Origin of the sequence: Streptomyces sp. NPDC050416 (assembly GCF_044458845.1) — a bacterium.
Classification (GTDB): Bacteria; Actinomycetota; Actinomycetes; order Streptomycetales; family Streptomycetaceae; genus Streptomyces.
Window position 1 is genome coordinate 113629 of the sequence record NZ_JBITII010000008.1, and the last position, 56341, is coordinate 169969.

A 56341-nucleotide genomic window follows, 5' to 3' on the forward strand; every position below is an offset into this window, starting at 1 on the left:
AGGAGCTGGAGGAGAGCGCCATAGGCCACATGCTCCAGCTGGCCCCGGACGACCCGGACGGCCTTCTGGACGAGATCGGGCAGCAGCTGCTCACCCAGGTCACCGAGCGGGAGCGGGAGCTGGCGACGCTGCTCGCCGAGGGCTGAGCCGCGCTCCGGCCGGCCGGGCCCCCGTCGGGCCCCACTGCGGTCGGGCCGGGCGCCGGTTCGGGTAGCGTCGGAGGCATGAGTTTCGGAGCTGGTGTGCCCACGGTCGAGGTCGCGGACCTCAAGGACGGCGACTTCCTGCTGGACGTCCGGGAGGACGACGAGTGGAAGGCCGGTCACGCCGAAGGGGCGCTGCACATCCCCATCAGCGAGTTCGTCGCCCGCTACGGGGAGCTGACCGAGGCCGCCCCGCAGGACGGCCGGGTCCATGTGATCTGCCGTTCCGGCGGGCGTTCCGCCCAGGTCACGATGTACCTGGCCCAGCAGGGCGTCGACGCCGTGAACGTCGACGGCGGCATGCAGGTGTGGGAGGCGGCGGGCCGTCCCGTCGTGACGGACGACGGGCAGCCCGGGTTCGTCCTGTAGCGCCTGTATCGCCCTCGGGCGTCGGTCGCCGGTGGGGTCAGGCCAGCGGGTGGGCCGCCAGCAGGTCGCCCAGGGCCTCCTCGTGCGCCGCGGCTGGGCCGAGCGACAGTTCCAGGTGCTTGGCCCAGGCGTGGTACCGGTGCAGGGGGTAGTCGACGTCGGCGCCGAACCCTCCGTGCAGATGCTGCGCGGTCTGCACGACCCGGCGGACGCCCTCCGCCGCCCAGATCTTGGCGACGGCGACGTCACCGGCGGCGGGCAGCGCGCCCGGGGCCCCCGAGGCGATCCGCCACGCGGCCTGCCACAGCGTGGCCTCCATCGCGCGCAGGTCGATGTAGCGGTCGGCGGCCTGCACGGCGACGGCCTGGAAGGTCGCGATCGGGAAGCCGAACTGCTCCCGCTCGCTCGTGTACTGCGCGGTCATCCGCAGCACGCGCTCCCCGAGCCCGAGCGCCAGGGCACACGTCCCGGTGGCCAGCAGATCCCGCAGCCACTCCCATGCCCCATCGGCGTCGATCACGTCCCGGGCGGCGAGCCGCGCCGACTCCAGCCGCAGCTCACCGAGCCGCTCACCGCTCGTCGAGAACTGCTCGGCGAGGACGGCCCCCTCCTGGCCCCGGGGCACCAGGGCGAGCACGGTCCGGCCCGTTTCCGTGTGCGCGGGGACGACCGTGACGTCGGCGCCGTACGCCCACGGCACCGCCGTCTGCACTCCGTCCAGCACCCACGCCTCGCCGTCCCGCCGTGCGGTGACGGCCGGCTCGGCCGGGTCGTGGCCGGTGCGGCCGTGCGCGGCGACGGTCAGCACGAGCTCGCCCCGGCCCGCCCGGGCCGGCAGGGCGGCCTTGGCCTCCTCGCTGCCGTAGGCCTGGACGACGGCGGCTGCCGCGCTGTTCTCCAGCAGCGGCACCCTGGCCAGGACGCGCGCCGACTCCCGCAGCACCAGGCACAGCGCGATCGCGTCCAGGCCGGCCCCGCCGTGGTGCGCGTCCAGCAGCAGGCTCAGCAGATCGGCGTCGGCGAGCCTGGCCCACAGGGCGCGGTCGAAGGTGTCGGCGACGGCGCCCGGGGTGAGGGCGGGGCTGGGCACGGAGTCCGGCGCGCCCCCGGCGAACACGCCCTTCGCCGCCTCGGCCGCCGCCTCCTGCTCCTCGGTGAAGGTGAAGTCCACGGTGCCTGTCCTTCCGGCCGGTCCCTCGAGCTGACGGATGAGCTGACTGGAGCTGACGGAGCAGCAAGGTAGAACAGGTTCTAGAAGAAGGGAATGGGTGTGCGGGAGGGGGCCGTAGGGTGTCACTCCTGCGGGCGACCTGGCCGGGCGCCCTGTGGATAACCTGCGGGGGACCCCTGTGGACCAGAGGGATCACCGCTCATCGGTCGACGCGGGCGCCGTACGGTCGGCTTCCGGTCGACCCCCGGCCGACTTCGGGTCGGGTGCCGTGGTGTGGTGACGGCCACGGCCCGAACCGGCGCAAGAGGCTGTGCCCGGGTGGGCGGCCTGAGTACGGTGCCCGTGCCGACGTCGCGCAGCGGTGCGCGGGCGGTGCGACGCCCTCGCGACCGGGCGGACGACAACGACGGACCGGGATCGTGGACGGGGCTGAATGGACGCGTACGACGGAGGCTCGAACGCCCGGCACGGGCCGGACGGGCCGGAGGGGCCGGCCGGGCCGACCGCGCCGACCGCGCCGGGTGTTCCCGCCGAGTCGGGCGCGCCAGCGGCTTGGGGCACGCCGGCCGCTTCCGGTGCGCCCACCCCGTCCGTCGGGCTGGCCGAGGAGTCGCACCCGGCCGCCGAGCCGCACCTCGCCACCGAGCTGGACCCGGCCGCCGAGCCGGACCCGGCCACCAGCCCCCGCGCGGGCATCGCCGCGCTCTCCCTCCGCTACCAGATCGGTGTCGCCCTGGCGCTCGCGGTCGTCGCGGTCGGGGCCTGCGCGCACCTCGGGATGACGTTCCTGCACGTCGCGCCGCCGAACACCGTCACCCGGGAGCACGGCAAGGCCGTGGACGACTGGATCTATCCGGAGTTCGAGCAGAACTGGAAGCTCTTCGCGCCGAACCCGCTCCAGCAGAACATCTCCATCCAGGTCCGCGCCGAGGTCCGGGACGGTGAGGGCGGGACGCTGACCACCGGCTGGTACGACCTGTCCGCGGAGGACGGCCGGGCCATCGACGGCAACCTGCTGCCCAGCCACACCCAGCAGAACGAGCTGCGCCGGGCCTGGGACTTCTTCCTCGCGACACACGACGGCGAGAACCGCCCGGTGGGGCTGCGCGGCTCGCTCTCCGAGTCGTACCTGCGCCGGATCGTAGTGCTGCGCCTCGACCGCGACGACGCCGTGCGGGCCGCCACCGGGGGCCGTGGCGTCATCGAACGCGTCCAGGTCCGCTCCCGCACCAGCAACGTGCCCCCGCCCAAGTGGAGCCGGGAGAAGGTGTCCACGACGCCGGCCTACCGCGAGCTGCCGTGGTGGCCGGTGCCGGCGGACGAGGCCGGGGGTGGCGTGCGGTGAACCGCTTCTCCCTGGCCGTCTCGCGCGGTATCGCCCGGGTCACCGAGACCGCCCTCGGCCCGTACCAGACCGCCGTGATCCGTATCGGCTTCAGCGCGACCTGGCTGCTCTTCCTGCTGCGCGAGTTCCCCCACCGCCACGAGCTCTACGGTCCCGACGGGCCCTGGAGCTGGGGTCTTGCCGAGCAGCTGATCGGGACCAACCAGGCCTTCACCGCTCTCATGTGGTCGGACGGCGGGATCTGGTTCGAGACCGTCTACCTGCTCGCGATCCTCGCCAGTGCCCTGCTGATGCTGGGCTGGCGCACCCGCACGATGTCGGTGCTGTTCATGGTCGGCGTGCTGTCGCTCCAGAACCGCAGCGTCTTCATGGGCGACGGCGGCGACAACGTGCTGCACCTGATGTCGGTCTATCTGGTGTTCACGCGCTGCGCCCAGGTGTGGTCCCTGGACGCCCGGCGGGCCGCGCGGGCCCGGGCGGCACACGCGCGGGGCGAGCGGGTCACGGACCGGACCGGGCCTGCCCTGTGGGGTGGGCTGGGGTTCCTGCTGATCGTGGCGATGCTGTCCGGCCGGATGGAGGGTGAGCTGCTGATACCGGCGCTGCTGTGGACCGTGTGGGCGGCGCAGGCCCTGTGGTGGCTGACCGGGCGCCGCGCGAAGGCCGGTGAGCCGCGGATCATGCTCGACGTCGTCTCGAACGTCGTGCACAACGGCGCCCTGCTCGTGATCATGGCCGAGGCGTGCCTGATCTACGCGACGGCCGGCTGGTACAAGATCCAGGGTTCCCGCTGGCAGGACGGCACCGCCGTCTACTACCCGCTCCACCTGGAGTACTTCTCGCCCTGGCCCGGGCTCGCCGACCTGCTGACCGCCAGCGGCACGATGGTGATGCTCGTGACGTATGGGACGGTCCTCGTGCAGGTCGCCTTCCCGTTCACGCTGTTCAACCGGCGGGTGAAGAACGTCCTGCTGGCCGTCATGATCACCGAGCACGCCGTGATCGCCGTCGTCCTCGGACTGCCGTTCTTCTCGCTGGCGATGATCGCGGCGGACGCGGTGTTCCTGCCGACGGCCTTCCTGCGCCGCCTGGGCGGCCGGGCGGCACGCGCGCGTGACCGGCTGCTGCGGCGTGGCGGGCCCGCCCAGCCCTCCGAGCAGCACACTCACGATCGCCCGGAGGCCACGCACGTAGGCTTCGGGACATGACCGACCCCGTCACCGTCTGGCGCCGGCTCGCCGGCAGCACCGTCCTGCTCGACGGCTTCCACGCCCTCAAGCACGCCGTGCGGTTCGGTGCCGAGGTGCCGGTCGCGGTCACCGCCGACCGGGCGGCCACACTCGCCCTCGCCGACGAGCTGGCCCCAGACGTACGGGACGCGCTGGCCGGGCTGCTGACGGAGGTGCCGCACGAGACGTACGCGTCGTTCGTCCCGCGCCCGCACCCCACCGCCGTGGCCGCCCTGGCCGTACGGCCCTCCCGCGAGTCCAACCTCGAGAAGCTGGTGTACACGCCCCGCACGGCCCCCGTCGTCGTCCTCGACAACCCGCGCAACCTGGGCAACGCGGGCGCTGTGATCCGCCTGGCCGCCGGCTTCGGGGCGACGGGCGTGGTGACGACGGGGACGGTCGACCCCTGGCACCCCACGGTCGTACGCGGCGGGGCCGGGCTGCACTTCGCGACGGCGGTGGAACGGCTGGAGGTGTCCGACCTGCCGCCCGGCCCGCTGTTCGCGCTGGACCCGGAGGGCGACGACATCCGGGCCATGAAGCTCCCGGACGACGCCGTCCTCGCCTTCGGCTCCGAACGCACGGGCCTGTCACCGGAACTGCGCGCGCGTGCGGACCAGTTGCTGTCCCTGCCGATGCGCCCCCAGGTCAGCAGCTACAACCTGGCGACGAGCGTGGCGATGACCTTGTACCACTGGAGCTGCAACGTGCCCTAGGGGCGCGGGGAACTGCGCGACAAGCCACAACGCACCGACAGCCGCGCGATCACCGCACCCCCCGAGCTCCTAGGCTTCCCGCCGCACCTCGACCACACGGAACCGGTTGGCGACGAACGCCCCGTCACACAGCGCCGCACTCGCCGCCGGGTTTCCACCCGACCCGTGGAAGTCGGAGAACGCGGCCGTCTGGTTCACATACACCCCTCCCGTGAGGTTCAGCGACAACTGAGCCGCCTCCTCCAGGCACACCTCCCGCACGGCCTGCTCGACCTCCGGGTCCGTGGTGTACGCCCCGACGGTCATCGCGCCCTTCTCCCGGACGGTCCGCCGCAGCAACTCCGCCGCGTCCGCCGCCGAGTCGACCGCCACGGCGAAGGAGACCGGCCCGAAGCACTCGCTCATGTACGTGGCCTCCGCGTCCGGCTTGGCCCCGTCCAGCTTCACGATCACCGGCGTGCGGACGACCGCGCCGGGGAACTCCGGGTTGGTGATCTCCCGGGAGGCGAGGGCGACCTCGCCCAGCCCCGCCGCGGCCTCCAGCCGGGCCTTCACGTCCGGGTTGACGATCGCGCCCAGCAGCGCGTTCGCCCGGGCGTCGTCGCCCAGCAGCCCGTCGACCGCCCTGGCGAGATCCGCGACGACCTCGTCGTACGACTTGGGGCCCTGGTCCGTGGAGATGCCCTCGCGCGGGACGAGCAGGTTCTGCGGGGTGGTGCACATCTGGCCGCTGTACAGGGACAGCGAGAACGCCAGGTTGGAGAGCATGCCCTTGTAGTCGGACGTGGAGTGGACGACGACCGTGTTGACGCCGGCCTTCTCCGTGTAGACCTGCGCGTGGCGGGCGTTGGCCTCCAGCCAGTCGCCGAACGTCGTCGAGCCCGTGTAGTCGATGATCCGGATCTCGGGGCGCAGCGCGAGCGTCTTGGCGATGCCCTCGCCGGGGCGCTCGGCGGCCAGCGCGACCAGGTTCGGGTCGAAACCGGCCTCGGCGAGCACCTCGCGGGCGACCTGCACGGTGAGCGCGAGCGGCAGCACCGCGCGCGGGTGGGGCTTGACCAGGACCGCGTTGCCGGTGGCGAGGGAGGCGAACAGGCCCGGGTAGCCGTTCCACGTCGGGAAGGTGTTGCAGCCGATCACCAGGCCGATGCCGCGCGGGACGGGCGTGAACTGCTTGGTCATGGCCAGCGGGTCGCGCTTGCCCTGGGGCTTGGTCCACTCCGCCGTGTCGGGTGTGCGCACCTGCTCCACGTACGCGTACGCCACCGCTTCCAGGCCGCGGTCCTGCGCATGCGGCCCGCCCGCCTGGAACGCCATCATGAAGGCCTGGCCGGAGGTGTGCATGACCGCGTGCGCGAACTCGTGCGTCCGGTCGTTGATGCGCTTGAGGATCTCCAGGCAGACCACCGCGCGCTGCTCCGCGCCCGCGTCCCGCCAGGCCCGCTGCCCGGCCTTCATGGCGGGCAGCAGCACGTCGAGGTCCGCGTGCGGGTACGTCACGCCCAGCTCGATGCCGTACGGGGACGTCTCGCCGCCCACCCAGTCGTCCGTGCCCGGCTGGCCGAGGTCGAGGCGGCTGCCGAGCAGGGCGTCGAAGGCGGCCTTGCCCGCGGCCGCGTCCAGGCTGCCGTTTTCCCCGTAGGCCTTGGGGTGCTCGGGGTGCGGGGACCAGTACGCGCGCGTGCGGATCGCTTCCAGCGCCTGGTCGAGGGTGGACCGGTGCCGGGCGATCAGCTCGTGCGCCGAGAGTGCGGCGGTCATGGATGACCAACTCCTCGTCTCAAGAACTCCTCGTCGAGTTCATGACCTGGGCAGAAACCTGGGCAGGAACACTCGGACAGAGCTAGAGTAACCGAACGATCGGTCGGTTCAAGGGGGTCCGCCGCATCTGTGGAAAACCCCGTGCGGGAGGATCGCGCACATGACAGCACTGGACCTCAGCAGCCCCGTGGCCGTCGTCGGCACCGGCACCATGGGCCAGGGAATCGCCCAGGTCGCGCTGGTCGCGGGCCATCCCGTGCGGCTGTTCGACGCCCTTCCCGGGCGGGCGCGCGAGGCGGCCGACGCGATCGGGGCCCGCCTCGACCGGCTCGTGGAGAAGGACCGGCTCAGCGGGGCCGACCGGGACGCCGCCCGCGCCCGGCTGCTGCCCGCCGAGAGCCTCTCCGAGCTGGCGGACTGCGCCCTCGTCGTCGAGGCGATCCTGGAGCGACTGGACGTCAAGCAGGAGCTGTTCCGCGAGCTGGAGGGCATCGTCGACGACGACTGCCTGCTCGCCACCAACACCTCGTCCCTGTCCGTCACCGCCGTCGCCGGCGCCCTGCGCGTCCCCGGCCGCTTCGTGGGCCTGCACTTCTTCAACCCGGCGCCGCTGCTGCCGCTGGTCGAGGTCGTCTCCGGGTTCGCCACGGACGTCACGTACGCCACGCGCGCGTACGAGACCGCCCGCGCCTGGGGCAAGACGCCGGTCGCCTGCGCGGACACCCCAGGCTTCATCGTCAACCGCATCGCCCGGCCCTTCTACGCCGAGGCCTTCGCGGTCTACGAGGCGCAGGGCGCCGACCCGGCCACCATCGACGCCGTGCTGCGCGAGTCGGGCGGCTTCAGGATGGGCGCGTTCGAGCTGACCGACCTGATCGGCCAGGACGTCAACGAGGCCGTCACGCGGTCGGTCTGGGAGTCCTTCTTCCAGGACGTGCGCTTCACGCCGTCCCTCGCACAGCGACGCCTGGTCGAGTCCGGCCGGCTGGGCCGCAAGTCGGGCCACGGCTGGTACGACCACCGGGACGGCGCCGAGCGCCCGGAGCCGGACACGGCGGAGCAGCGGCAGCCGCCCGCGTACGTCGTCGCCGAGGGCGACCTGGGCCCGGCCGGTGACCTGCTTGCGCTGATCCGCGAGGCGGGCATCCCGGTCCGCGACGAGGAGGACGACAACGGCACCCGTCTGGTGCTGCCGGGCGGCGGCCAGCTCGCCCTCGCCGACGGACAGACCTCCGTGGAGTTCCGGGACGTCGTCTACTTCGACCTCGCCCTGGACTACCGCAAGGCCACCCGGATCGCCCTGTCCGCCTCCCAGGACACCGCCCCGCAGACCCTCGCCGAGGCCATCGGCCTGTTCCAGGCGCTCGGCAAGAAGGTCAGCGTCATCGGTGACGTGCCCGGCATGATCGTCGCCCGGACGGTCGCGCGGATCATCGACCTGGCGCACGACGCCGTCGCCAAGGGCGTGGCCACCGAGGAGGATGTCGACACCGCGATGCGCCTCGGCGTCAACTACCCCCTGGGCCCCTTCGAGTGGAGCCGCCGGCTCGGCCGCTCCTGGGCCTACGCCCTCCTCGACGACCTGCACCTGCGCGACCCCTCGGGGCGCTACGCGCCGTCCCTCGCGCTGTACCGCCACGCCCACGCCTCCGACAAGCGGGAGGGCACCGCCTCATGACCACCGCCAAGCGCGACACCTACACCCCGGACACGCTGCTGTCCGTCGCCGTCCGGGTGTTCAACGAGCGCGGCTACGACGGCACCTCCATGGAGCATCTCTCCAAGGCGGCCGGCATCTCCAAGTCGTCGATCTACCACCACGTCGCCGGCAAGGAGGAGCTGCTGCGCCGCGCCGTGAGCCGGGCCCTGGACGGCCTCTTCGGGATCCTCGACGAGGAGCACGCGCGCGTGGGGCGCGCCGCCGCGCGCCTGGAGTACGTCGTGCGGCGCATGGTCGAGGTGCTCATAGCCGAACTGCCCTATGTGACCCTCCTGCTGCGCGTGCGCGGCAACACGGACACCGAGCGGTGGGCCCTGGATCGCCGCCGCGACTTCGACCACCGGGTGGCCGACCTGCTCAAGGCCGCCGCCACGGACGGGGACGTGCGCGGCGACATAGAGGTCCGCCTGGTGACCCGGCTGGTCTTCGGCATGATCAACTCGATCGTGGAGTGGTACAAGCCGGGCGGGCGGGGCATGAACGAGCGCGAGGTGGCCGACGCGGTGGTGCGGCTGGCGTTCGGCGGCCTCCGCAAGAGCGCCTGACGGCGGCCCCCGCGTGAGTACCCGCACGTGGGCGGGATGAGTACGCGTGACGATGTCCCGGCAATTCGCCGGTGATGGGGTGGGGCGCATGCTCGGAAATGACGCGCCGCCCTCCCCCGCCGCCCACCGGACGTGGTGGCGGGCCCCGCTCGTGGCCACCTTGCTCGGTCTGCCGCTGCTCGCGCTGGAGTACCGCTGGTTCGCGTCCCAGGACGGCCCCGGTGCCTTCTCGGGCGTGCTGTTCTGGGCGGCCGGCCTGCTCGTGCTCGCCTGGGTGCTGCCGCATCGCCGGTCCCTGCGCGGACTGCGGCTGGCGGCGGCCGGCACCGGGCTCGGATGCGCGCTGCTCCCCGTGATGTTCGCGGTGCTGCTCGGCGTTGCGGTGGCCGCGAGCTGACGGGCGCGGCCCGGCCGTTCACCCCTGCGGCTCCAGGTCCTCCTCCTCGAACACCAGCAGCGTGCGCGTGCTGAGCACCTGCGGGATCGCCTGGAGCCGGGTCAGCACCAGCTCGCGCAGCGCCCGGTTGTCGGACACGTGCACCAGCAGCAGCACGTCGAAATCACCACCCACCAGGGCGATGTGCGAGGCGCCGGGCAGTTGTCTGAGCTCCTCGCGCACCGTGCGCCAGGAGTTCTGCACGATCTTCAAGGTGATGTAGGCGGATGTCCCCTGACCTGCCCGTTCATGGTTGACGCGGGCGCCGAAGCCGCGGATGACACCGTCCTCGACGAGCCGGTTGATGCGGGCGTAGGCGTTGGCGCGCGAGACGTGGACCCGCTCGGCGACCGACCGTATCGAGGCGCGGCCGTCCGCCTGGAGCATGCGCAGGATGTCCTGGTCGATGGCGTCGAGCGGACGCGGCGGCGGTGGCGGCAGGCTGCTGTCCTGGCTTTCGGCCATTCGTTCAGATGCCACCTGCGCCCGCCTCCCTAGCATGGACGTCCTGCGTCCATCTCAGGCTGTGGAGAACCGTTTGTCCACAGCCTGAGGCCACCCGTAGCCAAATTGTGCCGACGACCGAACAATCGGTAGGTGAGGCGCATCACAGCCGACGCGCCTGCAGGAAGCCGCTCCCACGAGGAGGTGCCGTCATGACGGTCATGGAGCAGCGGGGCGCGTACCGGCCGACCCCGCCGCCCGCCTGGCAGCCCCGCACGGACCCCGCGCCGCTGCTGCCCGACGCCGAGCCGTACCGCGTCCTCGGCACCGAGGCGGCCGCGAAGGCCGACCCCGAGCTGCTGCGCACGCTGTACGAGCAGCTGGTCCGCGGTCGCCGCTACAACGCCCAGGCCACCGCGCTCACCAAGCAGGGCCGCCTCGCGGTCTACCCCTCCACCACCGGCCAGGAGGCCTGCGAGATCGCCGCCGCGCTCGTGCTGGAGGAGCGGGACTGGCTCTTCCCCAGCTACCGCGACACGCTCGCCGTCGTGGCCCGCGGTGTGGACCCCGTCGAGGCGCTCACGCTGCTGCGCGGTGACTGGCACACCGGCTACGACCCGTACGAACACCGGGTCGCCCCCCTGTCCACCCCGCTCGCCACCCAGCTGCCGCACGCCGTGGGCCTCGCGCACGCCGCCCGCCTCAAGGGCGACGACGTCGTCGCGCTGGCCATGGTCGGCGACGGCGGCACCAGCGAGGGCGACTTCCACGAGGCGCTCAACTTCGCCGCCGTCTGGCAGGCCCCGGTGGTCTTCCTCGTCCAGAACAACGGCTTCGCGATCTCCGTCCCGCTCGCCAAGCAGACCGCGGCCCCGTCGCTGGCCCACAAGGCCGTCGGCTACGGCATGCCCGGCCGCCTGGTCGACGGCAACGACGCCGCCGCCGTGCACGAGGTGCTGAGCGACGCCGTGCGGCACGCCCGCGCGGGCGGCGGACCCACCCTCATCGAGGCCATCACCTACCGGGTCGACGCCCACACCAACGCCGACGACGCGACCCGCTACCGCGGCGACGCCGAGGTCGAGACCTGGCGCGAGCACGATCCGATCCAGCTGCTGGAGCGGGAGCTGACCGCCCGCGGCCTGCTCGACGAGGCCGGAAAGCAGGCCGCACGGGACGCCGCCGAGGCGATGGCCGCCTCCTTGCGCGCGCACATGAACCAGGACCCGGCGCTCGACCCCATGGACCTGTTCGCCCACGTCTACGCCGAGCCCACGCCCCAACTGCGCGACCAGCGGGAACAGTTGCGGGCCGAGCTGGAGGCCGAGGCCGAGTCGGAGGGGGACACGCACCGATGACCACCGTCGCCGTCAAGCCGGCCACCATGGCGCAGGCCCTCACGCGCGCGCTGCGCGACGCCATGGCCGCCGACCCCGCCGTGCATGTGATGGGCGAGGACGTCGGCACCCTCGGTGGCGTCTTCCGCGTCACCGACGGACTCGCCAAGGAGTTCGGCGAGGACCGCTGCACGGACACCCCGCTGGCCGAGGCCGGCATCCTCGGCACGGCCGTCGGCATGGCGATGTACGGCCTGCGCCCGGTCGTGGAGATGCAGTTCGACGCGTTCGCCTACCCGGCGTTCGAGCAGCTCATCTCGCACGTGTCCCGCATGCGCAACCGCACCCGCGGCAGGATGCCGCTCCCGATCACCATCCGCGTCCCCTACGGCGGCGGCATCGGTGGCGTCGAGCACCACAGCGACTCCTCCGAGGCGTACTACATGGCGACTCCGGGGCTCCATGTCGTCACGCCGGCCACCGTCGCCGACGCCTACGGGCTGCTGCGCGCCGCCATCGCCTCCGACGACCCGGTCGTCTTCCTGGAGCCGAAGCGGCTGTACTGGTCGAAGGACTCCTGGAACCCCGAGGAGCCGGCGCCCGTTGAACCGATCGGCCGCGCGGTGGTGCGGCGCTCGGGCCGGAGCGCCACGCTCATCACGTACGGGCCGTCCGTACCCGTCTGCATGGAGGCGGCCGAGGCGGCCCGGGCCGAGGGCTGGGACCTCGAAGTCGTCGACCTGCGCTCCCTGGTGCCGTTCGACGACGAGACGGTGTGCGCCTCGGTGCGGCGGACGGGACGCGCGGTCGTCGTCCACGAGTCGGGCTCCTTCGGCGGCCCGGGCGGGGAGATCGCGGCGCGGGTCACGGAGCGCTGCTTCCACCACCTGGAGGCGCCGGTGCTGCGCGTGGCCGGGTTCGACGTCCCGTATCCGCCGCCGATGCTGGAGCGCCACCACCTGCCCGGTGTGGACCGGATCCTGGACGCCGTGGGGCGTCTGCAATGGGAGGCCGAGAGCTGATGGCACAGGTGCTGGAGTTCAAGCTGCCCGACCTCGGTGAGGGGCTCACCGAGGCGGAGATCGTGCGCTGGCTGGTCGAGGTCGGCGACGTCGTCGCGATCGACCAGCCGGTCGTCGAGGTCGAGACGGCCAAGGCGATGGTCGAGGTGCCCTGCCCCTACGGCGGTGTGGTCACGGCCCGCTTCGGCGAGGAGGGCACGGAACTGCCCGTCGGGGCGCCGCTGATCACGGTGGCGGTGGGGGAGCGGCCGGCGTCCGGCGCCGGGGACGCAAGGTCCGCCGACGCCGAGGGGTCCGGGAACGTCCTGGTCGGATACGGCACGTCCGAGGCGCCCGCGCGGCGCCGCAGGGTGCGGCAGGGAAGGCCCTTGTCCGGTGCGTCCGCGGCGGGCTCCCGGGCGGTGACGACCGCGGGGCAGGGCGCCGGCCCGGCGGCGGTGAACGGGCAGGCGGGTGTCCCCGGGACCGAGGACGGCCCCGTCCCCGTGATCTCGCCCCTGGTCCGCCGGCTGGCCCGGCAGAACGGCCTCGACCTGCGGGAGCTGACCGGATCCGGCCCCGACGGGCTGATCCTTCGGGCGGACGTGGAGTACGCGCTGCGCGCCGCCGGCCAGGGCACTGCGGCCGCACCGTCGGCACAACCGCACCCGCACCCGCATCCGCGCGTGCCGCAGGCAGCGGGCACGGCACCCGCACCGCAGCCCACCGCGGCAACGGGCCACGGCGAGATCCGCACGCCGCTCAAGGGCATCCGGGGCGCCGTCGCCGACAAGCTGGCGCGCAGCCGCCGCGAGATCCCGGACGCCACCTGCTGGGTGGACGCCGACGCCACGGAGCTCATGCGGGCGCGCACGGCCATGAACGCGGCCGGCGGTCCCAAGATCTCTCTCCTCGCCCTGCTGGCCCGGATCTGCACGGCGGCCCTCGCCCGATTCCCCGAGCTCAACTCCACGGTGGACGCGGAGGCCAGGGAGGTCGTCCGGTTCGAGCACGTGCACCTGGGCTTCGCCGCGCAGACCGACCGGGGCCTCGTCGTCCCGGTCGTCCGGGACGCGCACGCGCGCGACGCCGAGTCGCTGACCGCGGAGTTCGCCCGGCTGACCGAGGCGGGCCGGACCGGGACGCTGACGCCCGCGGAACTCACCGGCGGGACCTTCACGTTGAACAACTACGGCGTCTTCGGCGTCGACGGCTCCACACCGATCATCAACCACCCGGAGGCGGCCATGCTCGGCGTCGGCCGCATCGTCCCCAAGCCGTGGGTGCACGAGGGCGAGCTGGCGGTGCGGCAGGTCGTCCAGCTCTCGCTCACCTTCGACCACCGGGTGTGCGACGGCGGCACGGCGGGCGGCTTCCTGCGCTATGTGGCGGACTGCGTGGAACAGCCGGCGGTACTGCTGCGGACGCTGTGATCTCCGGTCCGGCCCGGAAGGACGGACGCTGTGATCTATGGTCCCCGGGCCCGGAAGGACGGACGCTGTGATTCCTGTTCCGTCCGCGAGCCGGTGCCCGTGATCGTGTCCGTTCCCCCGCGTTCCTTGTGATCGCGGGGGAACGCATACTCGGGGTGTGACCGCCTACGAGTTCCCGGGTGAACCCGGCACCGGTTCCGCCCCCGGGCGGGGGCCGGTCCCCGCCGCGTACGACGCCGTCGTGCTCGCCGGTGGTGCCGCCCGGCGCCTCGGCGGCGCAGACAAACCCGGTGTGCGCGTGGGCGGCCGGGCCCTGCTCGACCGGGTGCTCGCCGCGTGCGCGGGCGCCCGCGCCACCGTCGTCGTCGCCGCGCCCCGGCCGACGGCCCGGCCCGTGACCTGGGCCCAGGAGGACCCGCCCGGCGGCGGCCCGCTCGCCGCGCTCGACGCCGGTCTCCGGCACACCACGGCGGAGCACGTCGTGGTGCTCTCCGCCGATCTGCCGTTCCTGCGGGAGCACACGGTCGACCGGCTCCTGAGCACGCTCCGGACGAGCGCTGCCGACGGCGTGCTGCTGACCGACCCCGAGGGCCGTGACCAGCCACTCGTGGCCGCCTACGACGCCTCTCGGCTGCGCGAGGGGCTCGCGCTCCTCTCCGGCCGGCACGACGGTCTCACCGGTCTCCCGCTGCGGCGGCTGATCGCCGCGCTGGACCTCACCCGCATCTCCGACCCCGTCGCGTCCTTCGACTGCGACACCTGGGACGACATCGCCACCGCCAGGGCACGTATCAGGGAGCATGGGCACGTGTTGGATGAATGGATTTCCGCAGTCAAGGACGAACTCGGGATCGACCTCGACGTCGACACCCGCGGCCTGCTCGACCTCGCCCGCGACGCCGCCCACGGTGTGGACCGGCCGGCGGCGCCGCTGACCACCTTCCTCGTCGGCTACGCGGCCGCACGGGCGGGCGGCGGCCCCGAGGCGGTCGCCGAGGCCGCCCGCAAGGCCGCGGCCCTCGCCGTCCGCTGGAAGGAGGAGAGCACTACGGAGCCCCAGCCGTCCGGCTCCCGGCCCGACGTCGCCCCCGACGCCACGCCCGACACCCGCCCGGACGCCGGATGACCCCGCACGGCACACGCGCCGGTGAGGACGCCGAGGACCTCGACGTCGAGGAGGTGCTCGCCCTCGTGAACAACAGCAACGATCTGCCCGGCCCCGCCGGACGAGGCGAGGCGGACAGCCGCCGCGCCTCCGGCCCGCCGGAGACCTCTCCCCGGCCGGACACCCGCCACCACGCCACCCCCTGGCCGGAGGCCCGGGCCACCGCCGAACGCGCCGCCCGGAGCCTCGCCCGGTCCACCCGCCGCCGGCCCGCCGCCGTGCCGCTCGAAGCCGCCCTCGGTCTCACCCTGGCCGCCCCCCTCGACGCCCTCACCGACCTCCCCTCCTTCGACACTTCCGCGATGGACGGCTGGGCGGTCGCCGGGCCCGCCCCCTGGGACGTCCGGGACGACGGCGTCCTGGCCGGGCACGCCACGCCCGGGCCCCTGACCGACGGCGAGGCCGTCCGGATCGCCACCGGCGCCCGCATCCCCCCGGACACCACCGCCGTTCTGCGCAGCGAGCACGGCCGCACCGACGACAAGGGCCGCCTGTACGCGACCAGGGACGTCGTCCCCGGCCAGGACATCCGCCCGCGCGGCCAGGAGTGCCGCAGCGGCGACCAGTTGCTCCCCGTCGGCGCCCTGGTGACCCCGGCCGTACTCGGGCTGGCCGCGGCGGCCGGGTACGACACCGTCAGCGTCGTCCCACGGCCTCGTGCCGAAGTCCTCGTCCTCGGCGACGAGTTGCTCACCGAGGGACGGCCGCACGACGGTCTGATCCGGGACGCGCTCGGCCCGATGCTGCCGCCCTGGCTGCGGGCGCTCGGCGCCGAGGTCGCCGCCGTACGACGGATCGGCGACGACGCCGACGCCCTGCACCGGGCGATCACCACGTCCGACGCCGATGTCGTCGTCACCACCGGCGGCACCGCCGCGGGACCCGTCGACCACGTCCACCCCACGCTGCGCCGCATCGGTGCCGAACTCCTCGTGGACGGCGTCAAGGTGCGCCCCGGCCACCCCATGCTGCTGGCCCGCATCACGGAGACCCAGCACCTCGTCGGCCTGCCGGGCAACCCGCTCGCCGCCGTCTCCGGGCTGCTGACGCTCGCCGAGCCGCTGCTGCGGACCCTCGCGGCCCGCGTGGCCCCGGAGCCGTACACGCTGCCGCTCAGGGACGCCGTGCACGGGCACCCGTACGACACCCGGCTCATCCCCGTCGTCCTGCGGGGTGACCAGGCCGTGCCGCTGCACTACAACGGACCGGCCATGCTGCGCGGCATCGCGGCGGCCGACGCCCTGGCCGTCGTGCCCCCGGGCGGTGCCGGCGCGGGGCAGGAGGCGGAACTGCTCGACCTGCCCTGGGCGTCCGGAGGAATCGGGGTGTGTTTCACGTGAAACTTCCGGGCCAGGACGCGATCGCCCGCCAGGCGGACGAGCATCTGGTGACCCATCGGGTGAAACTCCCGCGGAAAGTGGTGGAGCACCCGATCCGCCAGGTCGCCAAGAGGCTGTCCATGGCACTGGTGGTCCTCGTCGCGACCGCGCTGATCGTCTTCCTCGACCGCGACGGTTACAACGACAACGCGGGCGGCGGCCTCACCCTCCTCGACGCGTTCTACTACGCGACCGTCACCCTCTCCACCACCGGCTACGGCGACATCACCCCGGCCAGTGACACAGCCCGGCTCACGAACATCCTCATCGTCACGCCCCTGCGCGTGCTGTTCCTGATCATCCTGGTCGGCACCACCCTCGAAGCCCTCACCGAACGCACCCGGGAGGAGTGGCGACTGAACCGCTGGAGGTCCACGTTGCGCGATCACACCGTCGTCATCGGCTTCGGCACGAAGGGCAGGTCGGCGATCCGGACCGTCTGCGCGACGGGCCTGAAGAAGGAACAGGTCGTCGTGGTCGACCCCAGTTCCAAGGCGATCGACGCCGCGACCGCCGAGGGATACGTGGGCATCATCGGGGACGCGACGCGCAGTGAGGTGCTGAAGCGGGCCGAGGTGCACAAGGCGCGTCAGATCATCATCGCCACGCAGCGCGACGACACGGCGGTCCTGGTGGCGCTGACGGCCCGGCAGCTCAACCGCGGGGCGAACATCGTGGCCGCGGTGCGGGAGGAGGAGAACGCGCCCCTGCTGAAGCAGTCGGGTGCCGACGCGGTCATCACCAGCGCCAGCGCCGCCGGCCGTCTGCTCGGCCTGTCGGTGCTCAGCCCCTCCGCGGGCATGGTGATGGAGGACCTCATCCAGCAGGGCAGCGGGCTCGACATCGTCGAACGGCCGGTGGTCAAGGCCGAGGTGGGCAAGACCCCGCGGGAGATCACCGACCTGGTGGTGAGCGTCATACGCGGTCACCGGGTGCTCGGCTACGACGATCCGGCCGTCGGGACGCTGGAGCTGACGGACCGGCTCATCACGATCGTGCGGGCGACGCCCGGCTCACAGATCGCGCCCGACGTCCGCCCGTTGCCGCCGATGCCCCGCAGCTGACCGGCGGGACGAAGAGGCCGGCCGCCACGCACTCACTCCGTGCGCGACGACCGGCCACGTCCCTCCTCGGGCCTACTTCCGGTTGTACAGCCGCATCGTGATCGGCCCGAAGACCAGCACGAAAAGGCCGGCCCAGCCCAGCGACCAGGCGACCTCGGCGGTCGGCCAGTCGCCGCCCATCAGTCCGCGCACCGCCGACGCCAGATGGGTGATGGGGCTGTTGTTGACGAAGGCCTGGAGCCAGCCCGGCATGGTCTTCGGGTCGACGAAGACGTTGGACAGGAAGGTGAGCGGGAAGATCACCATCATGCTGACGCCCATCACCGACTTCTCGGTGCGCAGCATCAGCCCGAACATGGTCCAGATCCACGAGAAGGCGAACGAGAAGAGCACCAGCAGGGCGATCCCGGCGAGCACACCGCCGATCCCGCCGTCCGGCCGGTAGCCGAGGATGATGCCGACGGTGAGCATCACGACGGACGCGATCGTGTACCGCAGGGCGTCGCCGAGCAGATAGCCGACCATCGTCGAGGGCCGCCAGATCGGCAGGCTGCGGAACCGGTCGAAGACGCCCTTCTCGATGTCGGTGTTGACCGAGACGCCCGTGTACATCGTGATCATCACGACCGACATCACGAGGATGCCCGGCAGCAGGAACTGGATGTACTCCTTCGGCGAGCCGGCCAGCGCCCCGCCGAACAGGTACGTGTACATCAGCACCATCATGATCGGGAACGCCGTGACGTCGAAGAGCTGCTCCGGCACGTGCTTGATCTTGAGGATCGCCCGCCAGCCGAAGGTCATCGAGGTCGACCAGGCGCTGGGCCGGGGCGGACGCTCCTTGGAGACGAGCAGCGCGGCGAGGGATTCGGCGCTGACCGGGGCGAGTTCCTTGCTCTCGGTGGTCGTCGCGGTGCTCATGCCGCCACCTCGTCCTTCGGGTCGTCGGAGTGGTCGGAGGAGACGTGCGTGTCGTGCCCGGTGAGGGCGAGGAACACCTCGTCCAGGCTGGGCTGGCCCAGTGAGAAGTTGTCGACGGTGATCCCGGCGTGGGCCAGTTCGCTCAGCGCGCGGGACGCCTGCTGGGCGGCGTTGTCGGCGTTCGCCGCCGCACCGAGGCGGGCGGTCAGGGCCACCGGGTCGTGTTCCAGCTGCACCTGTGCGTCCAGGGTCCGGCGCAGCAGGTCCGCCGCCAGGTCCCGTCGGTCCGGATCCCTCAGCCGCAGATGGACGGATCCGGCGCCGACGGACGACTTCAGCTCGCCCTTGGTGCCCTCGGCGATCACCCGGCCGCGGTCGATGACGGCGATCCGGGACGCCAGCTGGTCGGCCTCGTCCAGATACTGCGTGGTCAGCAGCACGGTGGTGCCCTGGGCGACGACGGCCCGCACGATGTCCCACACCTGGTTGCGGCTGCGCGGGTCGAGGCCGGTGGTCGGCTCGTCGAGGAACAGCAGGTCGGGGGTGTTGAGGATGGACGCGGCGATGTCGATGCGGCGCCGCATGCCGCCCGAGTACTGCTTGACCTGCTTCCCGGCCGCCTCGGTGAGCCCGAAGGCCTCCAGGAGCTGGGCGGCGCGGTCCCGGGCGGCCTTCTTGTGGTGGCCGAGCAGCCGGCCCAGCAGGACCAGGTTCTCGGTGCCGGTGAGGTCCTCGTCCACCGACGCGTACTGGCCGGTGAGGCTGACCCGGCCGCGCACCTCGTCGGCCTCGCGGACGATGTCGTGGCCGAAGACATGGGCCTCGCCGCCGTCCGGCCGGAGCAGCGTGGCGAGCATCTTCACGGTGGTGGTCTTTCCGGCGCCGTTCGGGCCGAGGACACCGTAGACCGTGCCCGCGGGCACGGACAGGTCCACTCCGTCGACGGCCCTCGTCTCGCCGAAGGTTTTCACCAGGCCCGCGGTCTCGATCGCCAGGCCGGACGTCTGCGTGCTCATGTGTCGGGTCCTTCCGAGTACGTGGGCTACGCATGGGGAGACCTTCACCGTCGCGCAAACTCATCGGTCCAGCACATGGATTTCGGCCAGGACCGGACCATCGACGGAGGCGGAGCCGGCCCGGGGGCGGAGTGGAGTCGGTCCGGCGACCGAGGAGTACCGTCCCCTTCATGCATGCGATCACGATTCCCGAACCTGGTGGGCCCGAGGCGCTGGTCTGGGACGAGGTCCCGGATCCCGTGCCCGGCGAGGGCGAGGTCCTGGTCGAGGTGGCGGCCGGTGCCGTCAACCGGGCCGACATCCTGCAACGGCAGGGCTTCTACGACCCGCCGCCCGGTGCGTCGCCCTACCCCGGCCTGGAGTGCTCCGGGCGGATCGCCGAGATCGGACCCGGGGTCTCCGGCTGGAACGTGGGCGACGAGGTGTGCGCGCTGCTCTCCGGCGGCGGCTACGCCGAGAAGGTGGTCGTGCCCGCGGGACAGCTGCTGCCCGTGCCCGAGGGCATCGCACTGACGCGGTCCGCGGCCCTGCCCGAGGTGACCTGCACGGTCTGGTCGAACGTCTTCATGATCGCCCACCTGCGCCCGGGCGAGACGCTGCTCGTGCACGGCGGCTCCAGCGGCATCGGCACCATGGCGATCCAGCTGGCCAAGGCCGTCGGCGCGCGCGTGGCGGTCACGGCCGGTACGAAGGAGAAGCTGGACAGGTGCGCCGAACTGGGCGCCGACATCCTGGTCAACTACCGCGAGCAGGACTTCGTCGAGGAGGTCCGCAAGGCCACGGACGGCGCCGGTGCCGACGTCATCCTCGACAACATGGGCGCCAAGTACCTGGAGCGCAACGTCAAGACCCTCGCCGTGAACGGCCGGCTCGCGATCATCGGCATGCAGGGCGGCATCAAGGGCGAGCTGAACATCGGCGCCCTGCTCGCCAAGCGCGCCGCCATCAGCGCGACGTCCCTGCGCGCCCGGCCGCTGGAGGAGAAGGCGGCCATCGTCGCGGCCGTGCGGGAACACGTCTGGCCCCTGTTCGCCGGCGGCCATCTGCGCCCGGTCGTCGACCGCGAGCTCCCGATGCCGGAGGCGGCCGCCGCCCACCGGGTCGTGGAGGAGAGCGGCCACATCGGCAAGGTACTGCTGATCACCCCGCAGGGCGCTTGAGGCACCGGCGGACACACCCCGGCCGACAGGCTCGGGGTGTGTCCGCAAAGCCCCGCTTGCCCCGCGGGTCCTAGGGCCTGTCGTTTGGATCACGCCGCAGACGCGGGGTCGAGCAGAACCATCGCTTCCCTGCGACCTGATCCAAACGACAGACCTAGACCCGCCGCAGCCGCAGGGCGAAGAAGGCGAGTCCGAGGCCGAGGCCGATCAGCACCAGGCCGCTGCCCAGCGGCAGGATGCGCAGGACCGGTCCGACGGGGCGGTCGGCGCGCGCGGCGGCGGCCTCCCGTACGGGCTGCTCCGTCGGGTCGGAGGGCTCGGGGGCGGCTTCCCGGGACTCCTCGGGCACGGCGGTGGCCTCACCGGCGCCGCGCTCCTCCTCGGGGTCCTGCGGCCGTCCCGGCCGCTCCCGCCCCTCGCCGGCCCGGCTCCCGGCCCGCGAGGGCTCGCCTGCGGGGGACGGGGCGGAGGGAGCGGCGAGGGCGCCTCCACCCGGGTCGTCGTACGACGGGACGGACTGGACAGCTCCGTACGAGACGCCTGCCCCGTACGGTGAGACGACCGCACCCGCCCCCAGGGCGACCACCAGTCCCGTCGCCCGCAGTGCGCGTTGCCATGGAGTCACGTTGGTGACCCCCTCCCGCCGTGCCCGGTAGGGCAAGATCGGCAAGTTCGGTCAGATCGAGGCCATCAGCCTCACACCGCCCCACACGTCCGGCACTCCGGGTTCGGCCGACAGACGGAATCGCACCTGGCCGCCGCACCGACCCGGGAGCCGGATTCACCCTTTGGTGAGCAACCCCGGGCCCGGCCCGCACGTCTCCTCCAACACGGTGGATCAGCCTCCCGCGGGGGCACCACGAAGGTGAGGTGCAGGCGTGCGAGACAATGGCGGCATGGAGATGCCGAGGAACGAAAGGTCGCCGGAGAACCCGCAGATCCTGGTCGTGGGCCAGGACGGCATGGCGCTCAGCGGCGGCGGTGGTGACGAGGACTCCCGCGAGACCCCGGTCACGGAACAGGTGGAGCAGCCCGCGAAGGTCATGCGGATCGGCAGCATGATCAAGCAGCTTCTGGAGGAAGTGCGCGCGGCTCCCCTGGACGAGGCCAGCCGGGTCCGGCTCAAGGAGATCCACGCCAGCTCGGTGAAGGAGCTGGAGGACGGTCTGGCGCCCGAGCTGGTCGAGGAGCTGGAGCGGCTCTCGCTGCCCTTCACGGACGAGACGACCCCGAGCGACGCGGAGCTGCGCATCGCGCAGGCCCAGCTGGTCGGCTGGCTGGAGGGTCTCTTCCACGGGATCCAGACCACGCTGTTCGCCCAGCAGATGGCGGCCCGCGCCCAGCTGGAGCAGATGCGCCGCGCCCTCCCGCCGGGCGTCGGGCATGACGGCCTCGACGAGCAGCCTCCGGGCGGCCGTTCGGCCGGCCGCACGGGCGGGCCGTACCTGTAGCGCGACCGCGCACCGGCCATGCGAAAGGGCCCGGCAGCCTCGGCTGCCGGGCCCTTCGCGCGGGCGGGTCAGGCCGGCGGGTTGCCCGTGGAGACGCCGAGCACGATCTCGGGCATGCTCTTCGGGTCCACGTCGGTGTCGGCGGGCGGGAACTGGTTCATGACCGTGCCGTCGCCGTAGGTGTTCTCGTCGACGTTGTTGATCTTCTTTCCCCAGCCGGCCGCCTGGAGGCAGGCCTTGACCGAGGTGATGTCCTTGAACTTGAAGTTGGGCATCCGGATCTTGTCGGGGTCGTTGTACGACTCCTGCGGTTCCGTGCACATCTCCGTGTCGATCGTCTTCGCGGTGTCCGGCCCGCGGTAGCCCGGCTTCGTGGCGGCCGAGGCCGACGCACTCGCGCTGCTGCCCCCACCGCCCTGGTCGTCCTCGCCGCCGTTGTTCATCAGCAAGGCCGCGATCAGACCGCCGACCGCGACAACGGACACCACGATCGAGCCGATGATCACCGGCTTGTTGCTCTTGCCGCCGCCCGCGGAGACCTGCGCGGTCTGCGGCGAGAGGTTGTACGGAGGCGGGGTCGACGGACCCGGCTGCGGCGAGTACGCGGCGGGGGACAGCGTCTGGTAGCCGCCCTGCTGCGGGTAGCCGTAGGCCGGGGACGGCGCCGCCGGGGCGGGCGTGCCGTACGGGTTCGGGGGCGGGGTCGGCTGGTACGGCGTCTGCACCTGGCCCGACGGCGCCGGGGTCGCCTGGTCGACCGGCGGGAACACGGCCGAGCCGACGCCCGCGCCGCTCGGGGCCTGCGTGCCCGGCACGATGCTCGGCGGGGCGGCCTGGAAGGACGACGCCACGCGCAGGCACTCGTCACGCATGGCCTCGGCGCTGGGGAAGCGCTCGTTCGGGTTCTTCTTCAGCGCGCGGGCGATCAGCGCGTCCACCGCCGGGGGCAGCGCCCGGTTGACCGAGGACGGAACCGGCGGCTCCTCCTGGACGTGCGCATACGCTATGGCCAGCGGCGAGTCCGCGTCGAACGGCAGCCGCCCGGTGACCAGTTGGAACAGCATGATGCCGACCGAGTACAGGTCGGAGCGGGCGTCCACACCGCGGCCGAGGGCCTGTTCCGGCGAGAGGTACTGCGGGGTGCCGACGACCATGCCGGTCTGCGTCATCGACGTCACCCCGGACTGCATGGCGCGGGCGATGCCGAAGTCCATGACCTTGACCACGCCGCGCTTGGTCATCATCACGTTGCCCGGCTTGATGTCCCGGTGGACCAGCCCCATCTCGTGGCTGATCTCCAGCGCGGCGAGCACGTCCGCGGTGATCTTCAGCGCCTTGTCGGCGGGCATCGCGCCCTGCTGCCGCACGTCCTCGTCGAGCACCGAGCCGAGCGGGCGGCCCTCGACGTACTCCATGACGATGTACGGCGTCGTCATGCCGTCGAGGGTGTCCTCGCCGGTGTCGAAGACCGAGACGATGTTGGTGTGCGTGAGCTTGGCCACGGACTGGGCCTCGCGGCGGAAGCGCTCGCGGAAGGCCTGTTCCCGACCGAGATCGGTGTGAAGTGTCTTGATCGCGACCTGCCGGTCGAGCACGCTGTCGTACGCGAGGTGCACCGATGCCATGCCACCCTGGCCGAGCAGATCACGCAGCTGGTAGCGGCCATTGGCGAGCGCCCGCCCCGTGTGCTGGCCCTGTGCGCCGTCCTGGCTCATGTTCCGTTTCCCCCGTAGCCCTTGAGGCGCCGCCGACTGTCGCTGATCCGACGCTGATCCGCGCGATCCGCGTTGATCCAAACCGCCATTCCCGGCCAAGTCTGCCCCAGGGCACTGACACGTCAAGCTCGGTGCCCGTTCCGTGACCGTACGCGAAAGAAGCGTCGCGGAAGCGTTACAGGGGACGTCCCGCCGGTCCACAGAATTTGCACGACAGTACGGAGTAAAGGTTTCATGACCCGTCCGTCCCGTGCCGGTCCTGGCACCCCGTCTCGGACCGGCGGCTTGCGCGGAGGCTGTAGCGTGGCCGACGGAGACCGTAACAACACCGCGCGCACCGCGGGCAGAAACGACGGCGAGGACTGATGGCACAGCAGCAGCGCGCTCAGGGCCCGTCCGAACCCGAGGCGACTGGCGGCGGCATGTCGGACGCGCCGGAGTCCTGGGGTAACGGCGGGCTGGTCGGGGACGGCCGGTACCGGCTGACCCACAGACTCGGCCGGGGCGGCATGGCCGAGGTGTTCGCCGCCGAGGACGTCCGCCTCGGGCGCACCGTCGCTGTCAAGCTGCTCCGTTCCGACCTCGCCGAGGACCCGGTGTCCAAGGCGCGCTTCACGCGCGAGGCCCAGTCGGTCGCCGGTCTCAACCACCACGCGATCGTCGCCGTGTACGACTCCGGCGAGGATGTCGTCGGCGGCCAGTCCGTGCCCTACATCGTCATGGAGCTGGTCGAGGGCCGCACGATCCGCGACCTGCTGCTGAACGCCGAGGCGCCGGGCCCCGAGCAGGCCCTGATCATCGTCTCGGGCGTCCTGGAGGCGCTCGCCTATTCGCACCAGCACGGCATCGTGCACCGCGACATCAAGCCGGCCAACGTCATCATCACGCACAACGGCGCCGTGAAGGTGATGGACTTCGGCATCGCCCGCGCCCTGCACGGCGCGCAGTCGACGATGACGCAGACTGGCATGGTCATGGGCACGCCGCAGTACCTGTCGCCCGAGCAGGCGCTCGGCAAGGCCGTCGACCACCGCTCCGACCTGTACGCGACGGGCTGTCTGCTCTACGAACTGCTCTCGCTGCGCCCGCCGTTCACCGGCGAGACCCCGCTGTCGGTGGTCTACCAGCACGTCCAGGACATCCCGACGCCTCCCTCCGAGGCCTCCGACGCCTGTCCGCCCGAGCTTGACGGCTTGGTCATGCGCTCCCTCGCCAAGGAGCCGGACGACCGTTTCCAGACGGCCGAGGAGATGCGCGGGCTGGTCCAGTACGCGCTCCAGATGCTCTACGACCAGGGCGGCCACACCGGCACCTGGAACACCGGCCCGGTCGACACGCACGACGGCCGCCACACCCCGTCGGGCGGTTTCGCCGGCACGGCCGTGATGGGCCACCCCGGGGACGCCTCCGGCACCGCGCAGATCCCGTCGCCGATCCTGCCCGCCGGCTACGGCGGCGGTGACGACGGCGGCTTCGAGGGCCACGGCAACAAGGGCGGCGGCCGCGGCAAGCTGTGGATCCTCGCCGTGCTCGCGGTGATCGCCGTCGCGGCGGGTGTCGCCCTGGCGCTGCAGAACACCGGCGACGGCAAGGGCGGTCGCGACGTCAAGGAGTCGCCGACCACCTCGCAGACGACCGAGAAGAAGACGCCCAGCGAGACGCCGAGCGACGAGGTGACCGACAAGCCGACCGACACGTCCACGGACGACGGCACCGGCACGAGCTCCGGCGGCGGCGAGTGGACGCCGTCGTACACCCCGTCCTACACGCCGTCGCAGAGCGCGCCCGAGACGCCCACCGGCCAGCCGTCGGACGCGCCGACCTCCGCGGAACCGACCGGCGGGGAGCCGACGGGCGAGCCGCCCTCGGACCCGGCGACGCCGCCGGATGACACGGGCGGCACCGACGCGGGCGGCGCGACCGGTGTCGCCGGAGGCGGCGCGGGCGGCGACGGCGGCTGACCCGCGGCCGGCTCCCCGAAGGGGAACGCCGGGACGAAACGGATGATCCACGCGCGCGTGGGACCCGGAAACGGGCTCCACGCGCGCGTGCTGTTTCGCCGCGCCGGAAAGTGGACTCTTCCCGTGACGTGGGTCACCGGGTTAACGTGCGGTTGCTCCGGCCTCCTGCAAGGCTGTGACCAGGGCCCCTTCCACACCTTCCCGATTTACTTGGATATCCAAGCAAAATCCCAGGTCAGAGGGGGTTTCACAGAAATGTGATGCACTGGGTAACGTGCCTTTTGCAGGGCGCTCGCCGGGGCACCTGTCACGCCTGTTCCCGGCCGAGTGGCACCCACCCCGTGCCCCGGTGGTCGAGAACAGGTGAGCCGCACTGGCCTACCGGCAACCCCGGGGGCCGGACCGACGGAGGAGCACACGTGACCGTGGAGAGCACTGCCGCGCGCACACCGCGACGCAGCGCCGGAAGCAAGGCCGGCACCACCGGCACCAAGCGCACCACCCGCACAACTGCCAAGAAGGACGCCGGCGCCGAGCCCCAGCTCGTGCAGCTCCTGACGCCCGAGGGCAAGCGGGTCAAGAACGCCGAGTACGACAAGTACGTCGCCGGTGTCACCCCGGAAGAGCTCCGCGGTCTGTACCGCGACATGGTGCTCACCCGCCGCTTCGACGCCGAGGCGACCTCCCTGCAGCGCCAGGGCGAGCTGGGCCTGTGGGCCTCGCTGCTCGGCCAGGAGGCCGCCCAGATCGGCTCCGGACGGGCCCTGCGCGACGATGACTACGTCTTCCCCACCTACCGCGAGCACGGTGTCGCCTGGTGCCGCGGCGTGGACCCGACCAACCTGCTCGGCATGTTCCGCGGCGTGAACAACGGCGGCTGGGACCCGAACGGCAACAACTTCCAGCTCTACACGATCGTCATCGGCTCCCAGACGCTGCACGCCACCGGCTACGCCATGGGCATCGCCAAGGACGGCGCGGACAGCGCGGTGATCGCCTACTTCGGCGACGGCGCCTCCAGCCAGGGCGACGTGGCCGAATCGTTCACCTTCTCCGCGGTCTACAACGCCCCCGTCGTGTTCTTCTGCCAGAACAACCAGTGGGCCATCTCCGAGCCGACCGAGAAGCAGTCCCGCGTGCCGATCTACCAGCGCGCGCAGGGCTTCGGCTTCCCGGGCGTCCGCGTGGACGGCAACGACGTGCTCGGCTGCCTCGCGGTCACCCGGTGGGCCCTGGAGCGGGCCCGCGCCGGCGAGGGCCCGACCCTCGTCGAGGCGTTCACCTACCGCATGGGCGCCCACACCACCTCCGACGACCCGACCCGGTACCGGGGCGACGAGGAGCGCCAGGCCTGGGAGGCCAAGGACCCGATCCTGCGCCTCCGCCGCTATCTGGAGGCCTCAAACCACGCGGACGAGGGATTCTTCGCGGAACTGGAGGCCGAGTCCGAGGCGTTGGGCAAACGAGTGCGCGAGGCGGTCCGTGCCATGCCGGACCCGGACCACTTCGCCATCTTCGAGAACGTCTATGCGGACGGACACGCGCTCGTCGACGAGGAGCGCGCCCAGTTCGCCGCGTACCAGGCGTCCTTCGCCGACGAGGGGGGTAACTGAGATGGCCGACAAGATGGCTCTGGCCAAGGCGATCAACGAGTCGCTGCGCCGCGCCCTGGACTCCGACCCCAAGGTCCTGATCATGGGCGAGGACGTCGGCAAGCTCGGCGGTGTCTTCCGTGTGACGGACGGCCTGCAGAAGGACTTCGGCGAGAGCCGCGTCATCGACACCCCGCTGGCCGAGTCGGGGATCGTCGGCACGGCCATCGGCCTGGCCCTGCGCGGTTACCGCCCGGTGGTGGAGATCCAGTTCGACGGCTTCGTCTTCCCGGCCTACGACCAGATCGTCACGCAGCTCGCCAAGATGCACGCCCGCTCGCTGGGCAAAGTCAAGCTCCCGGTCGTCGTGCGCATCCCCTACGGCGGCGGCATCGGCGCGGTGGAGCACCACTCGGAGTCCCCCGAGTCGCTGTTCGCGCATGTGGCGGGCCTGAAGGTGGTCAGCCCCTCGAACGCGTCGGACGCGTACTGGATGATGCAGCAGGCCATCCAGAGCGACGACCCGGTGATCTTCTTCGAGCCCAAGCGCCGCTACTGGGACAAGGGCGAGGTCAACCCGGAGGCGATCCCGGGCCCGCTGCACAAGGCCCAGGTGGTCCGCGAGGGCACCGACCTCACCCTCGCCGCCTACGGCCCGATGGTGAAGCTCTGCCAGGAGGTCGCCGACGCGGCCGCCGAGGAGGGCAGGAACCTGGAGGTTCTCGACCTGCGCTCGGTCTCCCCGATCGACTTCGACTCGATCCAGGCGTCGGTGGAGAAGACGCGCCGCCTGGTCGTCGTCCACGAGGCACCGGTGTTCTTCGGCTCGGGCGCGGAGATCGCCGCGCGGATCACGGAGCGCTGCTTCTACCACCTGGAGGCCCCGGTGCTCCGGGTCGGCGGCTACCACGCGCCGTACCCGCCGGCCCGCCTGGAGGAGGAGTACCTGCCGAACCTGGACCGGGTGCTGGATGCCGTCGACCGCTCGCTGGCGTACTGAGGAGAGGGTCGTGACGACGATGACGGAAGCGTCCGTGCGCGAGTTCAAGATGCCCGACGTGGGCGAGGGGCTCACGGAGGCGGAGATCCTCAAGTGGTACGTCCAGCCCGGTGACACGGTCACGGACGGCCAGGTGGTGTGCGAGGTCGAGACGGCGAAGGCGGCCGTCGAGCTGCCCATCCCGTACGACGGCGTGGTCCGGGCGCTGCACTTCCCGGAGGGCACCACGGTCGACGTGGGCACGGCGATCATCGCGGTCGACGTGAGCGGAGGGGCCGCCCCCGCGGCCGACCAGCCCGCGCCCGCCGCCGAGCAGCCTGCGGCCGGGCAGCCGGCAGCGCCCCGGTCGGCGGAGGAGCCGAAGGCGGAGGGCTCCGGCCGCCAGCCGGTCCTGGTCGGCTACGGGGTGGCGACGTCGTCCACCCGCCGCCGTCCTCGCAAGGGCCCCGAGGTCCCGGTGCAGCAGGCCTCGACGGCGATCCAGACGGAGCTGAACGGCCACGGGGCCGCGACCCCGGCCGCCCCCGCCGGCCTGGAACGTCCCCTCGCCAAGCCGCCGGTCCGCAAGCTGGCCAAGGACCTGGGCGTCGATCTGACGACGGTGGTCCCGACCGGCCCGGACGGCATCATCACCCGCGAGGACGTGCATGCGGCGGTGGCTCGAGCGCAGGCACCGCGGCAGGAGGCCCCCGTGGCTGCCGCCCCTGCGCCCGCGCCGGCAGCGGTGTCGTACGACACCGCCCGCGAGACCCGAATCCCGGTCAAGGGCGTCCGCAAGGCGACGGCGGCGGCGATGGTCGGCTCGGCGTTCACCGCGCCGCATGTCACGGAGTTCGTGACGGTCGACGTGACGCGCACGATGAAGCTGGTCGAGGAGCTGAAGCAGGACAAGGAGTTCGCGGGCCTGCGCGTGAACCCCCTCCTGCTGATCGCCAAGGCGCTGCTCGTCGCGATCAAGCGGAACCCGGACATCAACGCGTCCTGGGACGAGGCGGCCCAGGAGATCGTGGTCAAGCACTACGTGAACCTGGGCATCGCGGCCGCGACCCCGCGCGGCCTGATCGTGCCGAACATCAAGGACGCCCACGCCAAGACGCTGCCGCAGCTGGCCGAGTCGCTGGGCGAGCTGGTGTCGACCGCCAGGGACGGCAAGACGTCCCCGGCGGCCATGCAGGGCGGCACGGTGACGATCACCAACGTCGGCGTCTTCGGCGTCGACACGGGCACGCCGCTCCTCAACCCCGGCGAGTCCGCGATCCTCGCGGTCGGTGCGATCAAGCTCCAGCCGTGGGTCCACAAGGGCAAGGTGAAGCCCCGTCAGGTCACCACCCTGGCCCTGTCGTTCGACCACCGCCTGGTCGACGGGGAGCTGGGCTCGAAGGTCCTGGCGGACGTGGCGGCGATCCTGGAGCAGCCGAAGCGCCTGATCACCTGGGCGTGAGCCGGGCGCGGCGGCCCCCTGCCCACTGGGCGGGGGGCCGCCGCGGCGTATTGGGGGCCAGTGGGCTGTGCATTATGGCCCGAGCTGGACCTCGGGTCGGCAATGCGCCAGCAGGGGGCATCACGTCGGGTGGCTGGGTAACGGCTGCCGTATCGCCGAGGCCAGTTGGGTGACCTTCGGGTCATTCGCTCGTTCTTCTGGGGATCGGACGAACTATCGAGAGGGGGTGCCTTATGAGCCAAGGCGCCTTGGCCAAGCGTCAGTTCGGTCACCGTGCCCGGCTTGTGCTGTCGCCTGCCGAGGTGCCGGTGGCCGAGGCCCAGGCGCACGCGGCCCGCACGATGTGGAACCTGCTGCACGCCTGGTGGCAGATGATGCCGAAGGACAAGCGGACCCTTGCGCAGGCGGACGACGCGGTACGCCAGGCCCGCAAGGACCTCGACTTTCTCGCTGTCCTGCCCGCGCAGGCCGCGCAGGCGGTGCTGAAGACATACGTCCAGGCATGGAAGAACTGCTGGCAGGGACGGGCGGACGCCCCGAACTTCAAGGGCCGGTTCCGGTCCTTTATGAGCGTGGACATTCCGCAGGGCCGGGATCTGAACATCAAGCGCGTGCACCGCCGCTGGGGCATGGTCAATCTGCCCAGGATCGGCCGCATCCGGTTCCGCTGGACCAAAGACCTCCCCATCGGAAAGCACGCGAGCACCGAGAACCGGATCTCCGGAGCCCGGCTCATCAAGAATGCGCTCGGCTGGCACATCGCCTTCCGCGTGACGACTCTGGAACCCAAGCCCGAGCCCCACCGGGGCGGGGAAGTCGGCATCGACGTGGGCGTCACAGTCCCTCTCGCGGTCAAGTCGGCTCGGGGCACTGTCGAAGAGCCGGCTAGGAACGTCGCGCAGAAAGCCGGGCTGAACCGGTCCATCGCCGCCGAGGCGTGGGGCCGCACGGTCACGATGCTGACGTACAAGACCGCCCGGTACGGCGGCTCCCTGGTCAAGGTCCCTGGCCCTGGCACCTCCCAGCGCTGCTCAGCCTGCGGCGTCACCACTGCGGGCAGCCGGGAGTCTCAGGCCGTGTTCGTATGTAAGAACCCGGACTGCGGCTGGTCGGGCAACGCCGACCACAACGCGGCACGGAACATCCTGCACCTGTACCGGATCGGCCTCGTGGCCTTCCCGGCTGCTGGAAGAGCAGTCGTCAGGCGCGCTCGCCGCGTCAAGCCTCCCACCGTAAGGTAGGGCGGAATCTCCCCCGTTCAAGAGGGGAGAGAGCTTCAACAGACCGTCAACAGCGACCCGTGCCTCGGACTTCGACTACGTCGCCGGGCGCTGGAGCGCCGTCAGCGCACGGCTGCGTGACGAGCGAAAGGGGGCTCACCGCCATCCGCGGTGAGCCCCCTTCGTGGTGCCCGTCCTGCTTGCGCTACTTCGCGAAGCCGAAATTCATCAGCTTCGTGGCGTCCGACTTCCGCGTGTCCTTGTCGGTCGAGGCGAGGACCGTGCCGATGACCGTCTTGCCGTTGCGGGTGGCGGCGAAGACCAGGCAGAACCCGGCCTCCGGGCCGGAGCCGGTCTTCACACCGATCGCGCCCGAGTAGCTCGCGAGCAGCGGGTTGGTGTTCTCCCACGGGGCCATCGTCCGCGTGCCGCCGGACTTCGTGGTCGTCTTCGCCGTGTACTTCTTCGTCTTGACGACCGTGCGGAACATGGAGTTCTTCATCGCGCTGCTGGCGAGCTTCGTCAGATCGCGCGGTGTCGAGTAGTTGGCGCCCTTGCCGATGCCGTCGAACGAGTCGAAGTGGGTGTTCTTCAGACCCAGGTCCTTGGCGGTGGTGTTCATCTTGCCGATGAACGACTTCACGCGCGCCGCCCGCGTCGAGCCCGAGCCGAACTTGTCGGCGAGCGCGTACGCCGCGTCGCACCCGGACGGCAGCATCAGCCCGTACAGCAGCTGGCGGACGGTGACCTTGTCGCCGACGATCAGCTTGGCGTTCGACGCCCAGTTGTTGTCGACGATGTAGTCGCTGTACGCCTTCTGGATCGTGACCTTGCTGTCCAGGTTGAGCTTCGGCTGCTTCAGCACCACCAGGGCCGTCATGATCTTGGTGGTCGAGCCGGTGGAGCGGCGAGTGTCGGCCGCCTTGGTGTAGAGGGACTTGCCGGTCGCGTTGTTCATCACGTAACCGCCCTTGGCGGTGATCGTGGGCGCCGTGGCGGCCTGCGCCGGCGCGACGGTGAGGGCTCCGGTCGCGAGCATGGCGCCGGTGGTCACGGCGGCGGCCACGGCTCTGCGGAGGCGGGTGCCCTGAATGGCGGTTATCAAGTGAAGTACCCCGATTGCGTCGAATGCCCCAACGATGCGGCCGAGTTGAGGACGAGGGGAAAGGGGCCGCACGTGTCTCACTCGTAACTAGCACACGTGGTCGTGTCGTTGCCGAGCGGGACCCCCTCTTTGCCACAGATGTGTGACATTCAGGTCCGCATACTGGACGAATGCATCCATGCGTCCCTGTTGTATCTATGCTGTCGGCATGACCCTGGCCGTGAAGCAACCTCCCGCCGCCGACCGTGTCTACGCCCACGTAAAACAGGGCGTCCTGGAGCGCCGTTACGAGGGCGGGACCCTGCTCACCGAGGGCGAGCTCGCCGAGGCCGTCGGGGTCTCGCGCACGCCGGTGCGCGAGGCGCTGCTCCGGCTGGAGGCCGAGGGGCTGATCCGGCTCTACCCGAAGAAGGGCGCCCTCGTCCTGCCCGTCTCCGCCCAGGAGATCGCCGACGTCGTGGAGACACGGCTGCTCGTCGAGGAGCACGCGGCGCGCAAGGCCGTGCCCGCGCCCCCCGGGCTCATCGAGCGCCTGGAGGAGCTGCTGGCCCGGCAGAAGCGGCAGGCCGCCGAAGGAGATCTCGCCGGGGCCGCCGTCACCGACCGCTGCTTCCACGCCGAGATCGTCCGCAGCGGCGGCAACGAGATCCTCTCCCGGCTCTACGACCAGCTGCGCGACCGCCAGCTGCGGATGGGCGTCGCCGTCATGCACTCCCACCCCGACCGGATCGCCAAGACCCTCGCCGAGCACGAGGAGATCCTCGACGCGCTGCGCACCGGGGACGCCGAGGCGGCCGTCGGACTGGTCCACCGGCACATCGGCTGGTTCTCGCACCTGGCCCGGGGGGAGGTCCGATGAGCAGCACGACGCTGCCGGGCGACCCGCCGGGCGGCCGGCGCGCCCTGGCCGTCTGGGGCATCGGCGTCTCGGTCTACTTCGTCGCGGTCATCTTCCGCACGTCCCTGGGCGTCGCCGGCCTCGACGCGGCCGACCGCTTCCACGTCAACGCCTCCGCCCTGTCCACGTTCTCCATCCTCCAGCTGCTGGTCTACGCGGGCATGCAGATACCCGTCGGCCTGCTCGTCGACCGGCTCGGCACCAAGAAGGTGCTCGCCCTCGGGGCGGTGCTGTTCACGGCCGGGCAGCTGGGCTTCGCGTTCTCCCCCTCGTACGGCATGGCGCTCGCCTCCCGGGCGCTGCTCGGCTGCGGTGACGCGCTGACGTTCATCAGCGTGCTGCGGCTCGGCACGCGGTGGTTCCCCGCCCGGCGCGGTCCGCTCGTCGCCCAGTTCGCGGGGCTCGTGGGCATGGCGGGCAACCTCGTCTCCACGCTCGTCCTGGCCCGGCTGCTGCACGGCGTCGGCTGGACGCCGGCCTTCGCGGGCAGCGCGGTCGCCGGGGCCGTGGTGTTCGTCCTGGTGCTGCTGTTCCTGAAGGACCACCCGGAGGGCCACGAGCCGGAGCCGCTCCCGCACCAGGGCGCGGCCTACGTACGGCGGCAGATCGCCGCCGCCTGGCGGGAGCCGGGCACCCGGCTCGGACTGTGGGTGCACTTCACGACCCAGTTCCCGGCCATGGTGTTCCTGCTGCTGTGGGGCATGCCGTTCCTCGTCGAAGCACAGGGACTGTCCCGGGCCACGGCCGGCGAACTCCTCACCCTGGTCGTGCTGTCGAACATGGTCGTCGGCCTGTTCTACGGGCAGGTCGTCGCCCGGCACCACGGGGCGCGGCTGCCGCTCGCGCTCGGCACGGTCGGGACGACGGCGGCCCTGTGGGCGGCGACGCTGGCCTACCCGGCCCCGCACGCCCCGATGTGGCTGCTGATCGTGCTGTGCGCGGTGCTCGGGGCCTGCGGGCCCGCCTCGATGCTCGGCTTCGACTTCGCCCGCCCGGCGAACCCGCCCGAGCGGCAGGGCACGGCCTCCGGCATCACCAACATGGGCGGCTTTGTGGCCTCCATGACCACGCTGTTCGCGGTCGGGGTGCTGCTGGACGCCACCGGCGACGACTACACCGTGGCCTTCTCGGCGGTGTTCGTCCTCCAGGCGCTCGGGGTCACGCAGATCCTGCGGCTGCGCAAGCAGGCGGCCCGGCGCGAGCGGGAGCGGCTGGTGGCGAGCCGGGTGGAGACGGTGCACGTGCCGGCGTAGGTCAACGGGCCGCTACCGGTACGAGGGTGAGGTACGCCAGGCCGAGAACGCCGCGGTAGGTGAGCCAGGCGGCTCGGTGGCGGTCGGCGCGCTCCCGGGTCTCGGCGGCCTGGGGGTGGCCGGGGTGCCGGGCGAGCCACACCTCGGTGTCCGCGAGGTACGCCGACTCGAACTCCTCCCATTCGTCGAGGCTCGCGGTCTCCGTCCACTCCGGCCGGAACCCCGCGTCGACGGCCAGGGCGACGAGGGTGGCGAGGTCGGGGTGGTCGGTGGCCTTCGCCTCCGGCCACATGCGGGTCAGCTCGGCCTCGGTCGGGGTGCGCTGCCAGAAGCCTTCGCCGAGGAGGACACGGCCGTGGTCGGTGACGAGCCTGCGGAGTTCTGCGAGAGCTTGGGGCAGTCGGCTGCCGAGGGCTTGGCTCGCGCCTACGCACAGGACGAGGTCGGCGGGGCCGTGGGGGGTGCCGGTGGCGGACTCTTCGAGGAAAAGGACTCGGGTCGTGAGGCCCCGTGCCTCGGCTGCCTTCCGGCCTCGATCCAGGTCCTCGGTGTTGATGTCGATGCCGGTGCCGGTGGCGTCCGGGGTGGCGGCGAGGATGCGGAGCATGAGCTCGCCCCAGCCGCAGCCGATGTCCAGCACCGTAGTGGGGATGTGGCGGGTGAGGCGTTGTACGAGGGCGTCCGCCCGGGTCTCGGACAGCGGGCCGTGGAAGGTCAGCCGGGTGTGGCGGGGTGGGGTCATGCCGGGGACGCTACGGCGGGGGGTGGGGCGGCGGCACGGGGTTTTCCGGTGCTGGGTGCTGATGCCGGGGCCGGGTGGGTGCGCAGCCCGGCGGAGCGGGGTGCCGCTGCGCCCCAACGCGCCGCCCAGGCTGACCAGTCCGTTGTTCGACCGGCGCACCTGTCTTGCCTGTGCTCGCCTCCCGAGTCCCGTGGGCTTGTGCCATGCTGGCGAGGCAGGAGCAAGGGGGACGGGTCGGAGTGGCCAAGGGACGCGCGCTGGTGGTAGGGGTGGGCACCTTCCGTTCCGCTGTGGCTTCGGGGGACGAGCCTGCGATCGGCGGCGAGGCGTGGGGTGCGCTGGACTTCGTCCACAAGGTCCTTCCCGAGGTGCAACAAGCCCTGCAACACGTCGGATACACCGTCGACGTCGTGCGCGACCCCGACCTGACCGAGCTGAGGTCGGCGACTTCCCGCGCCTTGGACGGCGACCACAGAATCCTGCATGTCATGTCTCATGGAATGGCAGGACGGGGCCGTGACCCCAACCGGCTCGACATGATCGCGTCGGACTCGCGCACCGGCCTCGGTTCGAACGTCGCGGACTGGGTCTCTGCGGCGCAGGCGTCGGGAAAGCCGACGCTGTTTCTGCTCGACCTGTGCCGGTCCGGAGTCGCTGCCCGGCTCCCCTTCATGGTGCAGCTGGCCGGGCGGGACACGTACGCCTGGGTCATCGCGGCAGCCGGTGGTTCAGAAGACGCTTTCGATGGTCGATTCAGCCAAGCGGTGGCGGAAATACTGGAGGAGTCCTCGCGCACGGGCCTGGGGACCAGCCCAACCCAGCCATTCGTGTCCTTCTCCTTGTTGGCGAGGCGGATCGGCGAACGGCTCAGCCGCATGCCCGGATTGCCGCAAACCATTCATGCCACACCACTGGACCCCAGCCATCCGGAACCCGAACTGCCCTTTTTGCCCAATCCGCTGTATGTCTGGGACCCTTCGCTCGCCGCGCGCAGTGCTGTGGACGGTCCGCTGCGGGCCTTCGTGGACGAGCCGACCGCGCTGCGGCCGCAGGACTCAGCGCATTTCGCGAACAAGGCGGGCCGTCACTTCACCGGGCGGCGCAGCCAACTCGCACTCCTCGCTCCATGGCTCGACGGCGTTGGAACGGCCGGCCTCTGTCTGGTCACCGGGCAGCCGGGCACAGGTAAGTCGGCGTTGATCGGCGCAGTCGTCGGCGCGGCCCATCCCACACTGGTCGAGGCCGCTCCGCACATCCGCGCCCGCCTGCAGACCGATCCGGCCGGCTGCCCCTCCATCAACCGCTCCATGGCCGCGGTGCACGCACGGCAGCGGGAACTGGACGACCTGGTGACATCACTGGCCCGGCAGCTGCGTTTCGATCAGCCGTCCGATGGCTGGTCCCCGCAGGCACTCGTGGAAGCTGTCACCGCTTCCGACGTGCCGCCCACGGTTGTACTGGACGCTTTGGACGAGGCCATCGAGCCCGGGCGAGTCACGGACGAACTGCTGCTTCCGTTGGCCTGCTCGCGTCGACCGGACGGCGAGGCCATCTGCCGGCTGCTCGTCGGGGCGCGCCCGTGGGGAGAGTTCGCAGCGTTGCAGCGTGCCGCCGCGGACGGTGGTCTGCTGGTCGACCTGAACGTGGCCGATCCACTGGAACTACGACAGGACCTGCGCGACTACCTGGCCATTTCGCTCGCGGACATCGACGGCTACGCCTCCGGCCGCCATCGTGCGGCTCGCGAGCGACTCGCGACCGCGACCGCCGACAGTCTCATCGAAGCCTCGGACCAGGAGTGGGGGGCGTTCCTGGTCGCCAGCGTCTTCGTGCGCTACTTGGCCGCCGTGCCCACTCCTGCCACGGAATCCGAAGCTGAACTGCTTGGGCGGACGGTTCCCCATCACCTGCACGCCGTCTTCGACCTGGACCTGCGCGCCCGCCCGAACTCCACAGCCGCCCGGGCACTGCTGTCGGCCTTCGCCTTCGCCAAAGGTGACGGCATGCCGACCGAGCTGGCCATTCCGCTGGCCGAGTCGCTGGTCCCCGGCGTCACGAGCCCCGAACTGCAAGAAGCACTCAGCGACGTTCTGTTCTATCTACGCACCGATGTCGAACAGGACGGTACTGCCCTGTATCGACCATTTCACCAGGGGTTGGCCGACTATCTGGTGGCGGAGAGCAGGGACTCGACGGATGCCGTGCCAGTCGAGCGCCTGGTTCTCGACGTTCTTCTCAGCTGCGCCGGCCAGAAGTCGGGAACGTCCCTCGCAGCATGGTCGACGGCTCCGCCGTATCTGCTCCGGCACGCGGTCCAGCACGCGCGGGACTGCAATCGTCAGGACGAGCTCTTCACCGATGCCGAGTTCCTCGTCCATGCTGATCCGGCCAGTGTCATACCGGCCCTGGCCACGGCGGAGACAGACACCGGACGACTCGCTGTTGCCGTCTACCGTGCCTCTTCCGGTGCCCATCGCCATGCCGACGCCCGCGTTCGGCGACAGCTGCTCGCCATCGACGCGGCCCGATATGGCGATCGCGCCCTGCTCGGCCGGCTCAATTCCGGAGCGCCATCGGAGGCGTGGCTGCCCCGATGGGCGACCGGCTCCCAGGTCGACAGTGCCCTGCTCGACACTCTGACGGGGCACGCTGACGCGGTGACGAGTGTCGCGGTCACGGGCACGACGTCTGCGCAACGCGTCGCCGTGACCGCTGGGGATGACGGAACCATTCGGTTATGGGATCTCGCCTCGCGGCAGCTCCTGAAGACGCTGCGCTATGAACAAGCTGCCGGTATCACGGCCGTGCTCTGTCTGACAGCACCGGGAATGCACCACGTCGTCGCGGTAGACCAGGCAGATCGCCTTCAGGTCTGGGACACGGTCTCCGGCACGCTTGTCGACACACCTCACGACACGGGTCAGGAACGGATCCTGGGGTTGTCCGCCATGGAAGCGGACCACGGAGCAGTCATCGCGGCAGCGGGCGAAAGCAGTTTGGGCTTCTATGCCGTACGTCTTCGGAGCACCGGGCACAAAGTCTTCAAAATCGTGGAGCGTGACCTTGCTTGCACCGCGGTCTCCTGCACACGCCTGGGCGACCGCAGGGTTGTCGTGGTCGCCACGCGGAACTCCGGCATCCAAATCTGGGACGTCGACACAACTCAGTTGAGTGCAGCCCCCTTCGGTGTGCGACTCAGCGCCCCGACGGCGGTGGCCTGCACCGTTCTCGACCAGAGGCCGGTGGCCGTTGTCGCCACTCGGCAGTCGGGCATCTGGGTGTGGGATCTGACCAGCCGACAGGTTGTGGGCCGGCCCTTCGCCGACAAACTCGGCGCCGCCACGTCTGTGACCTGCACTGTGGTGAGGGGCCGCCCCGTAGCGGTGACCACCAGCGATGACGGCACTGTCAGACGATGGGATCTGCGGACACGGACCGCCATCGGTGACGCCTTCGTCGGTCACACCGACTGGGTCCGTGCTGCTGCCGTGACCACGGTTCGGGACACTGTCGTGCCCGGCTCCCCTGACGTCGATCAGTTGATTGCTCTCTCGGTGAGCGATGACAGCACGGTGCGGATATGGGACATGGCCCCACGGTCTCCCGTCGGACGCCCCGTCACGGGACACCGCTCCCCTGTCCAAGCGGTGGCTGCAACTGCCATCGGACAGAGGGTGATCGCCCTCACTGCGGCGGAGGACGACCCGGTACAGATGTGGGGCATGGAGCACGGAGATCACATGGGAGGGCTCGCCGGATATCCGGCGCGTGCTCTGATCTGCACGCGGCTCGGCAGGCTCCCCGCTCGAGTGGGCGAGGTCGCCGTGACCTCGGGGGCTTCCCGTGACATCTGGTACTGGAACTTGGCCACGCGTCGGCTGATGGGCCGAATGAGTATGCGACACGACCGCGCCACCACTGGTATGGCGGTGACCCGGATTCGCGAGCGAACCGTGCTGTTGAGCTGCACCCGTGGTGGCGAGATACGCGCATGGGACCTCGAGAACCGCGTGGCGTTGAGTCGTGCGGTCCCAGGCCACCGCGGTGCCGCCACGGGGTTGGCCCCTGTGGATGTGCACGGCCGACCGCATGCGGTCACCTGCGGCGACGACGGGACCGTCCGTCTGTGGGACCTGACCTTCCGTGTGCCGAGGCACGTGGCGGTCCTGCGAGGCCATACCGGCGGTGTCACCGGCGTGGCCTGCACCGAAGTCGGACGTCTCCCCGTCGCGGTCAGCACAGGTTACGACCGAACGGTCCGGGTGTGGGACCTCACCACCGGGCGCCAACTCGGAGATGCGCTCCGCGGCCACGAGGGTGGTGTTCTGGCCGTGGTGTGTGCGGTCGTACGAGGCCGGCCGGTCGCCCTCACCTCGGGCGAGGACAGCACCGTACGCCTGTGGGATCTTGAACATCGCACCGTGGAGATGCTGGCTCTGCCCATGCCGGCCAACGCACTGACCGTCGCGCCGGATGGTTCTCTGATCATCGGATGCGGCCCCGAAGTCATCGTCATGAAGCGGCGGGAGACCTGATGAAGCGCATCGTCGGCGTCCATGGAGTCGGGCAGCACAGGCCGGGTCTCCTCGTCCCTCGCGCGGCGAACGAGCTCGAAGAGGCATGGCTCAAGGCTCTCGCTCGCGGGGCTGCGTCTGCACAAGCGCCAGAGCTGTCGGTCGTCTACTACGCCGACCTGCTGCGCATACCGGGACGTCAAGGGGGAGCCTTGAGCCTGGACGACCTCGAGCCTGCGGAGGAGGAGCTGGTCCGGGAATGGCTGCGAGAACTGAACGTCCCCGCAGGTGTCTCGGCGGGACGGGCAACCGGTTTTCTTCGGCAGTCCTTGGCCTGGCTGGCCCGAAGCCGAGGCATAGGGGCTCCGGCAACCGAGTGGTTCGTGAGCACCTTCTTCCGAGAAGTACACACCTACCTTCAGGGCTTCGACGGCTCCGCACGCTTTCGGGTGCGGGCGAGGATCGCGGAGACAGTGGCGGCGCGACGCCCGGACATCGTCATAGCCCATTCACTCGGTTCCGTTGCCGCCTACGAGGCGTTGTGGGCCTATCCACACCTCAAGGTCGATCTGCTGATCACGCTGGGATCTCCGCTTGCCCTGCCCCATGCGGTCTTCGACCGTCTGGAACCAGGACCGGTCAACGGCAGGGGCCGGCGGCCCCCGGGCGTAAGGCGGTGGGTGAACCTCGCCGACGCCGGCGACCTCGTGGCGATCCCGCCCGGCGGAGTCGAGGCCATGTTCGATGGCGTCGACTCCGAGCGCTCCGGCACCGTGGCGATCCACACGTTCGACTTCCACCTCGTCGCCAACTATCTCGCGTCGTCAAGGGTGGCCGACCTGCTCGGCCCCGGCCCCACGTGAGTCGCGGGCAAGGGGCGAGCGAAACTCCTCACGCCCGCTGTTGCGGGCCGTCCCAGCCCCAGTTACGCCACCGAAGGGCATTACCGCGCGGACCCTGTCTCCTCAGCGCGATCACCTCCCGGCTGAGGCCCACCAGGATCGTGTCGGCAACGGCATCCAAGGCTTTGATCGTGCCTGGGAGGGACAGCCGGGTGACCGGCGACCAGCGGTCGACGTCCCACACGCGCATGTCGCCGTCACTGCTTCCGGTGATCGCTACGGCACTCCCCCCGAAATCGGTGCTCGCGGCCGCCCGCACGGCGTGGGCATGCCCCTCACCGAGCACACTGCTGCGGTCGGCGATGCTCCAGAATCGTATGGATCCGTCAAGGCCGCCGACGATGAGGGGATGGCTGCCCGACCGGGCACAGGCGAGCGCGCCCACCGGCGCACCATTGTCGAGGGGAGGCGCGAAGGGGAGACCGCTGACAAGGTGCCAGGACTTGATGACGCCATCGCGTCCTGCGGACACCGCGACAGGTTCTCCTTCCGCCGTTGTACAGGCCAGGGCGGCCACGGGACCTGGATGAGCACCGGTGATCCAAGCAATGGGTGCTCCTGAATCCAGCCAGTTGATGTGGACGCTGCCGTCAACACCGCCGGCCACGACGACGTGGCGGCCGCCCACCTGGGCGCAGGCGAGCTTGCGGACCGGAGCCGCGACCGAGATCACGCGGGCCGCCTCCTCGGTGGGTTCGAGGTCCCAGACGTCGAGCCGACCCGCGAACCCGCCACTCACGACGACACAACGGCCGTCGATGTGGGTGGACGCCAATGCCCGTACCGTTTCGGACCGCCGCTCCAACGGCCAGGGCCGCCTGCGCGTTCCATTGACTTGCCACAGGGCGACGCAGTTGTCGATGTCGGCGATCAGCGCCACGACATCACCGTCCTGCGCTGTCGCGATCAGCGACCGGACGGTCCCGCTCGGGGGCAGGGGTGCGACCCGGTAGGGCTGCCAGGACTCCTTGCCCATGGCGGATCGCAAGGACCGCAGGACTGTGGCGTCACCGCCCTGCGCCACCGTCATGGTCAGAAGGAAGCGACGAGCTTCAGGAGTACTGGGGCGCCTCCCTGCGAAGGCGTCCGCATAGATGGCGGTCATGCCTCTCGCAGTTCCGCCGAGGACATAGGGAAGTACCTGGTCCGGGTCCGCGTGGATCAGGAAATCCGTGTCTTCCAGCAGCGCCTTCACGATCTCGCCGTCAGCCGTTGCCGCGTGGCTGAGGACGTGTCGCAACACATAGGGGCCGGCGGTGGCCCACGAACGCGAACCGGTCAGCGCGTCGCTCCCCACCAAGCCGCTGTTCAGCAGGCGGTCGATGATGGCCGACGCGTCTGAGCACCGGGCCTCGGCGGATCCGGGCTCTGAGGCACCGCACAGGTAGTCGGCAAGCCCTTGATGGAAGAGGCGGTACAGGGAGGTACCGTCCGAGTCGACCGTCGTCCGCGTGTAGAACCGGCACTCGCTCACCAGCTTCTGGAGTCCCTCCACGGGTCCTCGGTGGAAGAGGGGTACCAGCACGGAGGCGACCTCCACGGGCATGCCGTCCCCCTGAGCGTGTGCCAACGCCGTGAGTACGGCACGCATCGCGCCGGGGTCGGCGCGCGAGGCCAGATCCAGTTCCAGGAGACCTGGAAGGTCTGTGGGTACCGAGTTGGCCAGGCGTGATGCCTCTTGTTCGGTCTTCGCGACCGGCAGCTTCTCCAGGGAGCGAGCGAAGATCGTGGCTACGAGGAAGGCACCGAAGGGTGCGTCGGCGGTTTCCCGAATCAGACGAGCAGCGACAACAGAGGCGAGCTTGTCGCGTACCGAACGAGCCGTCCTGGGCCGGTATGCCGGTAAGTCGGCGAATCTGCTGGCCAGGTGAGCAGTCAAGTCGGCCTGCAGTTCAGCGCTGCCCACCGCGCCGAGATCGATGAGTCCGTTGTGTGAAGCAGCCAGATCGTAGAGATCACGCAGGTTGGACCACGGCCGCATCCCGATGAGAAGCCAGCAGATGGGCTGGCCTTTGCGGGGGTGTTTCGGCCCGTACTTGGCTGTGGCGAGCTTCAGCAGTAGGTCCTTGGCGAGCGATGCGGAATCCACTGCCTCGTCCAAGGCGTCGAGCACGATCACCGGTCTTTCGCCGAGTTTCGAAAGCGCACTGATGAGCGCGTCCGCATTCCAGCCGTGGGGTGGTTCACTGAGTCTGAGCTGATCGGCGATGGAGGCGATGACCTCCCTGAGGCGGCGCTGGCGGGCGTGCACGGCAGCCATGTGCGAGACGACGGAAGGGCAACCGTCCGGTTCCTGAGCCTGCAGGCGCATGCGGACATACGGAATGACTTCGGCCAGTCGAGGGTGCGCGCTGCATACGACCGCGCCCAGGAGAGCCGACTTCCCGACGCCTGGGCTGCCTGTGACGACCGCCAGACCGTGCGACGTCTCGTCGTCGAGCCAGCCCGCCAGCTTCCGCAACTGTGGGCGGCGTCCGGCGAAGTGCGTTCCCGCACGGTCCACGAAATGCTCCGTGTCCGGGGCGCCCTGGTCCAGAAGGTCGTCCATGAAGGGGCGGATCGCCGCGGCAACGCTTTCCTTTGCCGCCTGCAGAGGGTCCTCCCGATAGTTCGGGTTCGGGAAGAACGGGAGGAGCGGATCGTCCAGACCTTGATCGAGCGGTGTGGCAACCACGGTCTGCGGGATTCCCGGCATCGCCTCGACTCGCTGACGGATACGCCGGGCCACCACGGAGAACGCGACGTAAGGGCGGGTCGTACTCGTGCCCAGCCCCGTCCGCGCGAGTTCGTCGAGGACCTCGGCAGTCGCCAGGCTGAATCGGCCGTCGTACGCCTCCTCGTCCGACGCCGCTGCCGCGATCACCCATGCATAGGTGTCGCGGCCGGCATGCTGCAGGAGGAAGGGAAGGCGGGCGGAACGTCCGGAGCGGCACAGATCCAGGAGAAAGAGAGTCGGGTAGCGCATCGTCTGCGCCGTGGACACCCATTCACTGACGTTGGTGCCCATACCGATCGTGGAACAGGACGGTACGGCGTCGACTCTCGTCGGATCACCCAGTCCGTCCGTGGCCCCGTGAGTGACGGCGTAGACCACCCGGCACACGCCGAGAGAAGTCTCGACGGCGTCGCGCATGGCCCGGACGTCGGGGTTTCTGTGGCAGTCGGCCTGGTATCCGAGCTGACGCAGGGACCGGGTGACCGATGGCAGCACCTCACCGACGAATTCGAGGGGATCCCAGCTTCCCGCACCGGGTGGCGGTTCTTCCCCCGGCTGCAGAGGCGATGCGAAGCGGCCGACCCCGAGCAGCAGTGCCCTCATGTCGTCCATCGCCCCTCCGAGCACTCCCGACCCCGCGCATGGCTGCCGCAGCAGCTGCCTAACGCGTCACCGTGAAGTTGTGCAGGATCGCCGCCGTCAGTTCCGGGTCGCCCTCCGTCTTCAACCTGTCCGTCACCGACTCCGGTGTCACGCGGCCGCAGGCCAGGCGGACGTATGTCTCCCAGTCGAGGGTGAGGGTGGCGGCGGGGCCGAGGGCGGGGGCCGTTTCGAGAGTGCCGCGGCCCTGGATGTCGACGCGGATCGTGCGCAGGAACTCGATGGGGCCGTGGACGTCGAAGACGACGGCCGAGCTGCGCGGTGCCTGCGCGTCCTCGGCGACCACGCGCGGGAGTTCGCCGAGCAGCACGTCGCGGGCGACATGCGCGCCGGGGGAGTCGAGGTTGCCGGGCCGGCCGAGAGCCGTGCGCAGGTCCTGCTCGTGCACCCACACGTCGAAGGCGTGCCGGCGCATGGACTCCTCGAGGGTCAGCTCCGTGCCGAGCGGGCCGCGGACCTTCGTGCCCGGGTCGCGCGAGTCGTTGCGCAGCTGGCGGTTGCGGCGGATGATCACGTACTCCAGCTCGGAGGTCATCTCCGGCGCCGTGTGGTGACGGCGGACGTCGACCTGCATCTCCATGTAGCGCTGGTGGTCGTTCGTCACGTGGAACAGGTCGCGCGGCAGCGTGTGGATGGGGCGCGGGTCGCCCAGCATCTCGCAGTCCAGGCCGATGACATGGGAGACCACGTCCCGCACCGACCACCCGGGGCACGGCGTCCGCCGGTTCCACTCGGCCTCCGCGAGCGGCTGGAGCAGCTCGGATATCGCTTCGATGGAGTGGGTCCAGGCGTCGGCGTAGGGCTGGAGGGTGGGATGCAGACTCACGGAACGGGACCCCTCGGCGGTCGGTGCACGGGCAGGTGGTGGCGGTTGCCAGTGGGAGGTGGCGGCTGTCGGTGGGTGTCTTGGCAGCTAAGTTACGCTGCTGTGAGGCACCCCGGCAGTGCTTTCGTGTGACGATCGTAGGCCCGTGGGGAACCCCTTGTTGGACGGGCCGAATGCCAGGACGGTGGTAGTGTGCGCGCCTCTGTGATCCAGATCGCCGTAGACGAGGGCGAATCGGTCGAATCACGCCGTCGGCGGGCGGCCTCGATGGTCCGGGATCAGGCCGGGGCCGATCTCGTCGTTCTGCCGGAGTTGTGGACCACGGGTGCCTTCGCCTACGAGGAGTTCGGGCAGGAGGCCGAGCCGCTCGAAGGGCCGACGTACGAGGCGATGGCGAAGGCCGCGAGCGACGCCGGCGCGTGGCTGCACGCCGGGTCCATTCCCGAGCGTGATCCGGACGGTCCCCTCTACAACACCTCCCTCGTCTTCTCCCCCTCCGGCGACCTCGCCGCCGTTTACCGCAAGATTCACCGCTTCGGCTTCGACAAGGGCGAGGCCGTGCTGATGGGCGCGGGTGCCGAGCTGGTGACGGTTCGTCTGCCGGCGACCACCCTGGGCCTCGGCACCTGTTACGACCTCCGTTTCCCCGAGCTCTTCCGCGGTCTCGTCGACGCCGGTGCCGAGACGCTCGTGGTCCCGGCGGGCTGGCCGGAGCGCCGCCGGTCCCACTGGACGCTGCTGGCTCAGGCGCGGGCGGTCGAGAACCAGTCGTTCGTCGTCGCGTGTGGAACGGCCGGGACGCACGCCGGAGTTCCCCAGGCCGGTCACTCGATCGTGGTCGACCCGTGGGGCGAGGTGCTGGCCGAGGCGGGCGCCGGCGAGGAGGTCCTGACGGTGGAGTTCGACCCCGGGAAGGTCGCCACCACCCGTGAGCAGTTCCCGGCGCTGAAGGACCGGGTGCTGGGGCTCCAGCCTCCCCGCAGGCCCTGAGGGCGCGCCCTCAGCCCTCCCGTTCCTTCTCCGCCAGGTGGATCACACACACGGCCACCGCGATCAGCAGCGCCGGATCCGCGTCCTCGCGGACGACGTCCACACCGTAGGTGTCCCGTACGGTCAGCCACCGCCGGGAGACCACCGCCAGCAGTTCCCCGTCGTACTCGACGGCGAACTCCCGGTCGAGGATCTTGCCGCTGACGTCCAGCTCGCTGCCGTCAGCCAGGGACACGCGGTAGTGGTTGCGCAGCAGGGAGAGCCGTTTGCGGCGGATCGTCGCCAGCGGCTCGCCGCCCCGCTGGAGCACCATCGTGTCGCGCAGGGCGAGCATCTTCTGGTGGATGTCGACGAGGACGCGCCCCTGGGTGTCCTTCAGCTCCCAGGTGTCCCGCAGGCGCAGGGCCTTGCCGTCGACGAGGAACACCTTGGAGCCGCGGTCGTCCTCGATCCAGTAGTCGTCGCCGAAGCCGAGGAGCCGGTCGTACACGAGGAATCTCATGACACCAGGGCTTCCCCGGCGCCGCTGCCGAAACGCCGCCGATAGGCCGACGGGCTGAGCCCGGTCACCCGCCGCAGCCGGTTGCGCAGGTTGGCGGCCGTGCCGAGCCCGCTGCGGGCCGCCACGACGTCCAGGCGTTCCTCGCCCCGCTCGATCAGCCGGCAGGCCAGCGCCACGCGCTCACCGGTCAGCCACGCGAGCGGTGTCGTCCCGAGCTGGGCGCGGAAGCGCCGGTGGAGGGTGGCGGGGCTGACACGCGCGCGTGCGGCCAGGTCCGCCACCGTCAGCGGCTCGCCCAGCCGCTCCTGCGCCCATTCCAGCAGGGGTGCCAGGGACTCGTCCCGTACGTCCGGGACCGGCCGCTCGACGAACTGCCGCTGCCCGCCGTCCCGGTGTGACGCGAACACCAGCCGCCGGGAGACGTGGTTGGCGATCTCGGCGCCGTGGTCACGGCGCCAGACGTACAGGCCGAGATCGAGTGCGGCCGCACTGCCGGCGGCGGTGAGGAGGTCGCCCTCGTCCACGAACAGCACGTCCGGCTCCAGCAGCACCTTCGGGTGCAGGCGGCGGAAGGAGTCGGCCCAGCGCCAGTGGGTCGCCGCCCGGCGTCCGTTCAGCAGTCCGGCCTCGGCGAGCGCGAAGGTGCCGGTGCAGAAGCTCATGACCCGGGCGCCACGCGCGTGTGCGCGCCGGATGGCGTCGAGCACGGCAGGGCCGCGCGGTACGACGTTGTCCGGCCGGCCGGGCACGACCAGCGTGTCCGCCCGGTCCACGGCGTCCAGGCCCCGGACGCCGGTGAGCGTGAAGAAGCCGTGGTTCATCCGGATCTCCGGCGCGGACGCGCACAGCGTCACCTCGTACAACGGCCCCGGCAGCCCCAGCTCGGGCCGGGGCAGCCCGAACAGTTCGGTGGCCACCCCGACCTCGAAGGGGTTGGTGCCCTCGTCGACGATCACGGCGACCTGGTGCGGGCGGTGCGAGGATCCTTGCGGCATGTGCGATTTCTAGCACTCGTGCGAGACCCACGGCACCCCTGAAGATCACCTCATGACCCAGGAACCCGTCTCCCTCGCCCACGCGCTGGCCTCCTTCTCCGAGCAGTGGAGCCCGCGCATCGTCACCGCCGTCAACGACTACGACGTCCGCGTCGCGAAGATCGAGGGCGAGCACGTCTGGCACGTCCACGACCACACCGACGAGTTCTTCCTCGTCCTCGACGGCGAACTCCACATCGGCCTGCGCGAGCCGGCCGGCGAGCGCACGGTCGTCCTGCCCAGGGGCAGCGTCTTCACCGTCCCGCGCGGTACCGAGCACAAGCCGTACGCCCCCGTGCCGACGGCGATCCTGATGTTCGAACCGACCGGCACCCTCACGGTCGGCGACCGCCACGACGACGTGCCCGGGCACGTGGACGCCACCACCGGCCACGCCCTGGACCGGCTGTCAGTGCCGGATGACACCCTGGACGCATGAACGACTCCGCACCCCGACGTGCCCGTGTCCGCGCCCCCGAGCTGACCGGCAAGGGCGGCTGGCTGAACACGGGCGGGCAGCAGTACACCCTCGCCGACCTGCGAGGACGCATCGTCGTCCTGGATTTCTGGACGTTCTGCTGCATCAACTGCCTGCATGTCCTGGACGAGCTGCGCGAGCTGGAGGAGAAGCACCGGGACACGGTCGTGGTGATCGGGGTGCACTCGCCGAAGTTCGTGCACGAGGCGGAGCACCAGGCGGTGGTGGACGCCGTCGAGCGGTACGGGGTGGAGCACCCGGTGCTCGACGACCCGGAGCTGGCCACGTGGAAGCAGTACGCCGTGCGGGCCTGGCCGACGCTCGTCGTGATCGACCCCGAGGGGTACGTCGTCGCCCAGCACGCCGGTGAGGGACATGTGCACGCCATCGAGCGGCTGGTGGCGGAGCTGGAGGCCGAGCACGAGGCCAAGGGGACGCTGCGACGGGGGGACGGACCGTACGTGCCGCCGGAGCCGGAGCCGACGGTGCTGCGGTTCCCGGGCAAGGCGCTGCTGCTGCCGTCCGGGAACTTCCTGGTGAGCGACACGACCCGGCATCAGCTCGTGGAGCTGGCGCAGGACGGGGAGTCGGTCGTCCGGCGGATCGGTTCCGGCACGCGCGGGTTCGCCGACGGACCGTCGGACACGGCCGCCTTCAACGAGCCGCAGGGGCTCGCCCTGCTCGACGACGGATCCGTGGTCGTCGCCGACACCGTCAACCACGCCCTGCGACGGCTGGACGTCACCACCGGTGACGTCACGACCCTCGCCGGTACGGGCAGGCAGTGGTGGCAGGGCTCACCCACCTCCGGTCCCGCCCGCGAGGTCGACCTGTCCTCCCCCTGGGATGTCGCCCTCTGGCAGGGCAAGGTCTGGATCGCCATGGCCGGCGTCCACCAGCTGTGGACGTACGACCCGGTCGAGGGCACGGTCGCGGTCGAGGCCGGGACGGCGAACGAGGGGCTGGTGGACGGCCCGGGGACCGAGGCCTGGTTCGCGCAGCCCTCCGGCCTCGCCGCCACGCCCGAGCGCCTCTGGCTCGCCGACTCCGAGACGTCCGCCCTGCGCTGGGTGGACCCGGACGGCTCCGTCCACACCATCGTCGGCACCGGCCTGTTCGACTTCGGCCACCGGGACGGCCCGGCCGGACAGGCCCTGCTCCAGCACCCGCTGGGCGTCACGGCCCTGCCGGACGGCTCGGTCGCGGTCAGCGACACCTACAACCACGCCCTGCGCCGCTACGACCCCGCGACCGGCGAGGTCACCACCCTGGCCACGGACCTGCGCGAGCCCAGCGACGCGGTGCTCGCCGGCGATGACATCGTGGTCGTGGAGTCGGCCCGGCACCGGCTGACCAGGCTGCGGCTGCCGGAGGAGGCGGTGAAGGTGCCCGAGGTCGCCCACCGCACGCAGCGCGAGGCGACCGAAGTCACCCCGGGGCGGCTCCGGTTGGACGTGATCTTCCAGGCCCCGGCGGGCCAGAAGCTCGACACCCGGTACGGCCCCTCCACGCGCCTGCTGGTCTCCTCCACCCCGCCGGAGCTGCTGCGCAGCGGCGAGGGCGCGGGGAGTGACCTCTCCCGCGCCCTCGAACTCGACCCCTCGGTGCCGGAGGGTGTGCTGCACGTCTCCGCGACGGCAGCCTCCTGCGACGACGACGCCGGCAACGAGTACCCGGCGTGTCACGTCCACCAGCAGGACTGGGGCATCCCCGTCCGCCTCACCGAGGCCGGGACGGACCGGCTTCCCCTGGTGCTGGCCGGGATGGACACGTGATACGGGCGGGGGTCACACCCCGTACCCGTCGCTGTAGCCGTCGCGCGTGTGGTGCCGTCCGTCGTCCACGACCGGCGTCGTGGGCGGCACCACCACGCGCCGCCGCCTGGCGATGCTGCTGAACGTCGTGACGCCGATCAGTCCGACGATCATCAGGATGATGCCGACGAGGTCGAGATTGACCCCCTGCATGTCCCAGTCGGTCGCGAACGTGAGGATGGCTCCCACGGCGATGAGGATGATGCATCCGCCGAGGCCCATGAGTGTCGCCTCCCTGTACGGTCCGGTCGTTCCGGTCCGCACACCGGGTACCCCCGAGGGGAACACCCATGCGGTGACGGCCTGTTCTACCTCTCGAGGAACGCCGTCAACGCGTTCGCGAGCAGGAACGGGTCGTCGGCGCCGCACAGTTCGCGCGCGCTGTGCATCGACAGGATGGCCACGCCGATGTCGACGGTCCTGATGCCGTGCCGGGCGGCGGTGATCGGGCCGATCGTGGTGCCGCAGGGCATGGAGTTGTTGGAGACGAAGGACTGGAAGGGCACGTCGGCCGCCTCGCAGGCCGCCGTGAACTCCGCGCGGCCCGAACCGTCCGTGGCGTAGCGGTTGTTGACGTTGACCTTGAGGATGGGGCCGCCGTTGACGCGCGGGTGGTGCGTCGGGTCGTGCCGCTCCGCGTAGTTGGGGTGGACGGCGTGGCCCGTGTCGGAGGACAGGCAGACCGTGCCGGCGAAGGCGCGGGCCCGGTCCTCGTAGGAGCCGCCGCGCGCGAACACCGAGCGTTCCAGCACGTTGCCGAGCAGCGGTCCGTCCGCGCCCGTGTCCGACTGGGAGCCGTTCTCCTCGTGGTCGAAGGCGGCCAGGACGGGGATGGACGCCGGCTGGGAGGCGCCGGAGGCCACGGCCGCGAGGGCCGCCGTGCCGGCGTGCACCGACAGCAGGTTGTCCATGCGGGGGCCGGCCAGCAGTTCGCGGTCGCGGCCCAGATAGGCGGGCGGTTCCACGGAGTGCGTCATCAGGTCCCAGCCGGTGACCTCGCCGGCCGGGATGCCGGCGTTCTCCTCGAGGAAGGCGATCAGGTCGCCGTCGCGCACGTCGTTGCCCAGGCCCCAGACCGGCTGCATGTGCCGCTGCTTGTCGAGCTTGAGGCCGTCCGCCGTCACCGAGCGGTCCAGGTGGATGGCGAGTTGCGGGACGCGCAGCAGCGGGCGGTCGACGTTGACCAGGCGCGTCGAGCCGTCACGCAGGGTCAGCCGGCCCGCGAGGCCCAGGTCGCGGTCCAGCCAGGAGTTGAGCAGCGGCCCGCCGTAGATCTCCACGGCCACCTGGCGCCAGCCGTGCGCCCCGCTGTCGGGGAGCGGCTTGACGCGCAGGTTGGGGGAGTCGGTGTGGGCGCCGACGATCCGGAACGGCGTGTGCGGCGCGGCGCCCTCCGGCACGTACCAGGCGACGATCGCACCGCCGCGCAGCACGTACTTGCCGCCCTTCGTCCCGTCCCAGGCGTCCGTCTCCGCGACCTGCCTGAAGCCTGCCTTCTCCAGCCGTTCGGCGGCTGTGGCCACGGCGTGGTACGGCGACGGGCTCGCCGCCAGGAAGGTCATGAGGTCGTCGGTGTGGCCGCGGTCGAAGCGGGCTGGTTCGCTCATGGGTTCACCTTAACGACGGACGAGGGCCCGTTCCCCTGGGAAGGGAACAGGCCCTCGAACGGAGGACGTGAGGATCAGAACGCGGCCTCGTCCAGTTCCATCAGGTCCAGCTCGACGCCCTCGGCGACCTTGCGGGCCAGGGTGACGCCCGGCAGGACGTTGGCGGCGAAGAACTTGGCCGCGGCGATCTTGCCCGTGTAGAAGGCCTTGTCCTTGGCGGAGGCGGTCTCCAGCTTCTCGGCGGCGATCGCGGCGCCCTTGAGCAGCAGGTAGCCGACGACGACGTCACCGGAGGCCATCAGCAGGCGGGTGGTGTTCAGCCCGACCTTGTAGATGTTCTTGACGTCCTGCTCGGTGGCCGCGAGGTCGGTGAGCATCAGGCCGACGATGGCCTCCAGCTCGACCGCGGCCTTGGCGAGGTGCTCGCGGGCCCCGGCCAGTTCCTCGCCGCCCGTGCCGAGGGCCAGGAACTTCTTGATGTCCTCGGCGAGGGAGTTCAGCGCGGCGCCCTGGTTGCGGACGATCTTCCGGAAGAAGAAGTCCTGGCCCTGGATCGCCGTGGTGCCCTCGTAGAGGGTGTCGATCTTGGAGTCCCGGATGTACTGCTCGATCGGGTACTCCTGCAGGAAGCCGGAGCCGCCGAAGGTCTGCAGCGACTGGGCGAGCTGCTCGTAGCCCTTCTCGGAGCCGTAGCCCTTGACGATCGGCAGGAGCAGGTCGTTCAGCGCGTGCTCGGTGGCGGCGTCCTCGCCGGCGGCCTCCTTGATCTGGATGGCGTCCTGGATCGAGGCGGTGTACATCACCAGGGCGCGCATGCCCTCCGCGTACGCCTTCTGCGTCATCAGCGAGCGGCGCACGTCCGGGTGGTGGGTGATGGTGACCTTGGGCGCGGTCTTGTCCATGAAGTTCGCGAGGTCGGGACCCTGGACGCGCTCCTTGGCGTACTCCAGCGCGTTCAGGTAGCCCGTGGACAGCGTGGAGATCGCCTTCGTGCCGACCATCATGCGGGCGAACTCGATGATGCGGAACATCTGGCGGATGCCGTCGTGCTTGTCGCCGATCAGCCAGCCCTTGGCGGGGTGCTGGTCGCCGAAGGTCATCTCGCACGTGTTGGAGGCCTTCAGGCCCATCTTGTGCTCGACGTTCGTGGCGTAGACGCCGTTGCGCTCGCCCAGCTCGCCGGTCTCGAAGTCGAAGAGGTACTTCGGGACGAGGAAGAGGGACAGGCCCTTGGTGCCCGGGCCGGCGCCCTCGGGACGCGCGAGCACGTAGTGGAGGATGTTCTCCGACATGTCGTGCTCACCGGAGGTGATGAAGCGCTTCACGCCCTCGATGTGCCAGGAGCCGTCCTCCTGCTGCACGGCCTTGGTGCGGCCGGCGCCCACGTCGGAGCCCGCGTCGGGCTCGGTGAGCACCATCGTGGAGCCCCACTGCTTCTCCGTGGCGATCTTGGCTATGTGCTTCTGGACCTCGTTGCCCTCCTCGAAGAGGATGCCGGCGAAGGCGGGGCCCGAGGAGTACATCCACACGGCCGGGTTGGCGCCCAGGATGAGTTCGGCGTACGCCCAGATCAGGGAGCGGGGCGCGGTGGTGCCGCCGATCTCCTCGGGCAGGCCGAGACGCCAGTACTCGGAGTCCATGAAGGCCTGGTAGCTCTTCTTGAAGGAGGCCGGGACCGGCGCGGTGTTGGTCTCCGGGTCGAAGACCGGCGGGTTGCGGTCGGCGTCGGCGAAGGACTCGGCCAGCTCGTTCTCCGAGAGGCGGGTCAGCTCCTCCAGGATGCTCTTCGCGGTCTCGACGTCCATCTCCTCGAACGGGCCGGTGCCGTACACCTTGTCGCGCCCGAGTACTTCGAAGAGGTTGAACTCGATGTCGCGGAGATTCGACTTGTAGTGCCCCATGGCGACGGCTCCCGGCTCCCTAGAGAGATCGGCGAGGCACTGGCTCCTCGCGCTAGTTCACGTACCAACAAGTAGCTACGATGATGCTACCCGCCAGTAATAAGGCGCAACCCCTTCCGGTCATCTGTGACAGGTCACACCGGAACGGTCAGGGCCGCGGCGTAGCCGTCGCCCGTACTGCCCTTCATCGCCGCCAGCTGCCGCTCGTGGCCGTCGCTGAAGATGCCGTCGTCCTCCAGGGAGAGGCCGCTCAGGTTCCGCACGCTCTCGCCGTAGCCGTCCGTGGCGTACACCGCGTCGCAGGCGGCCTTCGGGAAGGCGAGCTGCGAGGTGTTCGTGATCGACGTGGCCGCGGTGGCGTCGGCGAGGCTGCCGTAGACCTCGAAGTGGACGTGCGGCCAGCGGCCCGGGTAGCAGCCGGGGAAGATGCTGGTGAACGTGACCTGCCCCTTGTCGTCCGTCTCCTGGACGCCGCGCAGGTAGTTCTCCTCGGTGACGCCCTCGGAGTACAGGGAGTAGGCGCCGTCCCGGTCGCAGTGCCAGACGTAGACGGCGGCGCCCTGCTTCGGTGTACCGCAGCCGGAGGCCGCGTCCACCACCGTCAGCGTGATCGTCAGGGGGACGCCCCGGGCGGTGCCGCCGGCGGAGTCACCGAAGCTCCGCGTGATGTCGCCGCGGACGACCCCGCTCTCCTTCAGCACGTTCACGCCGTTCGAGCCGTCACCGGGGAAGGGCCCGGCCGTCTCCTCGGGGATCTCCGCGCACCCGGCGGCCGAAGCGGAGGAGGCCGACGGGGAGGAGGACGCCGTGGTCGTGTCGTCCGCCGTGCAGCCCACCAGCGGAATCAGGCTCGCGCCCGCCATCAGCCGGATCATCCGGCGGCGGGCGAGGACGGGCAGGTCATAGGACAGGCCCCTGTCGTGCTCGTGCGGGCCTTCGTCATGGGGTCCGGTCATGGTCCGACGCTACGAGCGCCGGGCGCGGCGATCCACAGAGCCGGCGCTGTCAACTCGCTGTCGGTTTTCCGGGCCTGCCGTACCGGCCCGATCGCCCGGCCGCGCTCGGTACTCTTGCGCTCATGTACGGCTACGACCAGACAGCGGGCCCGCAAGGGCAGTACGCCCCTCCGCAGCAGCCGATGTCCGGCGGGTACGGACAGCAGCCGCCGCTGTACCCCGAGCCGTCCCCGCCCTCCCTGACGGACGCGGTGCGCGCGTTCACGACCGGGCAGATGTCCGCCGAGGACTTCCAGCAGGTCTTCGCGACGTCGAAGGTCTACTGCCCGCGCGGTGACAACCCGGGTTTCCTCGCCCTGCACAACACCCAGCAGCCGGTGATCCCGATGTTCAGCACGCTCAAGGAGCTGCGCCGGTACGCGGGCAAGGAGTCCAAGTACTTCGTGATCACCGGCGCCGAGGTCCTGGACCTGCTGCCGACCGGCTACGGCTTCGTGCTGGACATGGAGGGCGAACACCGCATGGTGTTCGACGCGAAGGCCGTCGAGCAGATGGTCGAGTTCGCGATGCGCCGGATGTATGGCTAGACGCCATTGCTTCGCAGACGGCCAGGACCTGTGCCCTCACTTCGGCAGGCGCAGCGCCTGGCCGTCCAGGACGACTTCCAGGCCGTAGGCGAATTTCATGTCGCGCAGGGCGACGGGGTCGGTGGTGGCTTCCTCGACCTCCGCGTGCGGAATGGCCAGGTGGGTGTGGTCGGCCGCGGCCCGCTGGGCAGCGGGCATGAGGCGGGCGATGAAGTCCGCCTCGGTCTGACCGGACCGGGCGACCGTGGTGAGCCAGGCGGCCTCCGCGTTGCTCATGCCCATGACGTACGAGAAGACGGTCTCGATCGCACGGCTCGGTTCGGGGAACCCCGCCGCGGTGAACAGGGCCGCGAGGCGCTCGGAGAAGCTCATGTAGTTGGGCCCGAGATAGGCGAGCCCGGCCTGGCCCAGGACCAGGGTCAGCCAGGGGTGCCGTAGGGCCGTCGTACGAAGGACTCCGCGGCCTCGGTCACCGCCGCGCGCCAGTCAGGGCTGTCGGCCGGCGGGACGTGGATCTCGGCGGCGACCTCGTCCACCGCGAGTTCCATCAGCTCGTCCTTCGTGGCGACGTGCCGGATGCCGGCCGCGGTCGCCGCCCTGATGAGCACCATCCCGGAGGAGAAGGCGGGCGTCGGCTCGGCCCTCAACGACACCGTCCAGCAGTCCGGCACCGCCCTCGGCATCGCGATCCTCGGCTCGCTGCTCTCCGGTGGCTACACGGCCGAGATGCCGGCCGGCGCTCCCGGACAGGCCAGGGAGTCCATCGGCGGGGCTCTGGCGGTCTCGGGCGGCGACTGGGGTCTGGTGCGGACGGCCCGGGAGGCGTTCACGGCCTCGATGTCGACGACCTTCACGATCAGCGCGATCGGTGTCCTGGCCGCGGCGGTCGTGGCCACGGTGGTGATGCGGGACCGCAAGGCCGAGCCCGCTCCGGCCGGGAGCGAGGAGCCGGAGCTCGTCGCCTGGCGCGGTCCGTGAGAAAGACCGGCGCCCCCATCCGGGGAGCCGGTCTTTCGTCATGCCCTTGTCCCGTGGTCGCTGCGCCGTCGCCCGGGAATGCTCACCCGGTTTTCTCCGTTGGGGGTGGCAGGAAGTTCAACGCTCAACTAAACTGGGCGTACACGAGGAGGAACCGACATGCCTGCTGTGACCGTCGAGAACCCGCTGACGCTGCCCCGCGTGACCGCGCCTGCCGACGCCGTGGCACGTCCCGTGCTCGCCGTCACGACCGCCCCGAGCGGCTTCGAGGGTGAGGGCTTCCCGGTGCGCCGGGCGTTCGCGGGGATCAACTACCGCCATCTCGACCCGTTCATCATGATGGACCAGATGGGCGAGGTGGAGTACGCGCCGGGCGAGCCCAAGGGCACGCCGTGGCACCCGCACCGCGGCTTCGAGACCGTCACGTACATCATCGACGGGATCTTCGACCACCAGGACTCCAACGGCGGTGGCGGCACCATCACCAACGGGGACACCCAGTGGATGACCGCGGGCTCGGGTCTGCTGCACATCGAGGCGCCACCGGAGCATCTCGTCATGTCCGGCGGGCTCTTCCACGGTCTCCAGCTGTGGGTGAACCTCCCGGCCAAGGACAAGATGATGGCCCCGCGCTACCAGGACATCCGCGGCGGCTCGGTCCAGCTGCTCAGCACCCCCGACGGCGGCGCGCTGCTGCGGGTCATCGCCGGTGAGCTGGACGGGCACGCGGGTCCTGGCATCACCCACACCCCGATCACGATGATCCACGCGACCCTCGCCCCGGGTGCGGAGCTCACCCTGCCGTGGCGCGAGGACTTCAACGGCCTGGCGTACGTCCTGGCCGGGCGCGGCAGCGTGGGCACGGAGCGGCGCCCGGTCCACATGGGTCAGACCGCCGTCTTCGGCGCCGGTTCCTCGCTGACCGTCCGCGCGGACGAGAAGCAGGACTCCCACACGCCGGACCTGGAGGTCGTCCTGCTCGGCGGGCAGCCGATCCGCGAGCCGATGGCCCACTACGGCCCGTTCGTGATGAACACCAAGGACGAACTCATGCAGGCCTTCGAGGACTTCCAGAAGGGCAGG

At 70.9% G+C, this 56341-nt stretch carries 50 protein-coding genes (2 of these 50 running past the window's edge); 31 read left to right on the forward strand and 19 right to left on the reverse strand.

Annotation, left to right across the window (positions count from 1 at the left end):
* Together ACIBL4_RS25050 and ACIBL4_RS25055 are read left to right on the forward strand one after the other, a co-directional pair.
* Positions 1–146: the end of a hypothetical protein gene (locus ACIBL4_RS25050; RefSeq protein WP_399413702.1), read on the forward strand. The gene continues 766 nt to the left of window position 1, outside the view; the window shows 146 of its 912 coding nt (coding positions 767–912); its start codon lies beyond the left edge, outside the window; it ends in the stop codon at positions 144–146.
* A gap of 96 nt (positions 147–242) precedes the next feature.
* A complete protein-coding gene (locus tag ACIBL4_RS25055; protein ID WP_356927289.1) occupies positions 243–572 on the forward strand; it encodes a rhodanese-like domain-containing protein in 330 nt (109 codons plus the stop codon).
* A gap of 37 nt (positions 573–609) precedes the next feature.
* Here ACIBL4_RS25055 and ACIBL4_RS25060 read toward each other — a convergent pair whose 3' ends face one another.
* Positions 610–1743 (reverse strand): acyl-CoA dehydrogenase family protein, encoded by a 1134-nt coding sequence (locus ACIBL4_RS25060; RefSeq protein WP_399413704.1) that lies wholly within the window; start codon positions 1741–1743, stop codon positions 610–612.
* 433 nt (positions 1744–2176) lie between these two features.
* Here ACIBL4_RS25060 and ACIBL4_RS25065 point away from each other — a divergent pair, with 433 nt between their 5' ends.
* Genes ACIBL4_RS25065 through ACIBL4_RS25075 form a run of 3 tightly spaced genes read left to right on the forward strand, consistent with a single transcriptional unit; the run spans position 2177 to position 5033 of the window.
* Entirely contained in the window at positions 2177–3088 is a 912-nt protein-coding gene (locus tag ACIBL4_RS25065) for a DUF5819 family protein (RefSeq protein ID WP_399413706.1), read from the forward strand.
* Positions 3085–4296, forward strand: a complete 1212-nt coding sequence (locus tag ACIBL4_RS25070; RefSeq protein ID WP_399413709.1) for an HTTM domain-containing protein — start codon at positions 3085–3087, stop codon at positions 4294–4296. Before ACIBL4_RS25065 ends, ACIBL4_RS25070 begins: the two co-directional genes overlap by 4 nt.
* Positions 4293–5033 (forward strand): TrmH family RNA methyltransferase, encoded by a 741-nt coding sequence (locus tag ACIBL4_RS25075; RefSeq protein WP_399413711.1) that lies wholly within the window; start codon positions 4293–4295, stop codon positions 5031–5033. The genes ACIBL4_RS25070 and ACIBL4_RS25075 overlap by 4 nt, the downstream gene beginning before the upstream one ends.
* 69 nt (positions 5034–5102) lie before the next feature.
* Here ACIBL4_RS25075 and paaN read toward each other — a convergent pair whose 3' ends face one another.
* Positions 5103–6794, reverse strand: coding sequence for a phenylacetic acid degradation protein PaaN (gene paaN / locus ACIBL4_RS25080; protein WP_399413714.1), 1692 nt, complete (start codon positions 6792–6794; stop codon positions 5103–5105).
* A gap of 160 nt (positions 6795–6954) precedes the next feature.
* On the opposite strand from paaN, the gene ACIBL4_RS25085 reads away from it, so the two are divergent.
* From ACIBL4_RS25085 to ACIBL4_RS25095, 3 genes are all read left to right on the forward strand, one after another.
* Positions 6955–8472: a 3-hydroxyacyl-CoA dehydrogenase gene (locus ACIBL4_RS25085; protein WP_399413716.1), complete on the forward strand. Its 1518-nt coding sequence runs from the start codon at positions 6955–6957 to the stop codon at positions 8470–8472.
* Complete coding sequence (locus ACIBL4_RS25090; RefSeq protein ID WP_399413718.1) at positions 8469–9059, forward strand: TetR/AcrR family transcriptional regulator; 591 nt, start codon at positions 8469–8471, stop codon at positions 9057–9059. Before ACIBL4_RS25085 ends, ACIBL4_RS25090 begins: the two co-directional genes overlap by 4 nt.
* An 88-nt stretch (positions 9060–9147) precedes the next feature.
* The gene (locus ACIBL4_RS25095; protein ID WP_399413720.1) at positions 9148–9456 is read left to right on the forward strand and encodes a hypothetical protein; all 309 of its coding nucleotides are present in this window, start codon (positions 9148–9150) and stop codon (positions 9454–9456) included.
* An 18-nt stretch (positions 9457–9474) separates the two neighbouring features.
* On the opposite strand, the gene ACIBL4_RS25100 is transcribed toward ACIBL4_RS25095, so the two are convergent.
* Positions 9475–9960 carry an Lrp/AsnC family transcriptional regulator gene (locus ACIBL4_RS25100; RefSeq protein WP_399414142.1) on the reverse strand — a complete coding sequence of 162 codons (486 nt, stop codon included), beginning with the start codon at positions 9958–9960 and terminating at the stop codon, positions 9475–9477.
* Positions 9961–10151: 191 nt separating this feature from the next.
* On the opposite strand from ACIBL4_RS25100, the gene pdhA (ACIBL4_RS25105) reads away from it, so the two are divergent.
* The 6 genes from pdhA (ACIBL4_RS25105) to ACIBL4_RS25130 all read left to right on the forward strand — a co-directional run bounded on the left by pdhA (ACIBL4_RS25105) (position 10152) and on the right by ACIBL4_RS25130 (position 17318).
* On the forward strand, positions 10152–11297 hold the full coding sequence (pdhA, locus tag ACIBL4_RS25105) for a pyruvate dehydrogenase (acetyl-transferring) E1 component subunit alpha (protein ID WP_399413722.1): 1146 nt from the start codon (positions 10152–10154) through the stop codon (positions 11295–11297).
* The gene (locus ACIBL4_RS25110; RefSeq protein WP_399413724.1) at positions 11294–12298 is read left to right on the forward strand and encodes an alpha-ketoacid dehydrogenase subunit beta; all 1005 of its coding nucleotides are present in this window, start codon (positions 11294–11296) and stop codon (positions 12296–12298) included. Before pdhA (ACIBL4_RS25105) ends, ACIBL4_RS25110 begins: the two co-directional genes overlap by 4 nt.
* Positions 12298–13710: a dihydrolipoamide acetyltransferase family protein gene (locus ACIBL4_RS25115; protein ID WP_399413726.1), complete on the forward strand. Its 1413-nt coding sequence runs from the start codon at positions 12298–12300 to the stop codon at positions 13708–13710. The genes ACIBL4_RS25110 and ACIBL4_RS25115 overlap by 1 nt, the downstream gene beginning before the upstream one ends.
* 157 nt (positions 13711–13867) lie before the next feature.
* Positions 13868–14836 (forward strand): NTP transferase domain-containing protein, encoded by a 969-nt coding sequence (locus ACIBL4_RS25120; protein ID WP_399413728.1) that lies wholly within the window; start codon positions 13868–13870, stop codon positions 14834–14836.
* Positions 14833–16215 carry a molybdopterin molybdotransferase MoeA gene (locus ACIBL4_RS25125; protein WP_399413730.1) on the forward strand — a complete coding sequence of 461 codons (1383 nt, stop codon included), beginning with the start codon at positions 14833–14835 and terminating at the stop codon, positions 16213–16215. The genes ACIBL4_RS25120 and ACIBL4_RS25125 overlap by 4 nt, the downstream gene beginning before the upstream one ends.
* Positions 16212–17318, forward strand: coding sequence for a potassium channel family protein (locus ACIBL4_RS25130; RefSeq protein WP_399413732.1), 1107 nt, complete (start codon positions 16212–16214; stop codon positions 17316–17318). The genes ACIBL4_RS25125 and ACIBL4_RS25130 overlap by 4 nt, the downstream gene beginning before the upstream one ends.
* A gap of 72 nt (positions 17319–17390) precedes the next feature.
* Here ACIBL4_RS25130 and ACIBL4_RS25135 read toward each other — a convergent pair whose 3' ends face one another.
* Positions 17391–18239, reverse strand: coding sequence for an ABC transporter permease (locus tag ACIBL4_RS25135; protein WP_399413734.1), 849 nt, complete (start codon positions 18237–18239; stop codon positions 17391–17393).
* The gene (locus ACIBL4_RS25140) at positions 18236–19255 is read right to left on the reverse strand and encodes an ATP-binding cassette domain-containing protein (protein WP_399413737.1); all 1020 of its coding nucleotides are present in this window, start codon (positions 19253–19255) and stop codon (positions 18236–18238) included. The genes ACIBL4_RS25135 and ACIBL4_RS25140 overlap by 4 nt, the downstream gene beginning before the upstream one ends.
* A gap of 170 nt (positions 19256–19425) precedes the next feature.
* Here ACIBL4_RS25140 and ACIBL4_RS25145 point away from each other — a divergent pair, with 170 nt between their 5' ends.
* A complete protein-coding gene (locus ACIBL4_RS25145) occupies positions 19426–20415 on the forward strand; it encodes an NAD(P)H-quinone oxidoreductase (RefSeq protein WP_399413739.1) in 990 nt (329 codons plus the stop codon).
* A 154-nt stretch (positions 20416–20569) separates the two neighbouring features.
* Here the strand turns inward: ACIBL4_RS25145 and ACIBL4_RS25150 are convergent, their stop codons facing one another.
* Positions 20570–21040: a hypothetical protein gene (locus ACIBL4_RS25150; RefSeq protein WP_399413741.1), complete on the reverse strand. Its 471-nt coding sequence runs from the start codon at positions 21038–21040 to the stop codon at positions 20570–20572.
* Between the two features lie 271 nt (positions 21041–21311).
* Here ACIBL4_RS25150 and ACIBL4_RS25155 point away from each other — a divergent pair, with 271 nt between their 5' ends.
* Positions 21312–21866 carry a bacterial proteasome activator family protein gene (locus tag ACIBL4_RS25155; RefSeq protein WP_356927287.1) on the forward strand — a complete coding sequence of 185 codons (555 nt, stop codon included), beginning with the start codon at positions 21312–21314 and terminating at the stop codon, positions 21864–21866.
* 68 nt (positions 21867–21934) lie between these two features.
* Here ACIBL4_RS25155 and ACIBL4_RS25160 read toward each other — a convergent pair whose 3' ends face one another.
* Positions 21935–23581, reverse strand: coding sequence for a protein kinase (locus ACIBL4_RS25160; protein WP_399413743.1), 1647 nt, complete (start codon positions 23579–23581; stop codon positions 21935–21937).
* A gap of 365 nt (positions 23582–23946) precedes the next feature.
* Here ACIBL4_RS25160 and ACIBL4_RS25165 point away from each other — a divergent pair, with 365 nt between their 5' ends.
* The 5 genes from ACIBL4_RS25165 (at position 23947) to ACIBL4_RS25185 (ending at position 30816) form a co-directional block, all read left to right on the forward strand.
* A complete protein-coding gene (locus ACIBL4_RS25165) occupies positions 23947–25542 on the forward strand; it encodes a protein kinase (RefSeq protein ID WP_399413745.1) in 1596 nt (531 codons plus the stop codon).
* Between the two features lie 419 nt (positions 25543–25961).
* Complete coding sequence (gene pdhA / locus ACIBL4_RS25170) at positions 25962–27155, forward strand: pyruvate dehydrogenase (acetyl-transferring) E1 component subunit alpha (RefSeq protein WP_356927244.1); 1194 nt, start codon at positions 25962–25964, stop codon at positions 27153–27155.
* Position 27156: 1 nt separating this feature from the next.
* Positions 27157–28134 (forward strand): alpha-ketoacid dehydrogenase subunit beta, encoded by a 978-nt coding sequence (locus tag ACIBL4_RS25175; RefSeq protein WP_086562480.1) that lies wholly within the window; start codon positions 27157–27159, stop codon positions 28132–28134.
* A 10-nt stretch (positions 28135–28144) separates the two neighbouring features.
* Positions 28145–29575 carry a dihydrolipoamide acetyltransferase family protein gene (locus ACIBL4_RS25180; RefSeq protein WP_399413748.1) on the forward strand — a complete coding sequence of 477 codons (1431 nt, stop codon included), beginning with the start codon at positions 28145–28147 and terminating at the stop codon, positions 29573–29575.
* Positions 29576–29808: 233 nt separating this feature from the next.
* The gene (locus ACIBL4_RS25185; protein WP_399413750.1) at positions 29809–30816 is read left to right on the forward strand and encodes an RNA-guided endonuclease InsQ/TnpB family protein; all 1008 of its coding nucleotides are present in this window, start codon (positions 29809–29811) and stop codon (positions 30814–30816) included.
* A 184-nt stretch (positions 30817–31000) separates the two neighbouring features.
* On the opposite strand, the gene ACIBL4_RS25190 is transcribed toward ACIBL4_RS25185, so the two are convergent.
* On the reverse strand, positions 31001–31900 hold the full coding sequence (locus tag ACIBL4_RS25190; protein WP_399413752.1) for a D-alanyl-D-alanine carboxypeptidase family protein: 900 nt from the start codon (positions 31898–31900) through the stop codon (positions 31001–31003).
* Positions 31901–32108: 208 nt separating this feature from the next.
* On the opposite strand from ACIBL4_RS25190, the gene ACIBL4_RS25195 reads away from it, so the two are divergent.
* The gene (locus ACIBL4_RS25195) at positions 32109–32759 is read left to right on the forward strand and encodes a GntR family transcriptional regulator (RefSeq protein ID WP_399413754.1); all 651 of its coding nucleotides are present in this window, start codon (positions 32109–32111) and stop codon (positions 32757–32759) included.
* Positions 32756–34051 carry a nitrate/nitrite transporter gene (locus ACIBL4_RS25200; RefSeq protein WP_399413756.1) on the forward strand — a complete coding sequence of 432 codons (1296 nt, stop codon included), beginning with the start codon at positions 32756–32758 and terminating at the stop codon, positions 34049–34051. The genes ACIBL4_RS25195 and ACIBL4_RS25200 overlap by 4 nt, the downstream gene beginning before the upstream one ends.
* Position 34052: 1 nt before the next feature.
* Here ACIBL4_RS25200 and ACIBL4_RS25205 read toward each other — a convergent pair whose 3' ends face one another.
* Positions 34053–34793, reverse strand: coding sequence for an SAM-dependent methyltransferase (locus tag ACIBL4_RS25205; RefSeq protein ID WP_399413758.1), 741 nt, complete (start codon positions 34791–34793; stop codon positions 34053–34055).
* Between the two features lie 239 nt (positions 34794–35032).
* Between ACIBL4_RS25205 and ACIBL4_RS25210 the strand changes: the two genes are divergently transcribed.
* Together ACIBL4_RS25210 and ACIBL4_RS25215 are read left to right on the forward strand one after the other, a co-directional pair.
* Positions 35033–39328, forward strand: coding sequence for a caspase family protein (locus ACIBL4_RS25210; protein WP_399413760.1), 4296 nt, complete (start codon positions 35033–35035; stop codon positions 39326–39328).
* Positions 39328–40170 carry a hypothetical protein gene (locus ACIBL4_RS25215; protein ID WP_399413762.1) on the forward strand — a complete coding sequence of 281 codons (843 nt, stop codon included), beginning with the start codon at positions 39328–39330 and terminating at the stop codon, positions 40168–40170. The genes ACIBL4_RS25210 and ACIBL4_RS25215 overlap by 1 nt, the downstream gene beginning before the upstream one ends.
* 28 nt (positions 40171–40198) lie before the next feature.
* On the opposite strand, the gene ACIBL4_RS25220 is transcribed toward ACIBL4_RS25215, so the two are convergent.
* Both ACIBL4_RS25220 and ACIBL4_RS25225 read right to left on the reverse strand, forming a co-directional pair.
* Positions 40199–43537 (reverse strand): AAA family ATPase, encoded by a 3339-nt coding sequence (locus tag ACIBL4_RS25220; protein ID WP_399413764.1) that lies wholly within the window; start codon positions 43535–43537, stop codon positions 40199–40201.
* Between the two features lie 49 nt (positions 43538–43586).
* On the reverse strand, positions 43587–44411 hold the full coding sequence (locus tag ACIBL4_RS25225; protein WP_399413766.1) for a maleylpyruvate isomerase family mycothiol-dependent enzyme: 825 nt from the start codon (positions 44409–44411) through the stop codon (positions 43587–43589).
* A 192-nt stretch (positions 44412–44603) separates the two neighbouring features.
* Between ACIBL4_RS25225 and ACIBL4_RS25230 the strand changes: the two genes are divergently transcribed.
* On the forward strand, positions 44604–45401 hold the full coding sequence (locus tag ACIBL4_RS25230) for a carbon-nitrogen family hydrolase (RefSeq protein WP_399413768.1): 798 nt from the start codon (positions 44604–44606) through the stop codon (positions 45399–45401).
* A gap of 10 nt (positions 45402–45411) precedes the next feature.
* Here the strand turns inward: ACIBL4_RS25230 and ACIBL4_RS25235 are convergent, their stop codons facing one another.
* The gene (locus tag ACIBL4_RS25235) at positions 45412–45903 is read right to left on the reverse strand and encodes an LURP-one-related family protein (RefSeq protein WP_356927233.1); all 492 of its coding nucleotides are present in this window, start codon (positions 45901–45903) and stop codon (positions 45412–45414) included.
* Complete coding sequence (locus ACIBL4_RS25240) at positions 45900–46898, reverse strand: helix-turn-helix domain-containing protein (RefSeq protein ID WP_399413771.1); 999 nt, start codon at positions 46896–46898, stop codon at positions 45900–45902. The genes ACIBL4_RS25235 and ACIBL4_RS25240 overlap by 4 nt, the downstream gene beginning before the upstream one ends.
* Before the next feature lie 52 nt (positions 46899–46950).
* Here ACIBL4_RS25240 and ACIBL4_RS25245 point away from each other — a divergent pair, with 52 nt between their 5' ends.
* Positions 46951–47376 (forward strand): cupin domain-containing protein, encoded by a 426-nt coding sequence (locus tag ACIBL4_RS25245; protein WP_399413773.1) that lies wholly within the window; start codon positions 46951–46953, stop codon positions 47374–47376.
* Positions 47373–49190, forward strand: coding sequence for a thioredoxin-like domain-containing protein (locus tag ACIBL4_RS25250; protein WP_399413775.1), 1818 nt, complete (start codon positions 47373–47375; stop codon positions 49188–49190). The genes ACIBL4_RS25245 and ACIBL4_RS25250 overlap by 4 nt, the downstream gene beginning before the upstream one ends.
* A 12-nt stretch (positions 49191–49202) precedes the next feature.
* On the opposite strand, the gene ACIBL4_RS25255 is transcribed toward ACIBL4_RS25250, so the two are convergent.
* The 4 genes from ACIBL4_RS25255 to ACIBL4_RS25270 all read right to left on the reverse strand — a co-directional run bounded on the left by ACIBL4_RS25255 (position 49203) and on the right by ACIBL4_RS25270 (position 53693).
* Complete coding sequence (locus tag ACIBL4_RS25255; RefSeq protein ID WP_010032488.1) at positions 49203–49451, reverse strand: DUF6458 family protein; 249 nt, start codon at positions 49449–49451, stop codon at positions 49203–49205.
* A gap of 86 nt (positions 49452–49537) precedes the next feature.
* Positions 49538–50836, reverse strand: coding sequence for a M18 family aminopeptidase (locus ACIBL4_RS25260; protein ID WP_399413777.1), 1299 nt, complete (start codon positions 50834–50836; stop codon positions 49538–49540).
* Between the two features lie 74 nt (positions 50837–50910).
* A complete protein-coding gene (locus tag ACIBL4_RS25265; RefSeq protein ID WP_399413779.1) occupies positions 50911–52737 on the reverse strand; it encodes an acyl-CoA dehydrogenase in 1827 nt (608 codons plus the stop codon).
* A gap of 134 nt (positions 52738–52871) precedes the next feature.
* The gene (locus tag ACIBL4_RS25270) at positions 52872–53693 is read right to left on the reverse strand and encodes an intradiol ring-cleavage dioxygenase (protein ID WP_399413781.1); all 822 of its coding nucleotides are present in this window, start codon (positions 53691–53693) and stop codon (positions 52872–52874) included.
* A 122-nt stretch (positions 53694–53815) separates the two neighbouring features.
* On the opposite strand from ACIBL4_RS25270, the gene ACIBL4_RS25275 reads away from it, so the two are divergent.
* Positions 53816–54280, forward strand: a complete 465-nt coding sequence (locus ACIBL4_RS25275) for an SseB family protein (protein ID WP_086560757.1) — start codon at positions 53816–53818, stop codon at positions 54278–54280.
* A 36-nt stretch (positions 54281–54316) separates the two neighbouring features.
* Here ACIBL4_RS25275 and ACIBL4_RS25280 read toward each other — a convergent pair whose 3' ends face one another.
* Positions 54317–54766 carry a TetR/AcrR family transcriptional regulator C-terminal domain-containing protein gene (locus ACIBL4_RS25280; protein WP_399414144.1) on the reverse strand — a complete coding sequence of 150 codons (450 nt, stop codon included), beginning with the start codon at positions 54764–54766 and terminating at the stop codon, positions 54317–54319.
* Positions 54700–54891 (reverse strand): hypothetical protein, encoded by a 192-nt coding sequence (locus ACIBL4_RS25285; RefSeq protein WP_399413784.1) that lies wholly within the window; start codon positions 54889–54891, stop codon positions 54700–54702. Before ACIBL4_RS25285 ends, ACIBL4_RS25280 begins: the two co-directional genes overlap by 67 nt.
* Here ACIBL4_RS25285 and ACIBL4_RS25290 point away from each other — a divergent pair.
* Together ACIBL4_RS25290 and ACIBL4_RS25295 are read left to right on the forward strand one after the other, a co-directional pair.
* Entirely contained in the window at positions 54881–55258 is a 378-nt protein-coding gene (locus ACIBL4_RS25290; RefSeq protein ID WP_399413786.1) for a hypothetical protein, read from the forward strand. The two genes, ACIBL4_RS25285 and ACIBL4_RS25290, sit on opposite strands and share 11 nt — an antisense overlap.
* A 159-nt stretch (positions 55259–55417) precedes the next feature.
* Positions 55418–56341 carry the 5' portion of a pirin family protein gene (locus tag ACIBL4_RS25295; RefSeq protein WP_399413788.1) on the forward strand. It continues 54 nt past the right edge of the window, so 924 of the gene's 978 nt are visible here — the first part of the coding sequence; it begins with the start codon at positions 55418–55420; its stop codon lies beyond the right edge, outside the window.

Bases quoted from the DNA above. Each gene is read 5' to 3' on its own strand.
- ACIBL4_RS25220 (WP_399413764.1), bottom strand. From the start codon at position 43,537: ATGGACGACATGAGGGCACTGCTGCTCGGGGTCGGCCGCTTCGCATCG.
- ACIBL4_RS25215 (WP_399413762.1), top strand. From the start codon at position 39,328: ATGAAGCGCATCGTCGGCGTCCATGGAGTCGGGCAGCACAGGCCGGGT.
- ACIBL4_RS25195 (WP_399413754.1), top strand. From the start codon at position 32,109: ATGACCCTGGCCGTGAAGCAACCTCCCGCCGCCGACCGTGTCTACGCC.
- ACIBL4_RS25290 (WP_399413786.1), top strand. From the start codon at position 54,881: ATGAGCACCATCCCGGAGGAGAAGGCGGGCGTCGGCTCGGCCCTCAAC.
- ACIBL4_RS25245 (WP_399413773.1), top strand. From the start codon at position 46,951: ATGACCCAGGAACCCGTCTCCCTCGCCCACGCGCTGGCCTCCTTCTCC.
- paaN (WP_399413714.1), bottom strand. From the start codon at position 6,794: ATGACCGCCGCACTCTCGGCGCACGAGCTGATCGCCCGGCACCGGTCC.
- ACIBL4_RS25135 (WP_399413734.1), bottom strand. From the start codon at position 18,239: ATGAGCACCGCGACGACCACCGAGAGCAAGGAACTCGCCCCGGTCAGC.
- ACIBL4_RS25085 (WP_399413716.1), top strand. From the start codon at position 6,955: ATGACAGCACTGGACCTCAGCAGCCCCGTGGCCGTCGTCGGCACCGGC.
- ACIBL4_RS25250 (WP_399413775.1), top strand. From the start codon at position 47,373: ATGAACGACTCCGCACCCCGACGTGCCCGTGTCCGCGCCCCCGAGCTG.
- ACIBL4_RS25125 (WP_399413730.1), top strand. From the start codon at position 14,833: ATGACCCCGCACGGCACACGCGCCGGTGAGGACGCCGAGGACCTCGAC.
- pdhA (WP_399413722.1), top strand. From the start codon at position 10,152: ATGACGGTCATGGAGCAGCGGGGCGCGTACCGGCCGACCCCGCCGCCC.
- ACIBL4_RS25200 (WP_399413756.1), top strand. From the start codon at position 32,756: ATGAGCAGCACGACGCTGCCGGGCGACCCGCCGGGCGGCCGGCGCGCC.
- ACIBL4_RS25275 (WP_086560757.1), top strand. From the start codon at position 53,816: ATGTACGGCTACGACCAGACAGCGGGCCCGCAAGGGCAGTACGCCCCT.
- ACIBL4_RS25175 (WP_086562480.1), top strand. From the start codon at position 27,157: ATGGCCGACAAGATGGCTCTGGCCAAGGCGATCAACGAGTCGCTGCGC.
- ACIBL4_RS25235 (WP_356927233.1), bottom strand. From the start codon at position 45,903: ATGAGATTCCTCGTGTACGACCGGCTCCTCGGCTTCGGCGACGACTAC.
- ACIBL4_RS25110 (WP_399413724.1), top strand. From the start codon at position 11,294: ATGACCACCGTCGCCGTCAAGCCGGCCACCATGGCGCAGGCCCTCACG.
- ACIBL4_RS25090 (WP_399413718.1), top strand. From the start codon at position 8,469: ATGACCACCGCCAAGCGCGACACCTACACCCCGGACACGCTGCTGTCC.
- ACIBL4_RS25075 (WP_399413711.1), top strand. From the start codon at position 4,293: ATGACCGACCCCGTCACCGTCTGGCGCCGGCTCGCCGGCAGCACCGTC.
- ACIBL4_RS25155 (WP_356927287.1), top strand. From the start codon at position 21,312: ATGGAGATGCCGAGGAACGAAAGGTCGCCGGAGAACCCGCAGATCCTG.
- ACIBL4_RS25255 (WP_010032488.1), bottom strand. From the start codon at position 49,451: ATGGGCCTCGGCGGATGCATCATCCTCATCGCCGTGGGAGCCATCCTC.
- ACIBL4_RS25160 (WP_399413743.1), bottom strand. From the start codon at position 23,581: ATGAGCCAGGACGGCGCACAGGGCCAGCACACGGGGCGGGCGCTCGCC.
- ACIBL4_RS25100 (WP_399414142.1), bottom strand. From the start codon at position 9,960: ATGGCCGAAAGCCAGGACAGCAGCCTGCCGCCACCGCCGCCGCGTCCG.
- ACIBL4_RS25165 (WP_399413745.1), top strand. From the start codon at position 23,947: ATGGCACAGCAGCAGCGCGCTCAGGGCCCGTCCGAACCCGAGGCGACT.
- ACIBL4_RS25185 (WP_399413750.1), top strand. From the start codon at position 29,809: ATGAGCCAAGGCGCCTTGGCCAAGCGTCAGTTCGGTCACCGTGCCCGG.
- ACIBL4_RS25240 (WP_399413771.1), bottom strand. From the start codon at position 46,898: ATGCCGCAAGGATCCTCGCACCGCCCGCACCAGGTCGCCGTGATCGTC.
- ACIBL4_RS25115 (WP_399413726.1), top strand. From the start codon at position 12,298: ATGGCACAGGTGCTGGAGTTCAAGCTGCCCGACCTCGGTGAGGGGCTC.
- ACIBL4_RS25270 (WP_399413781.1), bottom strand. From the start codon at position 53,693: ATGACCGGACCCCATGACGAAGGCCCGCACGAGCACGACAGGGGCCTG.
- ACIBL4_RS25285 (WP_399413784.1), bottom strand. From the start codon at position 54,891: ATGGTGCTCATCAGGGCGGCGACCGCGGCCGGCATCCGGCACGTCGCC.
- ACIBL4_RS25140 (WP_399413737.1), bottom strand. From the start codon at position 19,255: ATGAGCACGCAGACGTCCGGCCTGGCGATCGAGACCGCGGGCCTGGTG.
- ACIBL4_RS25095 (WP_399413720.1), top strand. From the start codon at position 9,148: ATGCTCGGAAATGACGCGCCGCCCTCCCCCGCCGCCCACCGGACGTGG.
- ACIBL4_RS25265 (WP_399413779.1), bottom strand. From the start codon at position 52,737: ATGGGGCACTACAAGTCGAATCTCCGCGACATCGAGTTCAACCTCTTC.
- ACIBL4_RS25260 (WP_399413777.1), bottom strand. From the start codon at position 50,836: ATGAGCGAACCAGCCCGCTTCGACCGCGGCCACACCGACGACCTCATG.
- ACIBL4_RS25205 (WP_399413758.1), bottom strand. From the start codon at position 34,793: ATGACCCCACCCCGCCACACCCGGCTGACCTTCCACGGCCCGCTGTCC.
- ACIBL4_RS25065 (WP_399413706.1), top strand. From the start codon at position 2,177: ATGGACGCGTACGACGGAGGCTCGAACGCCCGGCACGGGCCGGACGGG.
- ACIBL4_RS25145 (WP_399413739.1), top strand. From the start codon at position 19,426: ATGCATGCGATCACGATTCCCGAACCTGGTGGGCCCGAGGCGCTGGTC.